We start from the raw sequence: 57,671 nt of genomic DNA on the forward strand, positions 1-57,671 counted from the left end.
CCTACAACATCCAGTACGGCATCGGTCTCGATGGACGCTACGATCTCGGGCGCATCGCCGACGCGGTGCGCGGCGCCGACGTAATCGCGCTGCAGGAGGTCACCCGCAACAATCCCCGGAACGGCAGCCGCGACATGGTGGCCGAGATCGGCGAGGCGCTGCCCGATTATTTCGCCGTCTATGGCAGCAATTTCGAGGCCAATATCGGCTCGCGCATCGAGGACGGCCGCGCCATCACCACGACCTTCCAGCTCGGCAACATGGTCTTGTCGAAAACGCCCATTCATCTGTCGCGCAACCTGTTGTTGCCGCGCAGCCGCAGCTTCGAGATGATGAACTTCCAGCGCGGCGCGCTGGAAGCCCTGATCGAGACGCCGCTTGGTTTCATCCGCTTCTATTCCATCCATCTCGATCACCGCAGCCCGGTCGAACGCGCCAGCCAGATCCAGTTCCTGCGCCAGCGCCTGTTGAACTATGCGCTCGAAGGCGGCGCGCTGTCCGGCGTCGCCGAGATCGGCCTGCCGGAACTGCCGCATCCGGAAGCCTTTGTCGGCATGGGCGATTTCAACATGCTGGCCGGCTCGCCCGAATATGTCGAACTGGCCGGCCGGCCGGACCATGAATTCGGCATGCCGCTGACCGCCGACTTCGCCGTCGATGCCGCCCTGCGCCTCGATGTCGCCGGCGACGATCTCGTCTCCTGGGTCGACCCCAAGGACCCCACCAACGCCAGCCGCCACAAGCGCATCGACTACGTCTTCACCAGCGCGTCGCTTGCCCGGACGCTGAAGCGCCTGTGGGCCGACAGACAGTCAGTCGGTTCCGACCACCGGCCGGTTTGGGTCGAACTGGGCTAAGCCCAAGTCCGGTCCCCAGCTGATTTGTCCTGTTCCGCCCGCGCGCCAAGGTTTGCCGATATTCAGGTCAGGCCGGCCTCACCTGAATATCGACGCACCTAGAAGTGGATCCAATTGCGCAGGCTCGTCCAGGTTTTCCTGTCGAGCCGATAACGTTCGACCGGCACCTGGCCGGCGACGATCGAATTCAGCATGCCCTGGCCGGCATATTGGAAGCCGCATTTGTGGATGACGCGGCGTGAAGCCGGATTGATGACCCTGGTCGAGGCCTGCAGCACCTGGATCGACGTCTTCTGGAAGGCGAGGTCGACCAGCGCGTGCGCTGCTTCCGTGGCGTAGCCCTTCTTCCAGTGGGGCTCGCCGATCCAGTAGCCGAGCTCAAGGCCGCGATCGGTGGTGTTCAGCCCGGCGCAGCCGACGAAAGTGTCGGTGCCTGCCAGCGTCAGCGCATAGGCGATGCCGGCGCGCCGCGCCTTGGTCATGGCGAGGAAAGCACGTCCCTCGGCCTCGCCATAGGGGTGCGGCATGCGCGCCAGCATCTCGGCAACGTGACGGTTGTCGGCAAGTTCGACCAGTTGCGCGATATCCCGCTCATCGGGAGCGCGCATCACCAGCCGCTCGGTGACCAGCACCGGGCAATCTATCGCGTAACTTTCGTCTTCTGAATCTTCCGCTTCGGCAACCATTTGAAGTCCTCCAGGCACAAGAAAAAGGGGAGATGGAAACCCATCTCCCCTGATCCTTTTCCTGGTTTTGCCAGACACCGGTCCCGAGATGGGCGCCGGTGTTCTAGTGCGGAACCGGCTACTCCGCGGCTTTGGTAATCGGGTTGACCGATACGTAGGTTCGGCCGTTGGCTTTTTTGTTGAACGTCACGGCGCCGGTTTCGAGCGCGAAAAGGGTGTGGTCCGTGCCCATGCCGACATTGACGCCGGGATGCCAGGTGGTGCCGCGTTGACGAATGATGATGTTGCCCGGGATGACGGCTTCGCCGCCGAACTTCTTCACGCCCAGACGCTTGGAATGCGAGTCGCGACCGTTGCGCGACGAGCCGCCAGCTTTCTTGTGTGCCATCTAACTAACTCCGATGCGCCCATGGGCGCTTGAATGGTCTTATGAACGCGTTCGCGTTCCGTTTCAAGTCCGATCCGGCGACGTTTCGCGCCGGTTCGCCTTACTTCTTAGCCAGTTCCTTGGCCTGCTCGCGCCAGTCCTTGATCTGGTCGGCGCTGAACGGCATGTTCTCGTCGATCTTGGCAACGTCCTTCTCGGTCAGCTTGGCGAGCTGCGCGAAGGTGATGATGCCCTGCTCGGCGAGATCCTTGGCGGCGACCGGGCCGATGCCCTTGATCACGGTCAGGTCGTCCGGCTCGCCCTTCGGCGCCTTGAACAGCGGCGCGGCGACGGCCTCGGCCTTCGCGTCTTCCTTGGGGGCGGTGTCCTTCTTGGCCTTGGCTTCCTTCGGCGCCGCCTCGGGAGCGACCTCAGCCTTGGCTTCCGCCTTGACGGCCGCCTTCTTGGCGGGCTTGGCGCCACCCAGCAGGATCTCGGAGATCCGCACGGTGGTCAAAAGCTGGCGATGTCCGATCTTGCGGCGCGAATTCTGGCGGCGACGCTTCTTGAAAGCGATGACCGTGCGGTTCTTGCCCTGCTCGACGACTTCGGCGGTCACCAGGGCGCCATCGACGAACGGCGCGCCGAACGTGACATTCTCGCCCTCGCCATGAGCGAGCACGTGGCCGATCTCGACGATGTCGCCGACATTGGCTTCGACTTTTTCGATCTTCAGGAGATCGTTGGCGGCAACGCGATACTGCTTACCGCCCGTTTTAATGACTGCGAACATTTTTTGCCTTTCGCTGTTCGGTCGGCCTTGATGAACCGCCTCTGGCGGTTCGGCCGTCTTTTTGTCAGTCTGCGGGTTCAAAAAACAAGCGGCGTGGAAGAACCCTCCACGCCGATTGCGCGCTGTCCCTAACCGAAGGTTGCGTGGGAGTCAAGGCAAACGGGCGGGGTTCCCTGCCATGCGGGCCAGACTCCTGCCGAGGACGGAGCGTGGCACTCCGAACGAGGCCCGGACAGGAAGCTGAATTTCCGGTAGATTTGGCCTTGTAACCTGCCCGTTCAGCCGTTATCTAGTGCGCCGCGCCGGCAACGGCCGACCATGACCCGGAGAGGTGGCAGAGTGGTCGAATGCACCGCACTCGAAATGCGGCATGGGTGCAAGCCCATCGGGGGTTCGAATCCCTCCCTCTCCGCCACTGATTTCCCATAAGATCTTGTTTCTATTGCACTAACAGGATCATTGCGGAATTTACTTGCACCCATCCTTGCACCTTTATTGCGCAGTTAAGCGTGCTCAAGCCATTCCTAACACCCTGCCGCTGGCATCCTCTATCAAGAGGCTGCCTTTGGGAGGCGGCATACAAACGCATCTCATGCGCAGCGCTCTCATGGCACAACAAAGTGCTTGCCGAGTGACGTAACTAAACTGCTAAACCACCCGGCAGTGATTTGTACGTGGGGGCATCGTGGCGGTCAAGAAGTCGGAAATTTACAGTCGCATTTGGCAGGGATGCGACGTGCTGCGTGGCGGCATGGATGCCTCAGCCTACAAGGATTATGTGCTGTCTCTGCTTTTCATCCGATACGTCTCGGACAAGTACGCCGGAAAACCGTTCGGTGGCATCACGGTTCCGCCGGGCTCCAGCTTCGCTGATATGGTTGCGCTTAAAGGCAAGCCGGACATTGGCGACCAGATCAACAAGAATATCATTGGCCCGCTTGCAAGGGCCAACAAGTTGGGCGGCTTCCCTGACTTCAATGAAGACAGCAAGCTAGGCAAAGGCAAGGAGAAGACCGAGCGGCTGAGCGATTTGATCGCGGTCTTTGAAGACCCGGCGCTAAATTTCTCGCGGAACAGGGCTGATGGCGACGACATCTTGGGCGACGCCTATGAGTACCTGATGCGCCACTTCGCGACCGAGAGTGGCAAGTCGAAGGGCCAGTTCTACACACCAGCGGAGGTGAGCCGCGTCATAGCCCAGATCATCGGCGTACGAAATCCGAAGACAACAGCTGAAACGACGATCTACGACCCCACTTGCGGCTCGGGCTCACTGCTCATCAGGGTAGCAGATGAGGCTGGGGCGAAGGTTTCGCTCTATGGGCAGGAAAAAGGACGGTAGCACCGCCGGCCTCGCCCAGATGAACCTGATCCTGCACGACTATGCAGGTGCAGTGATCCACCCCGGCCAAAGCACGCTCGCTGCCCCATTCTTCACGGAGGGGGAAGCGCTCAAGACCTTTGACTACGTCGTCGCCAACCCGCCGTTCAGTGATAAGCGCTGGAGCACGGGCATGGACCCGAACGAGCTGCGGCCGGCAGCGGTCATTGGCACCGAAAGCTCAGACACGGTGAACTTTCACCGCTTCGACGGCTTCGGAGTGCCACCACCGAAACAGGGTGACTACGGCTATCTTCTCCACATCATCAAGTCGCTGAAGTCGACAGGCAAAGCTGCGTGCATCTTGCCGCATGGCGTACTCTTCCGAGGCAATGCGGAAGGCGAGATCAGAAAGAACCTAATCCAACGCGGGCTAATCAAGGCGATCATCGGCCTGCCGGCGAACCTGTTCTACGGCACTGGTATCCCGGCCTGCATCATCCTCATCGACAAGGAGAACGCTGCCGCACGCAACGGCATCTTCATGATCGACGCAAGCCGGGGCTTCATGAAGGACGGGCCGAAGAACCGACTACGCGAGATGGACATCCATCGCATCGTCGATGTTTTTCGACGCTCGCGGGACGTCGCGAAGTACGCTCGCATGGTCTCGCGCAATGAGATCGAGAAGAATGAGTTCAACCTTAATCTGCCGCGCTATATCGACAGCCAGCCGCCAGAGGATCTGCAAGACATTGCTGCGCATCTGAAGGGGGGCATCCCGGAGCGTGATGTGACGGCGCTGAAGGCATACTGGTCGGTCTGCCCGCAACTGAAGGCGGTTCTGTTCAAACCCAATCGGGCCGGATACGTTGATCTGGCCGTGCGGCCGCAGTCTATCCGAGCGGCAATTCATGACCACCCGGAGTTCTCCGCCTTCACAGAGGGCCTGAGCGCGCATTTTGAGGCGTGGCGCGCGCAACAGACAGACAGATTGAACGCTCTTGATGCCGGCTTCCACCCGAAGGCGTTGATCGCAGAACTCGCTGAGGGACTGCTCAAGCACTATGAGGGCCGCCCACTCCTCGACGCCTACGACATCTATCAGCACCTCATGAACTATTGGGACGATGTGATGCAGGACGACGCCTATCTCATCGCTGCTGATGGCTGGAAGGCCGAGACGACGCGCGTAATCGACCCGAAGACCAACAAGGACAGGGGTTGGACCTGCGATCTGGTGCCCAAAGGACTGATCGTGGCGCGATATTTTGCCGAGGAGCAGGCTGAGATCGAGGCGCTGCACGCCAAGGTCGAGGCGCTGGGGGCGGAACTAGCGGCGCTGGAGGAGGAACACGGGAGCGAGGATGGTCTCTTCTCCGAATTGCTGGGTGAGGATGGTGCCATCTCTCCCACAATCGCAAACGTCAAGGCGCGGCTAAAGGAGATAAAGGGGGACCAGACTGCCGCAGAAGAGATCAAGGCGCTCAATACATGGCTCGCGCTGTCAGATACAGAGAAGGAAGCCAAGCGTAAAGCAAAGTCGCTGAACGAGGTGCTGGATGAAAAGTCCTATGCCATGTACCCGACGCTTTCTAAGGCCGAAGTGAAGACGCTCGTGATCGATGACAAATGGATGGCAAACCTTGAAGCGCGCATCGGCGGGGAGATCGCCCGCGTCGAGCAGGCGCTGGCACGCCGGATCACAGTACTGTCGGATCGCTATGGGGCGACGCTAATGGTTCTGACAGATCGCGCGGCGTCGCTGGAAAAGACCGTTGCCGAACACCTTAAAAAGATGGGGCACGGATGACCACGCCGCCGGCCGGCTATAAGCAGACAGATGTGGGAGTGATCCCTGAGGACTGGGAGATTTCTTCTGTCGCATCGATAGCGTCCCATGCCCCAAATTCCATTGTCGGAGGTCCGTTTGGATCGGACTTGGTTTCAGCTGACTACACGCGTTCTGGCGTCCCGGTAATTCGTGGCCAGAATATGGGCGACAAGTTTGTCAGTGGCGAGTTTGTCTATGTCAGTAACACGAAAGCAAAAGATCTATCTGCGAACTGCGCTGTCCCGTCCGATATCATTTTCACTCAGCGAGGAACGTTGGGCCAAATAGCGCTCATACCTGAGGGGCAGTACGAGAAGTATCTCGTCTCGCAAAGTCAGATGAAGCTTTCCGTAGATACAGGGAGATACGATCCAACCTATCTCTACTACTATTTCTCAAGCCCGACAGGGCAACGCCAGATCATTGACAGCGCAATTCAGACTGGCGTGCCTCATACGAACCTCGGCATCCTGAAAGCCTATAAGGTACCAGTCCCAAAAGATAAGAAGCAGCAAAAGGCAATAGCGGCAGCGCTGGGGGATGTCGATGAAATGATCGCCGCGCTGGAGGCGCTCATCACGAAGAAGCGCGGTATTAAGCAGGGTGTAATGCAAGAGTTGCTGGCCGCCTCCCCCCGTACAGAAAAGAAACGTTTGGGGCTGGTGCTTCGCGTTGGTCACGGGCGCAGCCAAAACGGCATCGAAGCATCCGATGGCGCGTATCCGATCCTTGCCAGTGGCGGTCAAATTGGCTTGGCGGATGCGTATCTTTACGATAGGCCGTCAGTACTGATCGGCAGAAAGGGTACGATAGACCGTCCGCAGTATGTTGACACGCCATTCTGGACAATTGATACCCTGTTCTACACGGTGATCAACGAACCAAACGTCCCAAAATACTTATTTTATCGATTTTGATGATAGATTGGAGGCAATACAACGAGGCTTCGGGCGTTCCGAGCCTAAATGCCGCAACAATCGAGAGTATCGAAGTCGACCTTCACGGGCCTAACGAACAACACACCATCGCTACCATGCTATCCGACGTGGATGCTGAAATCGCTGCTCTAGAGGGAAAGCTCGTCAAGACGCGCGATGTGAAGCAGGGGATGATGCAATCACTGCTAACCGGAGAGATCAGGCTCGTATGAAAAGCTATTATCGCATCATGCTGGGCAGGAAGAGCGCCTTCGCCACCGAGTGCTTCGCGGGCGGCTTCATAGGTGCGGATTTCGGGATCAATGAAGACCTTGCTAACAAGCTCACCGACGAGTGGCGTGCATTCAACAAGAAATTTATTCCCGTCTATCTTGCAGGCCATCCGGGCAAATCCAAGGTGACTGCGGGTTTAGCCTGCGGGGCGCTCTGGACCATTGGCAAGGGTATCAACTCTGGCGATATCGTTCTCTGCCCAGATGGCGCAGGTTCCTACCGCGTCGGCGAGGTGACGGGCGGCTATTACTACGCGCCCGGCAACAATCTGCCCCACCGCCGCAAGGTGAAGTGGCTCGACATTGCCATCGAGCGCGCGGCGATGAGTGAAGCGTTGCAGAGCTCCACCGGCTCCATCGGCACCATCTCCAATGTCTCTGTCTACGGCCCGGAGATCGAGACTTTTCTCAAAATCGCCCCTCCACCCCTCGCGATCATCTCAGCTGACCCGACCATCGAGGACCCCGTCGCGTTTGCGATGGAGAAGCATCTTGAGGCATTCCTCGTCGCTAACTGGGACCAGACCGAACTCGCCAAGACCTTCGAGATCTTCGAGGAGGATGGTGAGAAGGTTGGGCAGCAATATGAAACCGACGCCGGGCCAATCGATATCCTCGCAATCAGCAAGGACAGGAAGTGCCTGCTCGTCGTGGAATTGAAGCGTGGGCGCGCGAGTGACGTCGTAGTCGGCCAAGTGCTGCGCTACATGGGCTACGTGAAGGAACAGATCGCAGAGCCCAACCAGACCGTCGAAGGCGCGATCATCGCCCTTGAAGACGACAAGAAACTGCGCTGGGCGCTCGCAGTTGTGCCAAACGTCTCGTTCTACCGCTACGAGATACGTTTCAAGCTGGTGAAAGCGTGATCGGCGAGCCGGAACGGACCACGCAAGACCGCGTGATTGCGCTATTTCGAGAGCGCCTCGGCTGGCGTTATCTCGGCGACTGGTCGGAGCGCGCCAACTCTAACATTGAGGAGGAGTTGCTTGGCCGCAACCTAAAGGCGCGAGGCTATTCCGACGCGCAGGTTTCCGCTGCAAGCGAGCGGCTTCGCCGGGAGGCCGGGAACCCGACGCGGAGCCTCTACCAAAACAACAAGGAGGTTCACGGACTGCTGCGCTACGGTGTTTCAGCCAAAACCGAGGCGGGCAAATTCTCCGAGACCATCCACCTCATCGACTGGGAGATGCCGGAACGCAATGACTTCGCCATCGCGGAAGAGGTAACGCTTCTAGGCGGATATACGCGCCGTCCGGATATCGTGATGTACATCAATGGCATCGCCATCGGCATGCTTGAGCTGAAGAACAGCCGCACTGATATCGCCAAGGGCATCCGCCAAAGCATCTCAAACCAATCGCCTGAGTTCAACGCGTGGTTCTTTGCGACAATTCAATTCGTCTTCGCCGGAAATGACAGCCAAGGCCTTCGATATGGCACCATCGGTACGCCCGAAAAGCTGTTCCTGACGTGGAAAGAAGATGAGGCGGACGACACCGACCTGAAGCTCGACAAGTACCTGCTTAAGATATGCGAAAAGCGCCGCTGCCTAGAGCTGATCCGCGACTTCGTGCTGTTCGACGGGGGTATCAAGAAGTTGCCCCGAGTCCACCAGTACTTTGGGATCAAGGCAGCTCAGGAACGCGTCGCGCACCGCGAGGGCGGGATCATCTGGCACACGCAAGGCTCGGGCAAAAGCATCGTCATGGTGTTGCTCGCCCGCTGGGTGTTGCAGACCAACCCCAATGCCCGCGTGATCATCGTTACCGACCGCGACGAACTGGACGGCCAAATAGAGACAGGATTTGCTGCGACCGGCGAGAACATCCGGCGTACAAAGAGCGGGGCCGATCTGATGGCACTTTTGAGCGGCGCGCCAACGCCCCGGCTCATATGTTCGCTCGTGCAGAAATTCGGCCAGCGCGACGTCGGCAACTTCGACCGCTTTGTCCGCGAACTGGAAGCCAAGCCCGCCCAGACCGTCGGCGAGCTTTTCGTCTTTGTAGACGAAGCGCATCGGACGCAGAGTGGCAGGCTCAACCGCATCATGAAAGCCATGATGCCGGGCGCGGTCTTCATTGGTTTCACAGGCACGCCGCTACTAAAGGAGGACAAAGCAACCAGTCTTGAGGTCTTCGGCAGCTACATCCATACGTACAAGTATAGTGAGGCGGTGGAGGACGGCGTTGTCCTTGACCTCGTTTATGAGGCCCGAGACGTCGATCAACTGCTTGGCAGCCAGGACAAGATCGACGCATGGTTCGATGCGAAAACGAAGGGCTTGAACGACTGGCAGAAAGACGAGTTGCGCAAGCAATGGGGCACAATGCAGCGCGTTCTCAGCTCGCGCTCGCGCATGGAGCGCATCGTCAGCGACATTGTTTTTGATTTTGGGGTGAAGCCCCGGCTCAGCAATGATCGTGGCACCGCCATGCTGGTCGCCCGAAGCATCTTCGAAGCGTGCAAGTTCTACGCGCTCTTCAGCAAGACCCAGTTCAGGGGACACTGCGCCGTCATTACTTCATACAACCCTCAAGCTGCCGATATCACTCTTGAAGACACCGGCGCGGCCAGCGAGACCGACAAGCAATTCATTTACAACCTCTATCAGGACGTTCTGAAAAAAGTTCCCGTTCAGCCCGGGATGACCAGGACCGAAGTTTACGAGGAACAGGCTAAGCAGCTCTTCAAGAAAGAGCCGGCGACGATGAAACTCGTAATTGTTGTCGACAAGCTGCTCACCGGGTTCGATGCGCCAAGCTGCACCTACCTCTATATCGACAAGTCAATGCAGGATCATGGTCTGTTTCAGGCGATCTGCCGCACCAACCGGCTCGACGGCGACGACAAGCAATTCGGCTACATCGTCGACTACATGGACTTGTTCAAGAAGGTGGAGGGCGCGATCAAGGTTTATTCTTCCGAGCTCGATCACGCCACAGGAAGTGTAGATCCAGAGGTCATACTTCAGGATCGCCTCAAAAAGGGCCGCCAGCGATTGGACGAAGCACTAGAGGCCATCTACCTTATCTGTGAGCCGGTTCCTCCGCCACGTCATGACGACGCCTTTCGCCGCTATTTCTGCGGCAATACCGAGATTGCCACCGACCTGCAGGAGCGTGAGGCCCTGCGGGCGACTTTCTACAAAGCCTGCGCCGGACTGGTGCGCGCCTTTGCCAACATCGCCGATAATCTCGATATGGCGGGTTACTCGGCAACCGAAGTCGATGCAATCAAACGTCAGATAGCCGACTATCTGAAGCTGCGCGACATGATCCGAAATGCCAGTGGCGAGACATTGGACTTGAGGGCCTACGAAGCCGACATGCGGCATCTGATCGACACCTACATCGAGGCGAAGGAGCCAAGGAAAATCTCGCCCTTCGACGATATGCCGCTGCTTGAGATCATCGCCACGCTTGGGATCGAAGGGACAATCGACACGCTTCCGGGCAGCCTCAAGGGCAACAAGGACGCCGTCGCAGAAACCATCGAGAACAACGTGCGAGCAAAGATCATCAAGGAGCGGCTAACCGACCCGGCGTTCTACGACAAGATGTCGACGCTGCTCGACGAGATCATTGCGGCGCGTAAGGCGCATGCGCTCTCCTATGAGGAGTACTTGAAACAGATCGCCCGGTTGGTGGGCACCCTCAACGCTGGTCAGGAAGGCGGCCGTCCCGCAGCAATCCAGACCGAGGGACAGAGAGCCCTTTACAACAACCTTGCCAAAGATGCTGGGCTGGCTGTGAGGATCGACGCTAAAATCAAGCAGGTCCGTCAGGCAGACTGGAGGGGCATACGTGCCCGTGAGCAAGAGATCAAGGCCGCGATATATGAGATCGTGCAGGATGAGACCGAAACCGAGCGCCTGTTCGCCATCATTTATCATCAAAGGGAATACTGATGGAGACGGTCCTCGACCTTGGCGAGTTAAGCGTGGATGTTGTCCGCAAAGACATCAAGAATATGCATTTGAGCGTACATCCACCGACAGGCCGGGTGCGGATCGCCGCGCCGGAGCGCGCCAGCCTTGACACCATCCGCGCCTTCGCAGTCGCGCATCTCGTCTGGATCAGGCGCAACCAGCGCAAAATCAACATGCAGGAGCGAGAGCCACCGCGCGAATATGTTGACCGTGAAAGTCATTTTGTGTGGGGGGAACGTTTTCTGCTGAACGTGATCGAGCGCGAAGGGGCGGCGGCTGTCTTGGCACGACATCGCACGCTGGTTCTGCAAGTACGCGCGGGCGCAACTGTCGCCGAAAGGCAGCGCGTCGTGGATGGTTGGTATAGAGATGAGCTACGTCGTGCGGCCGGGCCTCTCATTGCCAAGTGGGAAAAACACCTCAAAGTCACAGCTCGACAATTGTTTGTACAACGTATGAAAACCAGATGGGGGAGTTGCAACCCTCTCACCGGCAATATCCGCCTGAATACCGAATTGGCGAAAAAGCCTCCTGAATGCCTCGAATATATTATCCTTCATGAGCTGACCCATCTTCTTCAGTCGACCCATACGCCGGCATTTTACGGCATCTTGGACGAGGCGATGCCTCATTGGCGGGAAGTACGTCGGCGCTTGAACATGCTGCCGCTGGCCAATATCTAAGCCTCTCGAAGGTAAGGCACGCCATAGTATGACCAACGTCACGACCCCTATTGACCCTTCGGCCGAACCCTTCGATCCGTTCTTCTCGCAGATCTACGGCAGCGAGTGGAACGCCTGCGTCGGTAGCCAGGGAAGCGCCGAGAACTACGTTGATGGTTACATGGAGGCCGCGCTTGAACTGGCCAGCGCGGTGATAGATCAGCGCCAATACGGGAAGCGTGATACGCTGGCGATGCCGATCCTTTACAACGCGCGGCACGCCGTCGAGCTTTCCCTGAAGTTCGTAATCGACCGATTGGTCGCGGCCGGCGTTGTTTCCCACCCCCATCCGAAAAACCACGATATCAAGTCCCATTGGACGATGATCACCAATGCCCCCCTCGGCGATATGGAATTGCGGAAGCACGTTGCGGATCTCAGTCCTTTCGTAGACAGCCTCCATGACATCGACGAGGATGGTCAGCAGCTTCGGTACGCAGAAACGCAGGACGGCGATAAAAGCCTCGGCGGCAAATCGATCTGCAATCTGGAACTCGTTCGCGCGAGCCTCCTGTCCCTGAACAAGACACTACTGGCCATGAAATATCGCGCTATCGATCTTGTTTACGAACGGGCGACCGGGTCCTTTACTGCCAGCTGCTCTAGGCGCGACCTCCTTCGAATGGCCGGGATGCTGCCGCCCCCACATGAATGGTCGGAGGCTGCGTTTACGACCGCCAAAACCCAAGTCATGGAACAGTTTGGCATCGGTAGCAGAAAATTTTCCGACGCCGTCAGCATTATCAAGGGCCATCGCGAAGCAGGAAGCCTCGTCGGCTTCGAATTTAAGCTGGCACACCTCACAGACGAGCATGCCAAGTTCGTGATCGAAGAATGGATCAAGGCTCACCCAGCGACCGACCGGGGCGAGTTCGACTATTTCAATCGCGACTGGGACAGGTTCCGCAAGTCCATGGGAGACATGGCAGCTGCGGTCAAGAGCGTGACCGACACGTTGTCGCCTGAAGAGATAGCCGACTTAGAGACGATCTTTTATATTGGCCGCGAACGCATGTACTGCGAGGGATATGATGAACAGGTCAAGGCGACCCTGAGCGAGCATCGTGTTGCGGGAAATTTGATGGAGGAGGTCCGTCACCTGCTTACCAAGACGAACCTCCTCGACGCCCTAGTGCGCGGAACCGAAATTCTTGGCCGGCGTCGCCTTGCATCGGAACTCCGTGCCCTTCGTCCGGCCGTGACGGCGGATTAATAAATGGGGGCCGCCTTGCATCGAGCCGCCCGACCGCAACGATCTCACACGTTTCTAGGGTCGAAACTCAATCACCTAGCTCCGATTTGCCTTTAAGTGGACCTTGGACCATTTTGCTCGGCATCGTTGCCGCCCTTCGGAGGGCTGGCCTATTTCCACATGCTTTCCTGCATGTTCTTGACGACTTTGAAATCGTCAAAGTCGGCCCGCGCTCGGAAGGTTTCAACCGAACCGGCCATGCCTCCCAGCGCCTCGGCCACCTGAGCGCGCGTTACCGCACTTCGCGGGCCTACGATCACCGACTTCAACTGAACGTGTGGAGAGAACGGTAGGAAGTAATGTACTTTGCGCTTTATCTCCTCGCCATTCTCCAGCGGAAGGAAGAACCGATATTCCTCCTCATACTGCCAAGCGTCGAACTTCAACCTAAACAGCCGGTTTAGATGCAACTCACTGACGTCTTCCAAGCTCTTGCACCCAAAGGTCTGCAGCGTTGGGCGCTTCGTAACGTACTCAACCTCACGGACCCGGGTGGGAAACGTAAAGAACTCAAGGGCGATCCCTGTGTAGCTCGCCCCGTAATGGCTCCACATGAGGGGGTGTGACCACTGTTTGCTCATGCAGATGATCCCAGTGTGGCCGTTCACATGTTCACGCACTCTGCGGAGTTCGATCCGGTCGGCCTTCCGCTTTAGAGCCAGCCCGATAAATTCGAACTCGTCGTTCAGCTCATTAATGCGGGAAATTCGGAGACGACGTTCCCTGATGGCAAGGAGGCCGTATTCTGCGTTGAGGAAGCGATAGAGAAGCATCCGCCTTTCTAATCTTTTTTTTGACGACAAAGCCATCCAGAGAGGTTGGAGATTACCGACTTAATGGGTATCGAAGTCGTTGTAGGGTGTTTCGAGGACGATACAAACATACGCTTCCAGCAACGCTTGGCGTGTGGGGTTTGGCTCCGATATGTACCGAAAACTCATGCTGCGAATGCGTGCCTTAGCCGCCTTGAAAGCCGCTACAAAGTCAGGATTGAGCATTAGCCCGGCGCGGCTCTTATCGCCCTTCTGATAGCTGGGCTTAGGGTTGCCGGTTGCCTCACGCGCCAGCTTGAATGCGAAGCTTGCCCGGTTGTGGTCGGACGCTGGAACGCAGTGCCAGTCGTAGCGGTTAGTGATGTTCTTGGCCCGCCCGACGTAAAGGTGCTTGTTGCCTTCTGAGAATAGGTAAATGCCGTTAACTCTATCTTTCGGGGCCGCCCCTGAAATTGGCTCCATCGCCATCAGCCGTTCATATGACGGGTGAAGGCTTTCGATGATTTGCTGAAACCTCAAATCCACCAGTGACCTCCCTAAAATAGTACCTAGTGCCGCCATTCGGGCACTAGTCAACAACAAAACGTAGGACAAGGGTGCCAGTCGCGAGTGTCGCCTAGGGGCCCCGTAAAGCCACCCCGCCCCCCGTCCGCCGACGAACCCCGGCGGGGTTCAACATCCGATCTCACGGCTGCCGGCAACGCCGCCCTCAGCCACTGTCTTTTCCACGCTTACCCGACGGAGGCCCAAAGACGTTCTTCGTTAAGTAGTCGATCACTTCGGCGGCCTGTGTTCCTTGCCGGAAGCGACGTTGCTCTTCGAAGTCGATTGACGGCAGCAGATGTATGAACTGGTCATAGCGATAGAGCGAGGCCAGGGCTTCTGGGTCGATCCCGCCTGTTCGGAAGCCCGCGAGGTTGTTGGCGGCGTCAATTGCCGCCCCGATCATTATGTCGGCGACTTGCACTGCCGGGCTCGACTGGGAATTGACTTGTGTTACCTCCCTCAGTTGCAGAGGAAACTTTAGGCTGGCGATTGCAGTCTGCCGGAACTCGATTACCTCATCGTGGTCGATCAAGCTCTGGAGTAGCTGATGATAAGAGAGCAGATTTTTCGACTGGTCATGCTCGACGCGGTAAGGGCCTCCGGCCATAACTTCCATGCGGGTTATCAGCGATTGCAACACTACGATTGCCGCATCGGTATTCACACCCGGCATCGCAATGGCATCGAGGCATTCAGGGGCTGCGTTTTGGGCCAATGGCCCTAGAACCTCGGGCAACTCGCGCCACCTTGTCTCGCGCGCTGCAGAAACCAGATCCCTTAACGATCCCGGCGTTTTCTGTTTAGCGGCTCGCTGGAAAGCTGCAAGCAGCGCGTCGAAAGCCTCCTTGCCGAGGAGCGTCGGGCCTGCGTAGGACAGCATCGACGCCATGGCGTAGTTCTGCCCGTTCTCGTAAAAATCAAAGCCTCGCTCGTAGTAGTAGGGCTCGACGGCGTAGTCGAGGAACATCAGCACCAGCAGGAAACGCTTGTCGCAGACGTAGGTCACGCATTTGTATTCGCTCAGCAGGTCACGTTGCAGCGCGAGAAGCTGTGGACGGTTGACCGGACGCCGTGACAGAGTTCGATACTTGAGTTCCGTGGCCTGAAGCTTGGGGAAATGCTCCTTGATCAGCCGTGCAGCATCTTCATCGCTTATCGCGATTGCAGTTGCGCCTTGAAAGCGCTGATCCGGGTTAAGCAGGTCGTAACCTGTGTACCCGCTCTCGTCGATCCGGAAGCACTCCATGCTAGTTCTATCCAATCGCTGCAGTTCCCTAAATTGCCTTTTATTCTGCGAACGATAACGGGTCACAACAATCGCCCATCTTCCTTAATGTAGGCGCGTCTGATAGGGGCCCCACAAGAGCATCCTACCCCTACCACCGGCAAACCCGGCTGGGGGGCGGGGCTACCAGCGTGAGCCGAGCGGGGTCCGAGATCCAGACATAGCACCTTCTGGGACTTCGTCTCGTATCCCAGAACAAGCTGGCGCTGGTGGGCTGAGCTTCTCACGAGCATCGCGATTGATGATGTCTGTTACCTGAACAGCCGTCCACGTTCCGCCGCGCGCCGAAGCGACGCCGCGCGCATTGAGCGCCACCGCAATCTGCCTCAGGGATTTGACCCCGCTCGCTTGAATGTCGCGGATGATCGGCAGGATATTTGCTGCAAAGGCGTCGGCCTGTGCCGTGCGAACTTCCCTCGATCTCTGCTGCGCTTCGGCAAGCTTTGGGCCTCCAAGTTGGACGCCGCGCGCCTTTGCCGCCGTTAGGGCCTCCTTGGTGCGCTGGGAGATCATCGTTCGTTCCCTCTCGGCAAAAGCCGCGTAGATGTGCAGCATGAACGGATCGACGCCCGCGCCCAATTCGGCGACGACGAAAGGTATCTGCCGGGACATGAGGTTGGAGATGAAGCTGACGTCTCTCGCCAACCTGTCGAGCTTGGCAACGACCACCGGGCAGCCGCCGTTTCGCTTGGCCGCCGCCAGCGCTGCGGCAAGTTGTGGGCGCTTGGCGAGAGCATCAGAGCCCTTGCCGGTTTCGGCTTCGAGAAACTCGGCGGTGATGTCAAACCCTTCGGCCTCGGCAAAACGGGCGATGGCCTGACGCTGTGCTTCAAGGCCAAGGCCACTTTTGCCCTGACGGTCGGTTGAGACGCGAAGGTAGGAAATAACGGTTTTCATTGAGCGATCCAGCATTGCGTAAGGATTGTATACGCTCGTTTGTAAACCTTACAGCGGGTCAGGGCAACGGGGAATTTCAAAGTCACCCTCCGCGACGCGGCCTATCGGACATCGACCAAGCCGAATGGTTGCGTGTTTGTTGTCCTTACGCGATTAGCTCATTGCGCAGGAAATTCGCCACTCCCTGCTCAATCTCTTCCGTCGGAACTACTTGCCGGTTGTGCAAAGCTTGATCGACGAAGTCTGATCGCGAATGCGCGAAAACCATGGCATAGCCCCGTACCCTGCCGGGCAGCATACACCACAGTGGATGGCGACGAGCATCGGGCAGTTGCGCGATGGGCATTGTACCCGCAAAGTCAAAAAAAACGGGAACACGGCAATTCGCCCAAGCCTCACCAAAACAAAGTGCTGGGAAGGGTGTGATGAAGAAGCTCGGTTTGATGATTTGGCGTCGCGCGGTGTAGCCCTTCTCGAACCTCGACCAATCGCCCAATAGGCGCGTCCCATCCACGACCCAAACCATGTTTCGGTAGAAGACCTCGCGCGAGATGCGCTCGTCGGGCGTGATGTGAGAGCGCTGAAATTCTAGAACCAATCCATGATCTGTCTTGACATCGGCGACATGACATTCGCCGTTTGGGGCGAGGTCCCTGACTTCCCGCCAATCAGCCGGAAAGAGGCCCTTCCACTGGCGATGCCAAAGCGTCTCAGTCTCTCGCCAAGGATCACAGTCTGGACGACCTTGATGTGCCCAATGCTAGATGCGACGTGTCCCGCACTTAGCAATCACCGTAGCTTTGCATGTTTCGCATTCACCCACTCGCTTTGGCGCAGCTTCCTGTCGAACACTATCGATCAACGCGTACTGCAAGACACCCCTCCGAGACACAAACTGCCAGCTTACTGCCGTCAGTGACGCTGCGGCACGAAACGCCTCTGCCACTCTTCAAGAGACATCTGTTTAACCTCGGTCGCTTCGCGCATCGGCTTGCGCACAGTCGAAGCAACCTCGGCTCTATCGACCACCAGCCCCAAAAGCTTCGCCTTGCCCATGACGGCGGAGACGCCTGCGCTCGGGTTCTCGCATTCATGCGCCAAACGAAGCATGCCATCCAATTCGGCAACGAGGGTGTCGATAGTGACTGCCGAACGCTGGGCGGCTAGTGCCTGCAACTCGGCAACGCGCGCAATCACCTTAGGCAACCTGACCATTTTCGAGGCCTCCACCTCAGCCGCATTGCCGCGCGCAATATATCCGGCCTCGATATAGGCTCGCGATTGGGGAAGGCCCTCCGCGAGGCCAAGGCAGAAGCGGTCTTGTCTGGTGTTCAGGTTGCTTTTGCTCATGATGGTATCATCATACCGCAGTCACCGCGTTCGAGCCATGACGAAACGCTAGCCGGTCTTCTGGCTCTGTCCTCGGGAGGGCATGACGCATGACGGATGATGACACGAGTTTCGATATCTCATTTACGTGCATGCGCGCGTGCGCGGTCATTTGGAAAAATGCGTCATCATCCGTCATGCGTCATACTCGAAATTGTTTTGTGGCTTCAACCGGACGCCTTCGAAGCCGCGCGCTGTTGTCTTTCGGCGTTGCGCCATTCCGTGCCGAAGCATTGCTTGCGTAAAACCCTTCATGCTTCCCGGCGCTTCGCCAGCCGTCTTGCAATAAACGGCCCAACTCGCGAACAGCTTGGTGGTCGGCTCCCATTTGTAGGAATTGCCTTGCTCTACGTCGCAATGATCGGCCAACCATTGGGCTAGAAGGTCCTGATCAGCGAAATAACCGGCTGTGGCCTCAACGATGCTGGCGGGCCGTACAAGCCCGTTAGCTTGCCAACCAAGGTAGCCGTCGATCATCCACCGCAGGATCGCCGGCCATTCGCTTTTTAGCTTCGCTTCAAGCTCCTGGTCCGGCGCAGCGGGCTTGCGTGTGAACGGAACAATGTTGAAGCGTCGACGCGCCGCGTCGTCGACGTTCCTGAGTTGTGGCTGATGGTTGCCGACGATCATCAGCTTGAATGCCGGCCTGTACGTGAAGAAGTCGCCACGCATAAAGCGGGCGGTAATGGCATCACCGCCCGTAAGGCTCTTGATGCGGCCTTCGGCCCATGCCTTGCCATCATCCGTCTCGGAAGCCGTCACAAGGCGTGCGCCCCTGAGCATGGCGAGGTCAGTAGGGTGCCGGTCGCCTATCGAAGCGGTAAACGTGTCCATTGGCGCAGTCGTGGCGTAGTCGGCCATAATGCCGGCGATGGTGTTCATAAACACGCTTTTGCCGTTGCCGCCATCGCCATGCACGAACACAAGCGCATGTTCCCTGATGTCGCCGGTGAGGCAATAGCCGCACCACTGCTGCAGGAAACGAACCATTCCAGCATCCGCACCGGTCGCCTCGTCAAGGAAGCGCAACCACAGCGGGCAGTCAGCCGTAGACGAAGGCGCAACCGCCGTGAGCTTCGAGATGTGGTCAGGAGGACGGGCCTCGAACAGCGAGCCGTCGCGAAGGTCGACGGTGCCGCCCGGCGTTCCAAGCAGGAATGGGTCCGCATTCCAGATGTCGGATGTGACGGCGAAATGCGGATCGGCCTGCGCAAAGCGTTCCACGCCGGCCACAAAGCTGGTCTTCCGCACAACGGCCGTTTCCTTGCCAGTAGTGCTCGCGGCGAGTTCCCTCGCAAATTCACGCACCAGATGGAACGCGATTTTCGTCTTGTCCGGCTGCCAACGAGAACCTGTCCACTCGAACCACATCTTGGCGTCATGGTCGTAGCGAAGTTGTTCTGAAAAAATGGTCGCAAAGCCAAGCGCAGCACCGTCTTCCGTGACGGTCGCAGTATCGTCGGCGGGCCTGCGGCGGCGCTTGTAGGGCAATGCGTCCATCAATAGCTCCTGCCGTGCTGGCGGCGATATTCTACAGCCGCGCGGACGATGTGATCGGGAACGGATTTTGGCTTTCGGCCGGCCCAGTCGGCGACAAGGCTTGCGCAGTCGGCGTAAAGGTCGCCTAGCGCTTCGCAGACATATCCGGCTTCATCGAGCTTTAGCGTCGCCGATTGCAGAGCATTGCGCGCGAACTGCACCAGCCGGACGGATGCCATCAGGTCGAAATTACCCGGCGTGATATCCGGGCGAAGTATTATGGGTAGTTGTGCAGGCATCGGCCCTCACATGGTAGGAGCCGAGCAGTTGACCTGTGCTGCAAACGGAGGGTAGTTTGGGCCTTCTCACCAGCCCGAAAATAACCTTGACCCGCCGAGCAGGCTAGCTGCCGGCGGGTTTAGGCTGCCTCGTAGCCGCCTTGCTTCGGGATCAGTGTTCTGCCGTGGCTGCGGACCGCCGGGAGGCTGCCGTCGGCAATGCGGCGCAAAACCGTACGCTGGCTCAGGCCCGTCATGGCAGCGACCTCTTTGATTGAATAGGTAAGCCGGTTGTCGGGCACCTTCGAAAGGAGGTTCGCGATGGGATCGGTACGCTCAACCCCTGCAGTCGTGTTCATGGCTGGCAATCCTTGAGAGGGATGGTCAGCCCATGACAGCACTAATGAAAGTGCGTTGCAAAACAATGATTTGGCTGTTTCATAACGATAAAGAAGGTCGATCCGGCGCACTTTTCGTCATGACCACGTGATCACGTTGCCAAACAGGAGAAGTTCGTCGCAGTGCCCGTCGAAACAGTCTCGCGCCACCTTCTCGCTGATGCCAAAGAACTGGGCCGTGTCGGCGACAGCCTTTCCCAGCTTGCGCCGGCGCAGCGAGCGCCCGCGTTCGTCCGCGTCAAAGATTGCTGCCAGCGCGAACATGGGAGGCGTGGGGTCGGGCCCAAGCCGAAGGAACACCGAAAGTGCAATCTCGTTGCGAGGAACCTCGCACGCCTTGCGCTCACCTGTCGGGGTCCTTATGCATTTGACCGAACCAGTCGGCCTACCGATCATCGCCTTTGCTGCTTCAGAGAATTGGCCCGTCCTGCAGTACCCGAGCAAGAGCTTGGCTGCCATGCGCCGCTCAGGGTCGTCGGACCTCCAGAGCATCCGAACGATATGGGCGAAGACGCCGGTCTCGTCGGCTTCGTCTGCCATCGCCTTCAAATAAGCGGCGCGGATGGCCTTCGCGCTGTCGGGCCTTTTGTCCATTGCGACTACTCTGCAGCCACCTTGCGCCGCCCGGCAAGCGGGATCACTTTGCCTTTGCCATCGGCGCTGGCCAGAAAGTCGGCCCACGCTGTCATTAGCTTGCGACGACGCTCCAATGCCGTTCCGCGTCGATATGCCTGTTCGGCTTTGTCGCCGACGACATGCGCTAGCGCAGCCTCTGCCACCTCACGCGGAAAAGTGGTGCAATCGCCAGTCCAGTCGCGGAAACAGGACCTGAAACCATGGATTGTCGTTTGGTCCTTGAGTTCCCATCGGCGCAATAACATCTCCATCGAGGCGGCAGAGATCGATCTACCCTTGCGCAAGCCGGAGAAAACATACGGGTTATCACTCCGCCTCGGCAGTGAGCGGAGAAGCGCTATGGCGCGAGGCGACAGTGGGACTTCGTGCTTGCGCCCGGCCTTCATGCGGTTTGCCGGGACCGTCCAGACCTTCTGTTCGAAATCGACCTCGTCCCATGTCGCGTTGACGGTCTCGCCCGACCGTGCGGCGGTGAGTATCGTAAACTCAAGGACCTTCGCGTCCATGCCGCTGGCCTCGCGCAGTCGCCGTATGAATGCCGGCACGTTCTGATAGACCATCGCGCGATGATGGCCACGCCGCTTCAGCTTTTCAGGCTTTGGCAGGATGGCATCGAGATGACCACGCCACATGGCAGGGTTTTCGCCGGACCGCCAGCCACGCATCTTGGCAAAGCTGAGTACCCGTTCAATGCGACCGCGAAGTCGCGAGGCTGTCTCGGGCTTGGTTGACCAGATGGGCTTCAGAACCTTAAGGACGTCAGCGGTTTCGATTGCCGAAACCTTCATCTGGCCGAGGTATTTGCAATAGGCGTCGCCGAGCGTCATTTGCCACTGAGCCCGGTGCTTAGCATTCTTCCACGAAGCCATTCTGTCCTCGTCGAGAAAGGCCTCCGCTGCCTCGGCGAATGTCGGCTCGGCCTCCTCTCGTTCCGCCTCCTGACGAGCATGCAGCAGAGGATCGCGGCCAGCAGAGAGGTTTTTGCGAGCCGCCCCCGCCTTTTCCCGCGCATCAGCAAGGCCAACGGTAGGAAATGCTCCCAACCCCATCGCTGTGCGCTTGCCATCACGCTTCCACATGAACACCCAAGATTTCGACCCGCTCGGCTCCACCTGCAGGTAGAGGCCGCCGCCATCGCCATGGCGTCCGGGTTTCGTTTCGGACTTCACTTCCAAAGCGGAGAGTTTGTTGATAGGGCGCGCCATATCTCTTGCACCTTTCCTTGCACCTCAAGGGCGTCATCAGGTGGGAGTATATGTCAGCGCGCGGCTCGATGAAAATAGGCAAACGGCTGTAAATTATATGATTTTTCGCCAATCTGGCGTGGCATGTCACCTCCTGACATCTCGACTACGGCGGTCTCCCTCTCCGCCATTCCCCCAAATAGAAAATGCCGGCGGCATCGGCTACCGCCAATTCGCGGGTTCGTCCCCATCCTCGGCGATAATGATCGCCGACAGGCGCTGACATGCGTGCGGCGGGACGCGACCGGCTGTCGCGGGTCGGAAAATAAGAAGCGATGCCGAGGAACCAAAGCATGTCCCTCAAGTTCGATATCCGTTTCCAGGGGAGATCGAGTTCAGCATGCAAGGTCGAGGGCCAATCAAGGCAGCACTTCGAGCACAGGCCGATGAGGTACGCATCCGCATCGGCATCCTACAGCAGGAGTTGACCACCAACCGCAAAAGCATGGGAGGCACATTGCGGTTGGGGTACGAGATAAAGTCGAGGAAAGTCCTTCTGGCGCGTCTGGAAAGGGTATTGGCGCAGTACTCGCCGGGCTGCCTGCGTGAGGACGTCCCGACGCTGCGGCACTCCGAGACAGGCCCGAGATCGCAAGGCTCCCATTGCAGCCTCTGACGCTGCAGCCATTCGAGCCAACGCCCACCCCAGACGGATGGTCAGGGCCTGGCGGCGCTTTCTGCAGACAACTGTGCCGTACGGCAGCCTCGCCGACGCGCTCGCGGGAACCTGCGTTACCGTGGAAAGTTCCTGCTGATGGCAAATCACCCCATTACCGGCGCGCTCACCTCGATCGGCACGTGGACCTCTCGTCCGGCAGCATTCCTGGTCCTGCTGGCCTATGCGATCTTCTGGATCGTTTTCGACCGGCAAAGCTTGAACTGGCATGGCGCGGCTACGCTCCTCACCTGGGCCATGACGCTCTTCATTCAGCGGGCTGAACATCGCGATACCCAGGCCATTCATGCCAAGTTGGACGAAATGCTGAGATCAAACAGTTCGGCTTCGACCATCACCCGCATCGACGATGAAGAGCCCGAGGACATCGAGAAACATCGCGATCGCAAGCAGCAGGGCGACTGACATGCGCGCTGCCGGTCTCGTGGCGTTCCTGAGGGGCGCGAAGCCAACGCGGTTGGGTCGAAAATTCAGCCCGCTGCTCAAGGGATTAAGCTATGTGGCCGTTGCGGTTGTCGCCGGTCTGGCCACGTTGGCTGCCATAAACCTGACCCCTGAACCGCGGGTTTTGCGGACGATTGTCCCGCATCGCTTCGACGCATCGGATCCGCAGTTCGCGAGGTCGATGAGCAGCTACTCGCTGGGACAGATGTCCGACGCGAACGCGGTGCAGACCCTTGTGAACGGCGACGAGATTTTTCCTTCGATGCTCCGGGCAATCGGCGCGGCCCGGTCCACCATCGATTTTGAAACCTATATCTATTGGTCTGGGGCTGTTGGATATGAATTCGCACGAGCATTGGCGGCCAAGGCGCGGCAAGGTGTGGAGGTCCGCGTGCTTGTCGACTGGGTCGGCAGCCTGCCTTTCGACGAAAACCTGATCCACATCATGACAGGAGCCGGCGTGAGGTTCCAGCGCTACCGGCCGATCCATTGGTATACGTTGGACCGCGTGAACAACCGGACCCATCGCAAACTGCTCATCGTCGACGGACGGGTGGCCTTTACGGGCGGCGTCGGCATCGCCGACAAATGGCGGGGAGACGCCCGCAATCCGGATGAATGGCGCGATACGCACTATCGGATCGAAGGGACCGCCGTGCCTGCTTTCCAGGCAGCCTTTGCCGAAAATTGGTTGGAGACGACCGGTGAGACATTGCAGGGTCGGAAGTTCTACCCTCCGCCCGAACCGGCGGGGTCGCTCGGCGCCCAGCTGATACTTTCTTCGCAGCCAAATGGCTCGGAGAACATGGAATTGATGATGCTGGCCGCGATAGCCGCCGCGAGGGATCACCTGCGAATCGGAATGGCCTATTTCGTCCCCGACGACATCGCCCTCCAGCAGATCCTGGACGCCAGGAAGCGAGGCGTGTCTGTCGATGTGATCGTTCCGAACGCGCTCACCGACGTGCCTTTGGTTCGGAAGGGCTCGCGCTATTTCTGGGGCGACTTGCTTAGGGCTGGAGTGCGTATCTACGAGTTTCAACCCACCATGTATCATCCCAAGCTGCTGATCGTTGACGACATCTGGACGAGCTTTGGTTCCACCAATCTGGACGAACGCTCCTTGCGGCTGAACGATGAAGCCAGTCTGAACGTCTACGGCAGGGATTTCGCGAACACGCAGATCGACCTGTTCAACCAGGACCTTGGGAGGTCCCGGCAAGTTACCCTGGCCGAATGGGAAGCGCGTCCCCTGCGGGAAAAAATTTCGGACTGGCTGGCCAGCAGGCTGCGCTCCCAACTTTGATGACCTGGCTTTTACTGCTCATTCGACCAGCCTGATCAGCCCTACCGCTCGCCATCAGGCTTTCAGCCAGCCTGATGCGCCGCGATCGCGGCCAGAAAAACCGCGCCAAACTCCTTGAGCTTCGCCGCTCCCACGCCATTCACTTCGGCAAACGCGTCGAGGTCGCGCGGGCGGCGGTCGGCCATGTCGATGAGCGTGCGGTCGGAAAACACCACATAGGCCGGCACCTGGCGCTCCTTGGCGAGCCGTAGCCGCAGCGACTTGAGCGCCGCCAGCAGCGAAGCATCGACGCCCTCGGCTCCGGCGCCGGCGCCTTCCCCGGAACGCTTCCTGCCGCGCGCCAGAGGGTCCCGCGTCTCGACGCGATACTGGAATGCAATCTCGCCACGGCCGAGCACGCGGCCGCTTTCGGAGATGGCGAGGCCGCCATGGCCCTCGGGATCCGGCATCAGGAACCCGCCGGCCACCAGTTGCCGGATCAGCGACAGCCACACTGTCTTCCTGTGCGCGGCGCCGGTGCCGAAACTGCTGAGTGTTTGATGACCTCTCGCCAGCACCTTCTCGGTCTCGTGGCCAAGCAGGATATCGATGATATGGGCCGCGCCGAAGCGCTCGCCGCTCTCTGCAACCGCCGCCAGGATCTTCCGCGCTTCGGCACTGCCATCGGCGCGCGGCGCCTGGTCGAGGCAGTTGTCGCAATTGCCGCAGGCCTGGGCCTCTTCGCCGAAATAACCGAGCAGCACCTGGCGGCGGCATTGCGCCGTCTCGCAATAGCCGATCAGCGTGTCGAGCCGGCGGTGCGACCGCCTCTTGTGCTCTGACGAGGCATCCTCGTCGTCGATGAACAGCCGGCGCATGCGGATGTCGCCAAGGCCGTAAAGCATATGCGCCTCGGCCTCGCGTCCGTCGCGGCCGGCACGGCCGATTTCCTGATAATAGGCTTCCAGGCTGCCCGGCATATCGGTGTGGAAGACAAAGGCGACATCAGGCTTGTCGATGCCCATGCCGAACGCGATGGTTGCCACCATGACGACGCCGGACAAGGTCATGAAGGCGTTTTGATTGGCTTCACGCGCCTCCTTGCTCATGCCGGCGTGGTAGGCGAGCGCGGTGACACCGTTGCGCTTCAGAAAGGCCGCCATCTCTTCCGTTTTCTTGCGCGACAAGCAATAGATGATGCCGCTCTTGCCCGCATGGCGCTCGATGAAGCCGAGCAGCTGGCGCTTGCTGTCCTGCTTGGGCGCGATGGCCAGCTTGATGTTGGGCCGGTCGAAACCGAGCACCAGCGTTTCGACCTGCTCGGCGAACAGGCGGGCGGCGATGTCGGTACGCGTGCTCTCATCGGCCGTCGCCGTCACCGCGATGATCGGCACATTGGCAAAGATACCGCGCAACCGGGACAGATCCTCATATTCGGGCCGGAACGCCGGACCCCATTGCGAGATGCAATGCGCCTCGTCGATGGCGATCAGGCTGACGTGGAGCCTGGAAAGAGCGTCCAGCATGCGCTCGGTCATCAGCCGCTCCGGCGCCAGATAGAGCAGCCGCGTCTGGCCAGATGCCACACGGCGCCAGGCCGCGACATTGGCCTCGCGGTCGAGCGAGGAATTGATCGTATCGGCCGCCACGCCGGCAAGCCGCAGCGCCGCGACCTGGTCCTGCATCAGAGCCACCAGCGGCGAGACGACGAGGGTGAGCCCGCCCAGAACCAGCGCCGGAACCTGGTAGCAGAGCGATTTGCCCGCGCCCGTCGGCATGACGGCCAGCACATGGCGCCCGCCAAGCAGTGTATCCATCACGTCGGCCTGGCCGGGGCGAAAATCGTCGAAGCCGAACACCTCCTTCAGGACGCGCCGCTTGGGATCCCCGGCCCTGATACCCGCCGCCTGCGCCGGCATCAGACAGCCGCCTGGCGGCAAGTGATGTTTCGCGTACGGGAGAGATCGGGCAAGATGGTCAAGGGCGACTCCTTGTGAGGCCTTGGAGTAGCCCACCGCTCATCCCATCACAACCGCCCTGTCAATGCCCTCGGCAACACCGCCGGCGACGCCTTCCCCAGCGGCACACGCACCCCTGATGGATTCCGCCGCGTTGCGATGTAAGCTTGCCCTCGCCGATACGCCACGGAGGGCGCGATGCTGCAGGTGAGACAGGATTTGCTGGGCGAGCGGTTCCGGCTGCAGCGCGCCGCCTTCAAGGCACAACCCTTTCCCGACCTTGGCGTCCGCAAGGACCGGCTGAGGCGCCTGCTGGCGCTGACCGAGCGGCACGAGACTGAAATCTGCGCTGCGATCGACGCCGACTTCGGCGGCCGCTCGGCACATGAAACCCGCCTGGCCGAACTGTTCGTCGTGCGCGCCGGCATTCGCCATGCGCTCGCCCATGTCGGCGCCTGGATGCGGGAGCGCCGCGTTGCCACCACCTTGCCGTTTCTGCCGGGCCGGAATCGCCTCGTGCCGCAGCCGCTCGGCGTCGTCGGCATCGTATCGCCCTGGAATTATCCTTTTCAGCTCGCCGTCGCGCCGGTTACGGCCGCGCTTGCCGCCGGCAACCGCGTGCTGGTCAAGCCTTCCGAACTGACGCCGGCTTTTTCCGGGCTGCTGACCAGGCTGGCCGGCGAACATTTCGCCCCGGACGAACTCAGCGTCATCCCCGGCGATGCCGATACGGGAAAGGCTTTCGTCTCGATGCCGTTCGATCATCTGCTGTTCACCGGCTCGACCGCGGTCGGACGCCAGGTAGCGATCGCCGCCGCCGCCAACCTGACCCCGGTCACGCTCGAACTCGGCGGGAAGTCGCCGGCGATCCTCGACCCCTCCTGCGATCTCGGCACTGCGGTTGCCAGCGTCGCCTATGGCAAGCTGTTGAATGCCGGGCAGACCTGCATCGCGCCGGACTATTTGCTGGTGCCGAAGGGACAAGCAGGTACGGTCGCCGCGAAGCTCGCAATCGCCATGGCGCGGCTCTACCCCTCGCTGCGCGACAACCCCGACTATACCGCCATCATCAGCGATCGGCATTACCAGCGTCTGCGCGCCATGATCGCGGAAGCGCGCGACACGGGTGCCGATGTCACCGAGATCAACCCGGCCGGCGAAGACCTCGGCAATGCGGGCCGGAAGCTTCCGCCGACCCTGGTCAGCAACGCAGGCCCGGACCTGAAGCTGATGCGCGAGGAGATTTTCGGCCCGGTGCTGCCGATCGTCGAATACGCCACGCTCGACGACGCGATCGCTTATGTGAACCAGGCCGACCGGCCGCTGGCGCTCTACTGGTTCGGCAACGACGGCGGCAACCGCCAGCGCATCCTGCGCGAGACGGTCGCCGGCGGCGTCACCATCAACGACTGCATGCTGCATCTGGTGCAGGAGAACCAGCCCTTCGGCGGCGTCGGCGCCAGCGGCATGGGCGCTTATCATGGCGAATGGGGTTTCCGCACCTTCAGCAAGGAGAAACCGGTCTTCCTGCAGTCGCGCTTGAGCGCGGGGAGCCTTCTGCGGCCACCCTATGGCAAGACGTTCGAACGGCTTTTCGGCCTGCTCAGGCGCATCACCTGACGCGCATTAAGTCTATCTTCACCATGATGCGGCAGCTTTCGCACCCTGCGGTGATGTTTTGAGTACCGCGGCGCCATTGGCGCCCAGGCAACAACCCGCGCTTCCCTGGAGGCGCGGGTTTTTCGTTGGCCGAGCAATCGTCGGTCAGGCGAGGAAATCGGCGCGGTGCGGCGTAAAACTGTCGACCAGCCGCCCCGCCTCGAGCGCCTTGACGCCGTGCACCAGGCCGGACGGCACGATGAAGCTGCCGCCGGTCTCGACGATTTCGGTCCGGCCGTCGATGGTCACCTCAAAACGGCCTTCGGCGACATAGCTCGCCTGCACATGCGGGTGCGAGTGCAAGGCGCCGACACCACCCTTGTCGAAACCGAATTCGACCATCATCAGTTCGTCGGTGGAGAGGAGAACCCGCCGGCGATTGCCATCCGGGGTCAGCGTCCAGGCACCCTGGCCGGCATGCGCGAAAATCTTCGGCTCGGTCATCGTCTTCTCCTCATCGCGCCAGCCATCCCCCATCCACCGGCACCACCGCGCCATGCATGTAGTTCGAGGCCGGCGCCAGCAGGAAGACGGCGGCATCGCCAATGTCTCCGGGCTCGCCCCAGCGGCCGGCGGGAATGCGCCCGAGGATGGCCGCGCTGCGGTCGGGATCGGCGCGCAGCGCCTGCGTGTTGTTGGTGTCGATATAGCCCGGCGCTATGCCATTGACGTTGATGCCCTTCGCCCCCCACTCGCAGGCGAGCAGCCTGGTGATGCCGAGCACGCCATGCTTGGACGCCGTGTAGGACGCGACGCGGATGCCGCCCTGGAAACTCAGCACCGAGGCGATGTTGACGATCTTGCCCTGGCGTCCACCGGCAAGGAGGCGCCGCGCAAAGGACTGACACAGCAGGAAGACGGACTTCAAATTGACGTCGATCACGTCGTCCCAGTCGGCTTCGCCGAGATCGATGGCATCCGCGCGCCGGATGATGCCGGCATTGTTGACCAGCCCGTCGATCGGACCGTTTTGATCCCAGACGCGGTCCAGCATCGGTCCGACTGCTGCCGTGTCGGCAAGATCGATGCTCACCGCCTCGAATTGGCCGCCCACAGCGCCTACCTTGCTCGCGGTATCGTCCATCGATGAGCGGCCGACGCCGATCACGGCGCCACCGGCGCGCGCGATCGAGATGGCAATGCCTTGGCCGATGCCGGTGTTGGCGCCGGTCACCAGGATGCGCTTGCCGGCCAGGCTGAAGGCGGAGAGGTCGCTCACCGCAGCATGTCCATCGCCACCGGATCGACATCGGTGTAGTCGACATTGTCGCCGGCCATCGCCCAGATGAAGGCATAGTTGGACGTGCCGGCGCCAGAGTGGATCGACCAGCCCGGCGACAGCACCGCCTCCTCGTTGCGCATGACGATGTGGCGTGTCTCGTCCGGCTCGCCCATGAAGTGGAAGACGCGGGCCGCCTCGGGCAGGTCGAAATAGAGATAGGCCTCCATGCGCCGGTCATGCACATGGCACGGCATGGTGTTCCAGATCGAGCCCGGCGCCAGCTGGGTCATGCCGACGACGAGCTGGCAGGTTTTTGTTCCCCCGGCATGGATGAACTGGAAGATCGAGCGCTCGTTGCAGGCCTCCTTGCTGCCGAGATCGAGGCGCTTGGCGTCATCGAGGCGGATCAGCCGGCTGGGATGAGCCTGATGCGCCGGGGCGCTGAGCAGATAGAACTTGGCGGGGTCGTTCCTATCAGCAGAAGCGAAGGAAACCGTGTCGGTGCCCATGCCGAGATAGAGCATGTCGCGCGCCCGCAGGTCGAAGGACTGGCCGCCGGCTTCGATCGTGCCGGCACCGCCGATGTTGACGGCGATCAATTCGCGCCGGTCGAGAAACCCCTTGGTGCCGGTCGGCTTGATCGCTTCCAGTGGCAATGCCGTTGCCGCAGGCACGGCGCCGCCGACGATCATGCGGTCGTAGTGCGTGTAGGTCAGGCTGATGCGCCCGGGCTGGAAGAGATCCTCGATATGGAAATTATGGCGCAGCTCATCCGTTCCCATGGCGGCCGCCGCCGCCGGGTCGATGGCGAAGCGCGATGTGTAGTCGGTGTGGTTCTGGCTCATTTCTGTCCTGGCTTTCGGTGGATCATTCGCCCGCGGCCGCCTTGACCGAGCTGGCGTAGTAGGCCTGCCGCGCCTGCAGCCGCTCGCGGTAACGCTGCTGGCTGGCGCCGAGATGGGTGCGCATCGCCTCGCGCGCGGCTTCGGCATCGCCCGCCGTGATCGCGTTCAGGATCACCAGATGCTCGCGCTGCAGCCCGCGCTGGTAGCTGTCGGACTGCGCCAGTTCGGTCGACCAGGGCGAGGTCACGTCGCACGGAATGGCGCGCCGGCCGAGCACGTCGAGCATCTCGACATAGAAGGGGTTGTTGGTGGCGCTGGCGATGGCGCGATGAAAGGCGAGGTCGGCCGGACCGGTCGGCTGGCTGCCGAGCAGCAGCCGCTCGAACTCGAAGAAGGCTTCCTGGATCGCCGCCTCCTGCGCGGCGTTGCGACGGATGGCAGCGAGCCCAGCCGATTCGATCTCGATCGCCAGCCGCACCTCGAGCACGTTGAGCGCGACCGAATCCTTGGCTCCCATGTCGGCGGCGAGCGCCCCGAACATGGTCGAAATATGCTCTGTTACGAACACCCCGGCGCCCTGCCGCGGCTCGACCAGACCGTCGGCGGCAAGCTTGGCCAGCGCCTCGCGGATGACGGTTCGGCTGACGCCGAAGGTTTCGGTCAGCTGGCCCTCGGTCGGCAGCTTGTGGCCGGGCGGGATCTCGCCCGCCTGCAACTGCTTGCGGATCGCCCCCACGACGGTTTCCGACAGCTTGGGTTTTCTCTCGACCCTGAGGTCGTTTGCGGTATCGGACACCTCGGTGACCTCCTAGTGCAATTCCACGAAAAGTGCGTAGCGGCTTTCCGCCTGGAATTGCGTAAACACAAAGAGTTAGAGCGGTTCAACGATTCTAACGATCGCCGAACCGCTCTAGTGAAACAGTCCCGGTAGCCACAATGAGATTTCCGGCACGTAGGTGACAAGCATCAGCACGGCGAAGGCGGCGCCGTAGAATGGCCAGATCGAGCGCATCGCGGTCCAGATCGGAATTCGCCCGATGGCGCAGCTGACGAACAGAACAGCGCCGACCGGTGGCGTGCAAAGCCCGATGCCGAGATTGAGGATGAGGATCACGCCGAAATGCACGGGATCGACCCCATAGGCCATGACGACAGGCAGGAAGATCGGCGTCGTGATGATGATCAGCGGCGACATGTCCATGAAGGTGCCGAGAATGAGCAGGACGACGTTGATCAGCAGCAGGATCACCAGCTTGTTGTCGGACACCGACTGCAGAAAGGCGACCAGTGCCGCCGGCACCCTGAGATAGGCGAGCAACCAGCCGAAGGCCGCCGCGCAGCCGATGATCATCAGCACCATGGCCGTGGTGCGCACCGACGCCGTCGTCGCCGCGACGAAGTCGCCCCAGCTCATCGAGCGGTAGATGATCAGCGTCACCAGGAAGGCGTAGACGATGGCGATGCAGGAGCTCTCGGTCGCGGTGAAGACACCGGACCTGACGCCGCCGAAGATGATGGCGATCAGGATGAGCCCGGGAATGGCGGCGACAAGCAGCTGCAAGGCCCGGCCGAAGCCGGCGAAGGGCTCCGTCGGATATCCCCGGCGGCTGGCGACCCAATAGGCCGTTATCATCAGCGAAAGCGCCAGCAGCAGACCCGGCAGCACGCCAGCCGTGAACAGGTCGGCGATCGAGATACGGCCGCCGGCGGAGATCGAATAGATGATCATGTTGTGGGACGGTGGAATGAGAAGCGCGATGATGGCCCCGACCGAGGTGATGTTGACGGCATAGTCGACGCCGTAGCCGCGCGCCTTCATCTGCGGAATCATCAGCCCGCCGACCGCCGACGCATCCGCCACCGCCGAGCCGGAGATGCCACCGAACATGGTCGACGCCGCGATGTTGACCTGCCCCAGGCCGCCGCGCAAATGACCGACCAGGGAGCCTGCCAGCGCGACGAGCCGCGCGGCGATGCCGCCGCGCACCATCAGGTCGCCGGCGAAGATGAAGAACGGGATGGCCATCAGCGAAAACACGGCGACGCCGGAATTCAGCCGCTGGAACACGACGACCGGCGGCAAGCCAAGCGTGAGGATCGTGGCAAAGCTGGCGACGCCGAGACAGAAGGCGATCGGCGTGCCGATGACCAGCAGGAACACGAAGGTGCCGAAGAGGACGATCAGGGCCATGGTTCAGGGCTCCTCGCCGGTTGCATGGATGTCGGCGTCGACGGGCAGGCCGGCAAAGCGCCCGGCCAGCCGTTCCAGCGAAAACAGACAGACCAGCGCCCCACCCAGGATGACCGGCAGGAAGCTGACGCCGCCCGGCAGGGCAAGTGACGGCATGACCGTGTTCCAGGTCAGCCTGGCCAATTGCACGCCATAGACGATCATGCCGGCGCCGAAGGCCAGCACGACAAGGTCGGAAATGCTGCGCAGTACCGCCTTGGCCGAAACAGGCAGGACATAGAGCAGCACGTCGAAGCCAAGATGGGTGCGTTCGCGCACGCCGACGGCGGCGCCGAGAAAAATGAACCAGCCCATCAGCAGAACCGAGAAGGATTCCGTCCAGCTCGGCGAACGGTTCAACACATAGCGCGAGAAGACCTGCCAGAAGATGATGATCGTCATCAGTGTCAGGCCGGCGCCGCTGATCCAAAGCGCCAGCCTGGCAAGCCCTGACAGGACCCGCTCCGCACCCAGCCAGAATCCTCGCATGGCGGACGCGTCCGAAGGCAGCGCGGGGGCCTCCGCGCTGCTCGATCCATTGCCCCTGCCGTTCATTTCTCGGCCTGTATGCGGGCGGCCAGGTCCTTCAGTTCGGGCGTCGACAAGTACTTGTCGTAAACAGGCTTCATCGCCTCGATTAGCGGCTGCTTGTCGATCTCGCTGACCTTAACGCCGGCGGCCTCGACGAGGCCGCGCGACTTCTTCTCCTGCGCGTCCCACAGTTCGCGCATCTTGACGACGCTGTCCTTGGCTGCCTGGCGCACGATCGCCTGGTCTTCCGGCGAGAGCTTGTCCCAGCTTGCCTTCGACATGACCAGCACTTCCGGCACGATCTGGTGTTCGTCCATCGTGTAATGCTTGGCCACTTCGTAGTGCTTGGCGGATTCGAAGCTCGGCCAGTTGTTTTCGGCGCCGTCGATGACGCCGGTCTGCAGCGCCGAATAGACTTCGCCATAGGCCATCGGCGTGGCGTTGGCGCCAAGCGCGTTGACCATGTCGACGAACACATCGGACTGGATGACGCGGAACTTCATGCCTTTCATGTCCGCCATCGAGGTAATGTCCTTCTTGGTGTTGTAGAAGGACCGAGCACCGGAATCGTAGAAGGCGAGGCCGACGAGATCATGCGCCTCGAACGCCTTCAGGATCTGGTCGCCGACAGCGCCGTCCATGACGTGGCGCATGTGCTCGACGGAGCGGAACATGTAGGGCAGCGACGGCACGGCGGTCTCCGGCACGATGCCGTTGAACGGTCCCATCGAGACACGGTCGAGGTCGATGACGCCGGCCTGGGTCTGCTCGATCGTGTCCTTCTCCTCGCCGAGCTGCGCCGAGTGATAGACCTCGATCGAATAGCGGCCGGCGGTGCGCTGCTTGATCAGGTCGCCCATGTACTTGACCGCCTCGACGGTCGGGTAGCCGTCCGGATGGGTATCCGAGGATCGCAGCACGGTTTCGGCGTTGGCAGCGCCGATCAGCAGCGAACCGATGGCGAATGTCGCCGCCGCCGTCAATTTCGAAAAATGCAACATGACTTCCTCCCTTTGAAAATCGAAACGCCCGGCTCAGAGCCGGTACGCATTCTTGGCAAGCGTGTAGGCAAGCTCCTTCGCGAGTTCATGCGCCTCGTCCTCACGCAGCCTGTGCTCGGCGACGAGACGCGCCAGGAACGCACAGTCGACCCGCCGCGCCACGTCGTGGCGGGCCGGTATCGACGGAAAGGCGCGCGTGTCGTCGTTGAAGCCGACCGTGTTGTAGAAGCCGGCGGTCTCGGTGGTCATCTCGCGGAACCGGCGCATGCCTTCCGGGCTGTCGTGGAACCACCAGGCCGGCCCGAGCTTCAGCGCCGGATAGACGCCGGCCAACGGCGCCAGTTCGCGCGCGTAGCTGGTTTCATCCAGCGTGAACAGGATGACGGTCAGGTCGCGCTCCAGCCCGACGCAGTCCAGTAATGGCTTCAATGCCGTGACATAGTCGGTCCGGGTCGGGATATCGAAACCCTTGTCCCTGCCGAATTTCTGGAAAGCGGAAGCCGAATGATTGCGCATGGAGCCGGGATGGATCTGCATGACCAGCCCGTCGTCCCGGCTCATCTTGGCCATCTCGGTCAGCATCTGCGCGCGAAACAATTTTCGCTCGCGCTCATCCTGCGAGCCGGCGCGGACCCGGTTGAACAGCTCCTGCGCCGCCGCGTTGGAAAGATTGGCGGTCTCCGCCGTCGGATGCCCGTGATCCGACGAAGTCGCGCCGAAGCTCTTGAAGAAGGCGCGCCGCTGGCGATGTGCGTCGAGATAACCGGCCCAGGTCCCGGTGTTGCAGCCGGTGATCTCGCCGAGCCGATCGAGATTGGCCGAAAAGCCTTCAAAATCGGGATCGACGACGGCGTCCGGCCGATAGGCGGTGACGACACGGCCCTCCCAGCCGCTGTCGCGGATCATCTGGTGCCATTTGAGATCGTCGAGCGCGCCTTCGGTCGTCGCGATGACCTCGATGTTGAAGCGCTCGAACAGCGCGCGAGGGCGGAAGTTCTCCCACTGCAGCAGCGTTGCGATCGTATCGTAATGGCGGTCGGCGGTCGCGGCGCTCAACGGCTCTTCGATGCCGAACAGATGCGCAAGGACATGGTCGAACCACAATCGGGTCGGCGTGCCACGAAAGAGGTAATAGTGTTCGGCGAACAACCGCCAGATCGCCCTGCCGTCGGTCTCGACGGGCTCACCATCGAGGGTCGGCACGCCGAGAGCCTCCAGCCGCACGCCCTGGCTGAACAGCATGCGAAAAATATAGTGGTCCGGCACGATGAGCAGTTGCGCGGGATCGGGGAACGGCTCGTTCAGCGCATACCAGCGCGGGTCGGTATGGCCGTGCGGGCTGATGATGGGCAGGTCCTTGATGCCGGCGTAGAGGGCGCGGGCAATCGACAGCTGACGCGCCTCGGCTGAAAACAGCAAATCCGCATTGGTCAGTGCCACGGCCATCCTCCGGCTCCATGGGTAGGATCGGTCAGAAATAATGTCAACATACAAAAATCGGATTGTTGTATGATGACTCCTAGGCAAAGCTGAGCATTGTCGGCGGACGCCGTCAGTGTTACCCCGCAAATCGTTCCACGAGATGAGTGCCGAACCGATGACAGACCGCCGCCTTTCCAACCGCATGGCGCAGGCATTGCCGGCCGAGGTCGCCGCGCCTCGATATGATCGTGGCGCAATCACGCCGGGCATCGTGCATCTGGGCGTCGGCGCCTTTCACCGCGCCCACCAGGCCGCTTATATCGATGAATGCCTGGCGGCCGGAGAAACGGACTGGGGCATATCAGGCGTGTCGCTGCGCAGCGCGGAAACGCGCGACGCGCTGGCGCCGCAGGACGGGCTCTACACCTTGGCTGTGCGCGGCAGCGGCGGCGAGAAGCTGCATGTCATCGGCTCGATCGGCTCGCTGCTGGTGGCGCCGGAAGACCCGGAAGCGGTGCTGGCGGTGCTGGCCGATCCGCGTACCCGCATCGTGACGCTGACGATCACCGAGAAAGCCTATTTGCGGGCGGCCGGCGGCGGATTGGACGCAGCGCATGCCGACATCGTCCACGACCTGGCCAATCCGCGAACACCGAAGACGGCGCATGGTTTTCTGACCGAAGCGCTCGCCCGGAGGCGGGGCGCTGGCACCCCGCCCTTTACCGTGCTTTGTTGCGATAACCTGCCGGCCAACGGCGCCACCTTGCACCGGCTGCTGATCGAATTCGCCACGCTGCGCGATGCAAGTGCCAGTTCGGCGGGCAATGCCGGAATGGCCGACCACATCGCCAGTCACGTCGCATTTCCCTCAAGCATGGTCGACCGCATTGTGCCAGCCACGACCGACGCCGACAGGGCGCGGATAGCGGGCGAACTTGGTATTGAGGACGCCTGGCCCGTGATGACGGAACCCTTCCGCCAGTGGGTGATCGAGGACGATTTCCCCATGGGCCGTCCCACCTGGGAAAAATTCGGCGTCACCATGGTTGGGGATGTCGCTCCCTTCGAGGACATGAAGCTGAGGCTGCTCAACGGCGCGCATTCGGGCATCGCCTATCTCGGCCTGCTCTGCGGCCACGCGACGGTCGACAGTGCCTTCGCCGATCCGGCGATCCGGCGGTTCGTCGACGCGCTATGGCAAGAGGCCATAACAACATTGCCGGACGACGCCGGCCTCGACCCATCAGCCTATACGGCCGAGCTTGCCGAGCGTTTTTCGAACACGGCACTTGCCCACCGTACGGCGCAGATCGCCAATGACGGCAGCCAGAAACTGCCGCAGCGCATTATCGCCTCGGCTGTCGAGTGCCTCGAAGCCGGCACCGAGCTGGTCCATCTCACGCTGGTGGTGGCTGCCTGGATCGCCGCCTGCGCGGCGCGCGGAAAGACGTTGCCGGAAGGCCATTTCACCGATCCGCTCGATGCGCCGATGACCGCGCTTTTGGACCAGCAGCTGCCGGCGAACGAAACCGTGACGGCGGTGTTTGACATGGCCGGCTTCGCCCGGGATCACGCCGAGCGCCAGACGCTGATCGAACTCGTGGCCGTCCATCTCGTCCACCTGCGACGAGACGGCCCGACGCTGGCCTTCGCCGCGCTCGGCATAGAAGCCGAAGGACAGTAAGGCGCGAGCGGTACGGAACTTGATGTCGCCGGGGCAGCGCCCCCTCTGTCCTGCCGATGTCGCGCAACTCCGGCACCGCCGCCACATCAACTCTCACGCCATAATGTCCCGACAAATAAAAAAGCGGGGCAATGCCCCGCTTTCAATCCGTTGTCCCGCGACGCGTTTCAGGCCGGCAGGATCGCGCCTTCCAGCGTGGTGAGCTGGCTAAGGAATTGTTCGGCCTTGCTGCGCGCCTGGTCGTCCTTGGCGTCGGCAGCATCTTCCCTGGCTTCCTGGATGCGGCGGGCGAGATCGGCGCGGTCGACGTCCTTCACCGCGACAGCGGATTCCGCCAGCAGCGTGCAGCCGGCCGGGACGATGTCGGCGAAGCCACCGAACACGACATAGCGTTCCTCGCTGCCCGAGGCGCTCTTCACCGTGACGACACCCGGCTTGATCGTGGTCATGACCGGCGCGTGATGAGCCATGACGGTCATCTCGCCTTCGGCGCCCGGGATGACGACCGACTCGACCTCGGCGGAAACCAGCAGGCGTTCCGGGGAAACCAGTTCGAACTTGAAAGCTTCAGCCATGTCAATTTAGTGAGTAGGGAATAGTGAGTAGGAAGTAGGGCAAGAGAACAACTATCCGACTCGCCCAGCTGCTATTCACTACTGACTACTGACTACTCCCTATTCGCTTGATTTACGCCGCTTCTGCCGCGAGGCGCTGTGCCTTCTCGACCGCTTCCTCGATGCCGCCGACCATGTAGAAGGCGGCTTCCGGCAGGTGGTCGTAATCGCCGTTGCAAAGGCCCTTGAAGCCCTTGATGGTGTCGGCGAGGTCGACCAGCTTGCCCGGCGCGCCGGTGAACACTTCGGCGACGAAGAACGGCTGCGACAGGAAGCGCTCGATCTTGCGGGCGCGGGCCACGGTCTGCTTGTCCTCTTCCGAGAGCTCGTCCATGCCCAGGATGGCGATGATGTCCTGCAGCGACTTGTAGCGCTGGAGGATCGACTGCACCTGGCGGGCGACGCCATAATGCTCGTCGCCGACGACCAGCGGGTCGAGCATGCGCGAGGTCGAGTCCAGCGGATCGACGGCCGGATAGATGCCCTTCTCTGCGATCGAACGGTTGAGCGTCGTCGTCGCGTCAAGGTGAGCGAACGAGGTCGCCGGCGCCGGATCGGTCAAGTCGTCGGCCGGCACGTAGATCGCCTGCACCGAGGTGATCGAGCCCTTGGTGGTGGTGGTGATGCGTTCCTGCAGCGCGCCCATGTCGGTGGCGAGCGTCGGCTGGTAGCCCACGGCCGACGGGATGCGGCCGAGCAGAGCCGACACTTCGGAACCCGCCTGCGTGAAGCGGAAGATGTTGTCGACGAAGAACAGCACGTCCTGGCCCTGGTCGCGGAAATATTCGGCGACCGTCAGGCCGGTCAGGCCGACACGGGCGCGCGCGCCCGGCGGCTCGTTCATCTGGCCGTACACCAGCGCTGCCTTGGAGCCTTCACCGCCGCCCTTCTTGTTGACGCCGGATTCGATGAACTCGTGATAGAGATCGTTGCCTTCGCGGGTGCGCTCGCCGACGCCGGCGAACACCGAATAGCCGCCATGTGCCTTGGCGATGTTGTTGATCAGTTCCTGGATCAGCACGGTCTTGCCGACGCCGGCGCCGCCGAACAGGCCGATCTTGCCGCCCTTGGCGTAAGGCGCCAAGAGGTCGAGCACCTTGATGCCGGTGATCAGGATCTGGGCTTCCGTCGACTGCTCGACATAGGTCGGAGCCGGCTGATGGATCGAGCGCATTTCGATTGCGTCGACCGGGCCTTCTTCGTCGACCGGCTCGCCGATGACGTTGATGATGCGGCCGAGCATGCCTGGGCCGACCGGCACGGTGATCGGAGCGCCGGTGTCGCGCACTTCCTGGCCGCGCACCAGGCCTTCGGTGGAGTCCATGGCAATGCAGCGCACGGTGTTTTCACCCAGATGCTGGGCAACTTCGAGCACCAGGCGGTTGCCGACATTGGTCGTCTCGAGCGCGTTCAGGATCGCCGGCAGGTGATCGCCGAACTGCACGTCGACAACGGCGCCGATGACCTGGCGAACCTTGCCGACAACGCCGGTGGCTTTCGTGGCCATGGCCTGCGTCTTGGCGGCCACGGCCTTGGCCGGCGCCGCTGCTGCCTTGGCCGGAGCAGCCTTTGCCGCCGCTGCCGGAGCCCTGGCCGCTTTCACTGGGGCTGCTGCCTTGGGGGCTGCCGCCTTCGGAGTTGCCTTCTGGGGGGTCGCTGCTTTCGCCATCGTCTTTACCCTTTTCGTCCTTTGTTTCTCACGCGGTCCGGTTCGCGGGACAGTCACCCGCGGACCGCGCCTAGAGCGCCTCGGCGCCCGAAATGATTTCGATCAGTTCCTTGGTGATCTGCGCCTGCCGCTGGCGGTTGTAGGTGATCGATAGCTTGTTGATCATCTCGCCGGCGTTGCGCGTCGCATTGTCCATGGCGCTCATCTTGGCGCCCATTTCGCCGGCGGCGTTTTCGAGCAGCGCCCGGAAAACCTGCACGGAGATGTTGCGCGGGATGAGGTCGGAGAGGATTTCGCCCGGCTCCGGCTCATATTCATAGACGGCGCTGCCGCCATCCACCGCCGCGGCCGGAGCCGAAGCGGTGCTGGCCGGGATGATCTGCTGCGCGGTCGGGATCTGGCTGATCACCGACCTGAACTGCGAGTAGAACAGCGTGCAGATGTCGAAGGCGCCCTCGTTGAAGAGATGGATGACCTTCTTGGCGATCGCATCGGCATTGACGAAGCCGAGCGTCTTGACCTCGCGCAGATCGACACGGTCGATGATCATCGATGCATAGTCGCGGCGCAGGATGTCGAAGCCCTTCTTGCCGACGCAGATGATCTTGACCTGCTTGCCGTCGGTCAGAAGCCGGCGGATGTGATCGCGGGCAAGACGGGCGATCTGCGAATTGAAGCCGCCGCACAGGCCGCGCTCGGCGGTGCAGACCACGAGCAGATGCACGGCGTCCTTGCCGGTGCCCGTCATCAGCGCCGGGGCATCGCCGCCACCGCCGATCGCCTGGGTGATGTTGGCCAGCACGGAACCCATGCGCTCCGAATAGGGGCGCGCCGCTTCCGCCGCCTCTTGCGCACGGCGCAGCTTCGCCGCGGCGACCATCTGCATCGCCTTGGTGATCTTCTGCGTCGCCTTGACCGAGGCGATACGGTTACGAAGGTCTTTTAATGAAGGCATGCTTCAAACCTGATCCCGTCTTGTCTCATCCGGACTGGCGCTTCGCTCAGGCGAAGGTCTTGGCGAAGGCGTCGATCTCGGCCTTGAGCTTGGCGCGCAGATCGTCCGAAAGCGCCTTTTCCTTGCGGATGGCGTCGAGAACGTCCTTGCCCGCCGCACGCATGTGGCTGAGCAGGCCGTGCTCGAACTTGCCGACCTGGTTGACCGGCAGCTTGTCGAGATAGCCGTTGACGCCGGCGAAAATCACCGCGACCTGCTCTTCCGTCTTCAGCGGCGAGAACTGCGGCTGCTTCAGGAGTTCGGTCAGGCGCGATCCGCGGTTGAGCAGGCGCTGCGTGGCGGCGTCGAGATCCGAGCCGAACTGCGCGAAGGCAGCCATTTCGCGGTACTGCGCGAGCTCGCCCTTGATCGAGCCGGCGACCTGCTTCATCGCCTTGATCTGCGCGGCCGAGCCGACGCGGCTGACCGACAGGCCGACGTTGACGGCCGGACGGATGCCCTGGAAGAACAGGTTGGTTTCGAGGAATATCTGGCCGTCGGTGATCGAGATCACGTTGGTCGGGATATAGGCCGACACGTCGTTGGCCTGCGTCTCGATGATCGGCAGGGCGGTCAGCGATCCGCCACCCAGATCGTCGTTGAGCTTGGCGGCGCGCTCGAGCAGGCGCGAGTGCAGGTAGAAGACGTCGCCGGGATAGGCTTCGCGGCCCGGCGGGCGGCGCAGCAACAGCGACATCTGGCGATAGGCGACAGCCTGCTTCGACAGATCGTCATAGCTGATCAGCGCATGCATGCCGTTGTCGCGGAAATATTCGCCCATGGTGCAGCCGGCGAACGGCGCCAGGAACTGCATCGGCGCCGGGTCGGAAGCGGTGGCGGCGATGATGATCGAGTATTCGAGCGCGCCGCGCTCTTCCAGAACCTTGACGAACTGCGCGACGGTCGAACGCTTCTGGCCGACGGCGACGTAGACGCAGTAGAGCTTTTCCTTTTCCGGGCCGTTGTCGTGCACCGACTTCTGGTTGAGCATCGTATCGAGGATGATGGCGGTCTTGCCGGTCTGGCGGTCACCGATGACCAGCTCGCGCTGGCCGCGGCCGACCGGGATCAGCGCGTCGATGGCCTTGAGACCGGTCGACATCGGCTCGTTGACCGATTTGCGCGGAATGATGCCCGGCGCCTTCACGTCGACACGCTTGCGTTCGGTCGCCTTGATCGGCCCCTTGCCGTCGATCGGGTTGCCGAGCGCGTCGACGACGCGGCCGAGCAGGCCGGGGCCGACGGGAACGTCGACGATGGCGCCGGTGCGCTTGACGATGTCGCCTTCCTTGATGTCGCGGTCGGCGCCGAAGATGACGACGCCGACATTGTCGGCTTCGAGGTTGAGCGCCATGCCGCGGATGCCGCCGGGGAACTCGACCATTTCGCCGGCCTGGACATTGTCGAGGCCATAGACGCGGGCGATACCGTCACCGACGGACAGCACCTGTCCGACTTCGGAGACCTCGGCCTCCTTGCCGAAATTCTTGATCTGGTCTTTCAGAATTGCGGAAATTTCCGCGGCGCGGATGTCCATCAGCCGACCTCTTTCAGTGCAAGCTTGAGCGAATTGAGTTTGGTTTTGAGCGACGTATCGATCTGGCGCGAGCCCATCTTGACCACCAGCCCGCCGAGCAGCGACGGATCGACGGTGACGGAAATGGTCACGTCCTTGCCGGCAACGCCCTTCAGCGCCGCCTTAAGTTCGGTCTGCTGGGCCGCAGTCAGCTCATGAGCCGACGTCACCTCGGCGGCAGCCTCGCCACGGTGTTCAGCGGCGATCTGGCGGAATGCCTTGATCATGCCGGGCACCGCGAACAGGCGGCGGTTCTTGGCGACGACGCGCAGGAAATTGCCGGTCAGGCCGGTGATGCCGGCCTTGTCGGCGATCGCCCCGATGGCCTTGGCCTGGTCCTCGCTGGAGAATACCGGGCTGTTGATCAGCCGGGTCAGGTCGGCACTGCCCGCGAGCATGGCCTCGAAACTGGTGAGGTCGGCCTCGACCTTGGCCACGGAATTTGCCTGCGATGCCAGTTCGAACAGCGAACCGGCATAGCGTTCTGCGACACCTGAGATTGGCGATGACGATTGAGCCACGGACCGTCTTTTCTCTTGTCTGACAGGCCGCAGATTGTTGGCGCGAGCAAAAACTCTGGCTAAATCTTTGACCTTACTGCATTTTTCCAAGCACGGAGGCGCGGCTTCCGCTATCCCCGGCCGAAAGTCGATTGCCGTCTAGCACAGGCATTTTAAGACCGCAATGCGTCGTTCCGCATGGTTTTCAGGCACTATTGTCGCATCCGGCGAAAGATCAGCGTCCTGCGCACCTGAATACCCCAGGATTCAGGGCACAAAGCCGAAGGCAAAGGCGAGCGGCAAGGCCGCGAGCGCCAATTCCACCACAATGGAAACCCAATTGAAAGGTGTACTGGCGCCATCCGACATCATCGACAGCAGCCGGCCGAATGCGGTGAACAGCCAGGAAAACCCGAGCGCCATGTAGACCAGGGGCTGCGCGAGCAGGATGCAGCACAGGCCGACTCCGAGATAGAAGCCCGACATGCGGCCGCGCCCCTCGGCGATCGCCGCCGCCTTCTCGGGTTTCGCCTGCAGGCGCAGGATACGGAACGCCAGCCCCGGCGCCAGGAAAAACAGAAGGCCGAGCAGCACGGTGAAGGCCGCGCTCGACCAGGCCAGCCATTCGCCCTGGCTCGTCGGCCATGGAAGCGCAAAATCCATCGTGTCCCCTCGAAATGCCTGTTTTGAAAGTCGCTGACATTCTAGCGAAGGAAAGAGCCGGCGCCAGATGGCTTCAGCCACTTTAGGAGACGCGCATCAACCGAGTGCGAATTCCACCGCCGCCCCGGCATGGATGCGCGTCGTGTCGAAAACCGGGATGTCGAAATCATCCTGGCCGATGAGCATGGTGATCTCGGTGCAGCCCATGATCAGGCTGTCGGCGGCTTCGTCGCGGCGCAAGCGGTTTGCCTCGGCGACATAGGCCGCCTTCGAGGCTTCGGTGACGATGCCCTGACAGAGTTCCTCGTAGATGACACGATGCACCATGTCGCGCCCGGCCGAATCCGGCACCACTGGCGACAGGCCATATTTGTCGGCGAGCCGGCCCTTGTAGAAGTCCTGCTCCATGGTGAACCGCGTTGCCAGCAGCGCCGGCCGCCGCAGGCCGGCCTGCCTGACCGTGGCCGCAGTGGCGTCGGCGATATGGATCAGCGGGATCGACACAGCCGCCTGCACTTGGTCGGCCAGTCTGTGCATGGTGTTGGTGCACAGAAGCAGGCCCTCCGCGCCGCCGGCCTCAAGTTTGTGTGCGGCATCGATCAGCAGCGCACCGGCACCGTCCCAGTCGCCATCATGCTGCCGTTCGGCGATCTCGGCGAAATCGAACGACCAGAGCAGCAGCTTCGCCGAATGCAGACCGCCCAGCCGCTCGCGCACGATCTCGTTGAGCAGGCGGTAGTAGATGGCGGTCGATTCCCAGCTCATACCGCCGAGCAAGCCTAAGGTTTTCATGAGATCTTCCGTTTCTCTCGTCGAGGCAGCTGTAGCTGAATTTGTGTTCCTACAAAAAGCTCTGCGGGTCGATGTCCACCTGCACCCGAACCGAGCCGCGCTGTTTCGGCCCGTTGGCCAGCATGGTGCGGATGAAGCCCTGCATGTCGGCGCGCCGTTCGCCCTGGATCAGCAGGCGGAAGCGATGGCGACCGCCGAGCAACGATAATGGCGCTTCCGCCGGCCCGAGCACGACCAGATCCGGCGCCTCCGGTGCGGAGCGGCGCAGGCCGCGTGCATGGCCTTCCGCTTCCGCCCGCGTCACCGCGCTGACGATGACGCCTGCCAGCCGGCCGAAGGGCGGCAAGGCAGCGCGTTCGCGCTCTGAAATCTCGCGCTGGTAGAAAGACTCGGCATCGCCGGAGACGATCGCCCGCATCACCGGATGGTCGGGCTGGAAGGTCTGCAGCAGGCCAAGGCTCTTCTTGCCGGTGCGGCCGGCACGGCCGGTCACCTGGCTGAGCAGCTGGAAGGTGCGCTCGGCGGCGCGCGGATCGCCATTGGCAAGGCCCAGATCGGCATCGACGACGCCGACCAGCGTCATGTTCGGGAAATTGTGACCCTTGGCGACCAGTTGCGTGCCGATGACGATATCGGCCTCGCCGTTGGCGATAGCCTCCAGTTCCAGCCGCAACCGTCGTACACCCCCCATTATATCCGACGACAGCACGATGGTACGCGCGTCCGGGAAATGCGTGACGACCTCTTCGGCGATGCGCTCGACTCCCGGCCCGCAAGCGACCAGGTGGTCGAGCGTGCCGCATTCGGGGCAGGCTTCCGGACGGCGCTCATTGTGACCGCAGTGATGACACACCAACTGGCCGCGAAAGCGGTGTTCGACCAGCCAGGCCGAGCACACCGGGCAACCGAAGCGATGGCCGCAGACCCGGCACAGCGTCAGCGGCGCATAGCCGCGCCGGTTGAGGAACAGCAGCGACTGTTCCTGCTTCTCCAGCGTCTTGCGCATATGGTCGATCAGCACCGGCGACAGGAAGCCGCCACGGGCCGGCGACGCGCGGCGCATGTCGATCGACTTGAGATCGGGAAGTGCCGCCTCGGCGAAGCGGGCGGAAAGAACAGCCCTGGCGTAGCGGCCCTGGCTTGCGTTGACCCGGCTTTCGACCGACGGCGTCGCCGACGCCAGCACCACCGGAAAGCTGCCAATATGCCCGCGCACGACAGCCATGTCGCGCGCATTGTAGAAGACACGGTCTTCCTGCTTGTAGGCCGGGTCGTGCTCCTCGTCGACCACGATCAGGCCAAGTTCCTTGAACGGCAGGAACAGCGCCGAGCGTGCGCCGGCGACGACACGCACGCCCCCTTCCGCCACTTGCCGCCAGACTTTTTCGCGCATCCTGGGCGGCAGATCGGAATGCCATTCCCCCGGCTTGGCACCGAAGCGCTGCTGGAAGCGTTCGAGGAAAGCATGGGTCAGCGCGATTTCGGGCAGCAGGATCAGCACCTGTTTTCCCTGATCGAGCGCGGCCGCCACCGCCTCGAAATAGACCTCCGTCTTGCCGGACCCGGTGACGCCGTCGAGCAGCGCGACATTGAACGCACCGGCCGCGACATTGGCGCGCAGCATCGACGCGGCGTCGTTCTGGTCCGGCATCAGGTCCGGCACGGCATAGCTTGGGTCGGGTGCGGCCACCACCGGGCGCGGCGGGATCATCACCGTTTCGAACACGCCTTGCGCTTTCAGCCCCTCGATCACCGTCGACGACACGCCGGCGGCATGCGCCAGCCCCGAGCGCGTCCAGGCCAGCCCTCCTTCGGCCGTCTCCAGCACCCGCGTCCTCGCATCCGTCATCCGATCGGGCATGACGAGCGTCCGCTGCAGTCCTTCGATCCAGGGTTCGGGATCGAAAGCTTCCGGCGCACGCAGCAGCATGCGCGCCACCATGCCCGGAGCCGACAGCGTGTATTGCGCCACCCAGTCGACGAAGCGGCGCATGGCGCGATCGATCGGCGGACAGTCGAAAACCTGTTCGATCGGGCGCAATTTCCTGGCATCGACCTGCTCGACCACGCCGTCCCAGACGATGCCCGCGACCTGACGCGGCCCGAGCGGCACGCGCACGATCGAACCCGGCACCACCCGCATGCCGGCCGGCACGGCATAGGTGTAGGGGCGTTCGGCCGGCATCGGCACCAGCACCGGTGCGGCTGCGACAAAGGGCGAATCTTCGATCATGAGGCGTGACCTTGCCCCGACTTTGCTCTAGATCAAAGGGCAACGCTGAACGTGCCTTCGCAGGCGCCACGAAATCGTCAGGAGACCGCCATGAAATTTTTTGCCGACACAGCCGATATCAAGGAAATCCGTGAACTGATCGATCTGGGGTTGCTCGACGGCGTCACCACCAACCCGTCGCTGATCCTGAAATCGGGCGGCAAAATCGCCGAGGTCACCAAGCAGATCTGCGACATCGTCGAAGGCCCGGTTTCCGCGGAAGTCGTGGCGACCGAATACAAGCAGATGATGGCCGAGGCCGAGGTGCTGGCCAAGATCGCACCGAATGTCGCCATCAAGGTGCCGTTGACGCTGGACGGATTGAAGGCCTGCAAGACGATCCGCACCGAGATGAACCGCATGGTCAACGTCACGCTGTGCTTCTCGGCCAACCAGGCGCTGCTCGCCGCCAAGGCAGGCGCCTCCTTCATCTCGCCCTTCGTCGGCCGCATCGACGATACCGGCTCTGACGGCATGGAAGTGATCCAGGAGATCCGTCAGATCTACGACAATTACGATTTCCAGACCGAGATCCTGACCGCTTCCGTGCGCACAGTGAACCACGTGAAGCAGGCGGCGCTCATCGGCGCCGATATCGTCACCGCGCCACCCGCGACCCTGAAGGCGCTGGTCAATCACCCGCTGACCGACAAGGGCCTTGCCGCCTTCCTAGCCGACTGGGCAAAGACCGGCCAGAAAATCGGCTGAGCGAGCTTATGCCCGATACGAAAAAGGCCGGGCAACCGGCCTTTTTATGCGTTGCGGATCAAGGGGCCGATCGATCCGTGCCGTCATCCCCAGGTATGGTTGCCGGCGGGCGCTTGCCCGCCATGATCTCGCGCTTGCCGACATGGTTCGGTGCGCCGACCAGACCCTCCTTCTCCATCCGCTCGACCAGTGAAGCGGCGCGGTTGTAGCCGATGCCAAGGCGGCGCTGGATGTAGGACGTCGAACATTTCTTGTCGCGCAACACCACCTTGACCGCCTCGTCATAGCTGGAATCGCCGTCCTCGGCGGCAACGGCTCCCTTGTCGAAGACCGCTCCCTGGTCATCTTCCTCTTCCTCTTCATCCTCGTCGGCCGTTACGGTCTCCAGATATTCGGGGCGGCCCTGCGCCTTCAAATGCGCCACGACATGCTCGACCTCGGCGTCGGACACAAAGGGGCCGTGCACGCGGGCGATGCGCCCGCCGCCCATCATGTGCAGCATGTCGCCCTGGCCGAGCAGCTGCTCGGCACCCTGCTCGCCCAAAATGGTGCGGCTGTCGATCTTGGAGGTGACCTGGAAGGAGATGCGGGTCGGGAAGTTGGCCTTGATCGTGCCTGTGATGACGTCGACGGAAGGCCGCTGCGTTGCCATGATCAGGTGGATCCCGGCGGCGCGCGCCATCTGCGCCAGGCGCTGGATGGCGCCTTCGATCTCCTTGCCGGCGACCATCATCAGGTCGGCCATCTCGTCGACGATGACGACGATGTAGGGCATCGGCGCGAGGTCGATCTCCTGCTGTTCGAACAGCGGCTCGCCGGTGCCCTTCTCGAAGCCGGCCTGCACGGTCATGACGACCGTCTCGCCCTTGTCGCGGGCAGTGGCGGCACGCTCATTGTAGCCGTCGATGTTGCGCACGCCGAGCCGCGCCATCTTGCGATAGCGGTCTTCCATCTCGCGCACTGCCCATTTGAGCGCGGTAACCGCCTTCTTGGGATCGGTGACGACGGGCGTCAGAAGGTGCGGGATACCGTCGTAAACTGACAGCTCAAGCATCTTCGGGTCGACCATGATCAGCCGGCATTCTTCCGGCTTCAACCGGTAGAGCAGCGACAGGATCATGGTGTTGATGGCGACCGACTTGCCGGACCCGGTGGTGCCGGCGACGAGCAGATGCGGCATTTTCGCCAGCTCGGCGATGACAGGTTCGCCGCCGATCGTCTTGCCAAGGCAAAGCGCCAGCTTGCAGCTGGTCTTGCGGAAGCCCTGCGATTCGATCAGTTCACGGAAATAGACGGTCTCGCGTGTCTCGTTCGGCAGCTCGATGCCGATGACGTTGCGGCCGGGCACCACGGCGACGCGCGCCGAGACCGCCGACATGGAGCGAGCGATATCGTCGGCGAGACCAATCACGCGGGAGGATTTGACGCCGGGCGCCGGTTCGAACTCGTAAAGTGTAACGACCGGGCCGGGGCGAACATGGATGATCTCGCCGCGCACGCCGAAATCCTCCAGCACGCTTTCCAGGAGATCGGCATTCTGCTCGAGCCGCTCCTGCGACATGTAGAAGCCCTGCCCTTCCGGCGGCTGCTGCAGCAGCTCCTCCGAGGGAAGCGCGTAGCCTTCGCCCGTCACCGGCTGCACAACCTTTCCGGCCATGGGCAGCGACGGCGAACGCACGGCGGGAACGGTTTCCTCCACGCGTTGCAAAAGTGGCGCCGGGGCGGCGCTGGCTGCGGCAGGCGCCGTCGCGGCCGTTGTCCGACCCAGCCGGGCGGCTCTGCCCGCCGGGACGGCCGGCTCGACCACCACCTTGTTGGAGTTGGCCGGAAAGACGTCCGGCAGGGCAGGTGGAACCTGGCCAGGAAGGCATTCGATGACACGGAACAAGGCGGTGACATCGGCCACCGCCGGTCCGGAGACATCGGCCCGCGCGGTGGCAACCGGCGGAGCCGGGACCGGTGCACGCGGGACCGGGCTGACTTGGCGGGCCGGCGTCACGTCGACCAGAAGCGGCGCCAGGCCCTCGAAGAAAGCATGATCCGAAAGATAGGGCCGCCGGGCTTTTTCAGCGGGGGCTGCTTTGACCGGCGCGCCATTCCCGACAACGGGCGCCGGGCGCGTGGCCGCCCGTGCCGTTGCTGGCACCTTTAGAGCCGCCGGCGCAACGCCTTGCGCCGTCTCCCCGCTACGCGCCGGCTGAGCGGGCCCGGCCGGTGCCGGTCCGCGATGCATGACGGCCCCAGGACCGACCTCCTGCGTCGGGAGCGCCTGCCGTGCGTCCTGCTCGGCAACGTCGTCCTGCGGTTGGCGGTGCTTTGGCTCATAGTCCGGCGTGCGTGTAAAACGCACATTGGGTGCAAGGAAAAAATACTCTTGCCAGGCCGGGCTTGCGGTGTCGCCACCCTGCGGGAAAGAAGCGCCGGACTGGCGGACATCGACCTTGCCGCGCGGGCCGCCGGAACGCTCTCCTTGGGGGTCATCGGGCGCAGCTGTGTGCAACGAATTGATCCGAGAAAAACGCCTGGCTTCCATGCTCAAGACTCACTGTGAAACGACTGCCGAGCAATAGGGAGCGAGTGGTTAACAGTTGCTTCCCGTCAGCGTCGCTGGAGCGATCGAGACGCATCTTTCGCGGCGAAGCGCTGGGCTGGAAAGCGGGGCGAACCTTGGTCACGGGAAAAACCCGCGGACAGCATTCACATGGCGCCAAAAGCCCAGCTGCCGGCGCGTTTCCGTCGCCCGGACACAGGATCGGGACATCGAGAATGAAAGAGGGCGTTCGGCCCTCTTTGAGACGGCGAACGCGCTAGCTGGCCGCCTTGCCGTGCCGGGCCAGATCCTGGGCGATCGACAGCTGCAGGGCTTCAGCCAGTTCGCGCGCGGCGCGGTTCTCGGCGTCGATCTGCGCCCGGTAGGAGGCAAACTCCTGACGCGGCCTGTCGAAGGACGAGGTGATCGCCCGCTTGCCGACGGCGATCACCGCGCCGGTTTTCACATCGGTCAGCGTGTAGCCCGCGGTCAACGTCACCGAACCGGCGGTCGGCTCGTCCTGATCGGTTCCATTCTGTACCAGCGCCGAGGATTCAACGCCTTCGCTCACGCCGAGGTCGAGGGAATAAAGCGGCGACGCGGGCTCGCCGGCGCCGCGCCCGAACCCGAAGATCAGATTGTTACGCACCTGCTGGGCATAGCGCGTCCGGACCGGCTTGACGGCGATCGATGCCATCTCGGCATTGGCGGTCGAGCCCGTCGACAACGGCGCGCTCGAATAGAGCGGCCGCACCTGACAGGCCGAAATGAGCGCCAGCGAACCGACGAGGCCGGCAAGCGCGATGCGGCGCAGCAGACGGCCCAGCTCTGTCTTTTCCCGATCAGGCAACGACATTGACGATCCTCTGCGGCACGATGATCACCTTGCGCGGAGCCTTACCTTCAAGTGCTTTCTGCACGAAGTCGAGAGCCAAGACCGCTTTTTCGACCGCACCTTGGTCCGCGTCGCGGGCAATTGTCAAATCCCCCCGCTTCTTGCCGTTGACCTGCACCGGATAGGTGACTTCGTTGTCGACGACCAGTGCCGGATCGAAGACCGGCCACGGCCGTTCGGCCACCAGATCGACGCCGCCCAGCGTCTCCCAGCACTCTTCGGCCAGGTGCGGCATCACGGGCGCGATCAGATGCACCATGATCTCGACCGCCTCGCGGCAGGCGCTTTTCAGCGCCGGAACGGCCTTGCCTTCCGCCACTTCGTTGAGCGGGGCTGTCAACGCGTTGGCAAGTTCATAGATGCGAGCAATGGCGCGGTTGAAGGCGAGCTTCTCGATGTCTTCGCCGACCGCCTTCAGGATCTTGTGCGCGGCCTTGGAAACCGCCCCGGCCTCGCCGTCATCGGCCGCCTTGGGCGTGACCCCTGCCAACGTCTCAGCCGCCGTCGACACCAGCCGCCAGATGCGCTGCATGAAGCGATGCGCGCCGGCGGCACCGTCGTCGGTCCACTCGACATCGCGCTCGGGCGGCGAATCCGACAGCATGAACCAGCGCGCCGTGTCGGCGCCGTAGCCATCGGTGATGTCTTCCGGGCTCACCGTGTTCTTCTTCGACTTCGACATCTTCTCGAGCGGGCCGATGGTGACCGCCTCGCCGGTGGCGACCTCGATGGCGCGGCGCTTGCCGTCGACGTCATCCAGACGAACCTCGGTCGGCGCCAGCCAGCGCCCATTCGACGCCGAGCCGACACGGTAGGTTTCGTGAACCACCATGCCTTGCGTGAACAGGCCTTTGAACGGCTCGGCCAGGGCAACATGGCCGGTCTCGCGCATGGCGCGGGTGAAGAAGCGCGAATAGAGCAGATGCAGGATCGCATGCTCGATGCCGCCGATATATTGGTCGACCGCCAGCCACTCGTTCGCTGCCTTGGGATCGGTCGGCTCATGTGCCCAGGGCGCGGTGAAGCGGGCGAAATACCAGGACGAATCGACGAACGTGTCCATCGTGTCGGTTTCGCGCCGCGCGTCCTTGCCGCATTGCGGGCACTTCACATGCCGCCAGGTCGGGTGACGGTCGAGCGGATTGCCTGGCCGGTCGAAATCGACATCGTCGGGCAGCTTGACCGGCAGATCGGCCTTCGGCACCGGCACCACACCGCAATCCTCGCAATGGATCATCGGGATCGGGCAGCCCCAGTAGCGCTGGCGCGAAATGCCCCAGTCGCGCAGGCGGAAATTCACCTTGCGCTCGGCCATTGGCCGGTTGCCGATGGTCTTTTGCTCCAGCAGCCTGGCGACTTCATCGAAAGCGCTGTCCGGCGCCATGCCGTCGAGGAACCGCGAATTGATCATCGCGCCATCGTCGACATAGGCCTCGTCGACGATCTGGAACGTCTTGGGATCGGCGCCGTCAGGCATCACCACCGGCACCACCGGCAGGCCGTATTTGTTGGCGAAGTCGAGGTCGCGCTGGTCATGCGCCGGACAGCCGAAGATGGCGCCAGTGCCGTACTCCATCAGCACGAAATTGGCGACGTAGACAGGCAGCGTCCAGCTGTCGTCGAAGGGATGGACGACGCGGATGCCGGTGTCGAAGCCCTTCTTCTCGGCCGTCTCGAGCGCCGCCACCGAAGTGCCCATATGGCGCACTTCGTCGATGAACTTCGCCAGGGCCGGATTGGTCGCCGCGGCCTTCTTGGCCAGCGGATGATCGGCGGCGATTGCCATGAACGAGGCGCCGAAAATGGTGTCCGGCCTTGTCGTGTAGACTTCCAGCTCATGCTCGCCGGCGATTTCCGAGGCCAGCGGCCAGCGGATCAGCAGGCCTTCCGAACGGCCGATCCAGTTCTGCTGCATCAGCTTCACTTTTTCGGGCCACTCGTCGAGACCGTCCAACGAATCCAGCAAATCCTGGGCAAAGTCGGTGATCTTGAAGAACCATTGCGTCAGCTCGCGCTGTTCAACCAGCGCGCCGGAGCGCCAGCCGCGCCCGTCGATGACCTGCTCGTTGGCGAGCACCGTCATGTCCTCCGGATCCCAGTTGACCTTGGAGGATTTGCGCGTCACCAGCCCCTTCTCGACGAAGTCGAGGAACAGCATCTGCTGGCGGTGGTAGTAATCGACGTCGCAGGTGGCGAATTCGCGCGCCCAGTCCAGCGACAGGCCCATTACCTTGAGCTGCTCGCGCATGGCGGCGATGTTCTGGTAGGTCCATTCCTTGGGATGCACCTTGTTCTGCATCGCGGCGTTCTCAGCCGGCATGCCGAAGGCATCCCAGCCCATCGGATGCAGCACGTTGAAACCCTTGGCGCGCTTGTAGCGGGCCACCACGTCGCCCATCGTGTAATTGCGGGTATGGCCGATATGGATGCGCCCCGACGGATAGGGGAACATTTCCAGCACGTAGTATTTCGGACGCGGATCGTCATTATGCGCTTCGAAAAGCTTCTTCTCGGCCCAGGCCTTCTGCCATTTGGGTTCTGACGCGCGCGGGTTGTATCGTTCGGTTGCCATGGGAGGTTTTTCACTTAAAAGCATACGGACTGCGGGCAAGAGCCCGGCAGTTCATGAAATGTGGTCCGGGTGTTCACCATGGTTTGGCAAACCCGTCAACCATATGGGCATCGCGGCTGACAAAAACGCGGGTCAAAACAGCAGGATTTGCATATGGGCGACACCGTTCAGCAGTTTTTCGCGGTCAAGGCGAAGATCGCCGCCGCCGAGCGGGAGGCCGGCCGTAAAGCCGGCGCGGTGACGCTGGTGGCAGTCTCCAAGACCTTCGACGCCGCCGACATAGGCCCGGTCATCGAGGCCGGCCAGCGCGTCTTCGGCGAAAACCGCGTGCAGGAAGCGCAAGGCAAATGGCCTGACCTGAAGGAAGCTTTCCCCGACATCGAACTGCACCTGATCGGTCCGCTGCAGTCGAACAAGGCGAGGGAAGCGGTGGCTCTGTTCGAGGTCATCGAGACGGTCGACCGCGACAAGATCGCCGCGGAGCTCGCCAAGGAAATTGTCCGGCAAGGCCGTGCGCCAAAACTCTATGTCCAGGTGAACACCGGTTCCGAACCGCAGAAAGCCGGGATCGAACCGAGCGAGGCGGTCGCCTTCGTCAGACGCTGCCGGGAAGTGCACGGCCTCGGCATCGAAGGCCTGATGTGCATCCCGCCGGCGGACGAGAACCCCGGCCCCCACTTCGCCTTGTTGGAGAAACTCGGCAAGGAAGCCGGGGTCGCCAAACTGTCGATGGGCATGTCCGGCGACTTCGAGACCGCGATCGCCTTTGGCGCCACCAGCGTCAGGGTCGGTTCGGCGATTTTTGGAAGCCGGTAGTCCGAATTTCCAGCTTGCCGTGCATATCGCTGGGCCTGATCCAGAAGCACCATTATGCCAGTGCTTGAAACGAAACGTGCCGTTCCTATTTGCCTTGATGTCACCGCACATCCTCCTGGAGTCTCACGATGCGTTACAATCAGCTTGGAAACACGGGGCTATTCGTCTCCGAACTTTGCCTCGGCACCATGACCTTCGGCGCCGCCGGCCAGAACGCCCAATGGGGCCTGATCGCCAGCCTCGACCAGAAGGGCGTCAACGAGATCGTCGGCCGCTCGATCGCCGCCGGCGTCAACTTCTTCGACACGGCCGACGTCTATTCCGTCGGCGAGTCCGAACGCCTGCTTGGTCAGTCGCTTAGGGATCTCGGTGTTGCCCGGTCAAACGTGGTCATCGCCACCAAGGTCCACGGCGCCATGGGTGAGGGACCAAACCAGCGCGGCTCCTCGCGCGGCCATATCATGGATTCGGTCGACGCCAGCTTGGAGCGGCTGCAGCTCGACCATATCGATCTCTATCAGTTGCACGGCACCGATGCGGTGACGCCGATCGACGAGACGCTGCGGGCACTTGATGATCTCGTCTCCAGCGGCAAGGTCCGCTATGTCGGTGTCTCCAACTGGCAGGCTTGGCGCATCGCCAAGGCGCTCGGCATCGCCGACCGCAAGGGCTTTGCCCGCTTCGAGACCGTCCAGTCCTATTATTCGATCGCCGGCCGCGACCTCGAACGCGAGATCGTGCCGCTGATCAACGAGGAGAAGCTCGGCCTGATGGTGTGGTCGCCGATGGCTGGCGGGCTGCTGTCCGGCAAATACGGGCCCGGCGCGCCGGGCAATGGCGAGGGCCGCCGCGCGTCCTTCAACTTCCCGCCGGTCAACGAGGACCGTGCCTGGGCGGCGGTCGCCGTCATGCGCGAGGTCGCCGAGAAGCATGATGTCGGCGTCGCGACCGTGGCGCTCGGCTATGTCCTGGCAAAGCCTTTCGTGATGAGCGTAATTATCGGCGCCAGCCGCATGGACCAGCTCGAGCAGAACCTTGCCGCCACCAGCCTCAAGCTCGATGCCGACGATCTCGCCAGACTTGACGAAGTGAGCGCACTACCCGCCGAATATCCCGGCTGGATGGTCGAACGCCAGGGCGCCGGCCGTCGTCCGGGGCCTTTCGTGCCGAAGGCATAGCGCGTACCGCTGGCAAGTCGGTCCTTCAACGCCGCGCGTCTCATCGACGCGCGGCGTTGATTACAGCCGAACGGTCTCGGCAAGAAAGTCGAGAAAGGCCCGCACACGTGCCGGCAGGTGTTTGCCCTGGCCGACATAGACGGCATGCGTCGGCTCTTCGTCGCCGGGGTTGAAATCTTCCAGCAGCGGCACCAGCCGGCCGGCGGCGATGTCGGGCTCGACATGCCAGCGCGCCAGTCGGGCAATGCCGGCCCCGGCGACGGTCGTTTGGCGCATCGCCTCGCCATCGGTCAATGCCAGGTTTCCGACAACCGGGGTGATCACCGGCGCGCCTGCCGTATCGATAAAAGGCCAGCCGTCGACATGCCGCGCGAAACTGAAGGCGAGCATGTTGTGACGCCCGAGATCGGACAGCGTGCGCGGCGTGCCATGTGCTTCGAGATAGGAAGGTGCCGCGACCACCACCATTCGGCTTTGACCGAGCTTGCGCGCCACCAGCCTCGATTCGCGCAGCGGCCCGGCGCGGATCGCGACATCGGCCCGCTCTTCCAGCAGGTCGATCACGCTGTCGGTCAGCACAGCCTCGACGAAAATTTCGGGATAGCGCTCCAGAAAGCGCGGCAGCAGTTCCATCAGCCGGTGTTGGCCGAACGGCACGTAGCTGTTAACTCTCAGCCTGCCGCGCGGCGCGGCTCCTGCCGCCGCTTCACGCTCGGCCTTATCCATGTCGGCGAGCACGCGCACGCCGCTGTCGTAGAACGCCGTCCCTTCCGGCGTGAGCTGGAGCTTGCGCGTCGAGCGGCTGACAAGCCGCGCCCCAAGCCGGGTTTCGAGCCGTGCTATCAGCTTGCTCACCGCCGATGGCGTCATCCGCAGCCGCCGCGCCGCGGCCGAAAAACTGCCCGCCTCGACGACGCGCACGAAGACTTCGATCTCGCCGGAACGGTTGACGTCGGGCCTGGCCATCTGTGAATCTATTTCACAAGAAGTATGCCTTGGGCAAGTCTGGTTCACAGCATCGCGGATCACGATCTTCCGGGCCGGGGCGCGGACTGAGCGTCCTTCGCCGACAGATGGGACCAATCGCCATGCCTCTTGCTCTTTATGCCCTCGCCGCCGGTGCTTTTGGCATCGGTGTTACCGAATTCGTCATCATGGGCCTGCTCATCGATGTCAGCAAAGACCTCGGCGTGTCGATCTCCGCCGCCGGCCAATTGATCTCTGCCTATGCGCTCGGTGTGGTCATCGGTGCACCCTTGTTGACCATCGCCACGGGCAACTGGCCGCGCAAAACCGTGTTGCTGGCGCTGATGGCGATCTTCACGATTGGCAACCTCGCTTGTGCGCTGGCGCCCGATTACTGGACACTGATGGGTGCCCGCATCATCACCGCCTTCGCCCATGGCACGTTCTTTGGCGTCGGCTCGATCGTCGCCACTGGTCTGGTCGCGCCCAACAGGAAGGCTTCGGCGATCGCGCTGATGTTCACCGGCCTGACCATCGCCAACATCCTAGGCGTGCCCTTTGGCACCTGGCTCGGCCAGGCCTTTGGCTGGCGTGCGACCTTCTGGGCGGTGACCGCCGTCGGCCTCGCGGCCTTCGCCGTCATCCTGGCCCTGGTGCCGCGCGGCCAGGCAGCGCCAGAGAAGAGCGATCTGCGCGCCGATCTCGCCGTGCTGCGCCGCACGCCCGTCCTGCTCGGCCTCGCCACCACGGTGCTCGGCTATGCCGGCGTCTTCGCCGTCTTCACCTACATCGCCCCGTTGCTCACCGAGATCAGTGGCTTCAGCGAAGCCGCCGTATCGCCGATCCTGCTCGTCTTTGGCGGCGGTCTCATCGCCGGCAATCTCGCCGGCGGCAAGGTCGCCGACCGCTGGCTGGTGCCGGCGGTGCTCGGCAGCCTCGTGGTGCTGGCGCTGGTGCTTGCCACGATGAGCTTCGCCATCCACAGCCAGGTCATGGCCGTGATCTATGTCGGCCTGCTCGGTGCCGCCGCCTTCGCCACAGTGGCGCCGCTGCAGATGTGGGTGCTGGAAAAGGCGCAAGGCGCCGGCCAGAGCCTGGCCTCATCGTTCAACATCGCCGCCTTCAATCTCGGCAATGCGGCCGGCGCCTGGCTTGGCGGCGCGGTCATCGCCCATGGCCTTGGACTGGGTTCGCTTACCTGGGTTGCCGCCCTGCTGCCGCTCGCGGCGCTCGCCGTGGCCGGACTGGCGCTGCGCCTTGACGGTGGCACCACATCAGGTGCGCCTGTCTCCGTCCGGTCGTGACGCCAGCCGACACCCGAATCCTCTCGACCTCTTCACAAACCACCAGGAGCAAGAAAATGGACTATCGACGTCTCGGCGCATCGGGCCTGAAAGTCCCGGTGCTTTCATTCGGCGCGGGCACCTTCGGCGGCTCCGGCCCGCTGTTCGGCGCCTGGGGCAACAGCGACGCGCAGGAAGCGCGGCGGCTGATCGACATCTGTCTCGAGGCCGGCGTCAACCTGTTCGACACGGCGGACGTCTATTCGAACGGCGCCTCGGAGGAGGTGCTCGGCGAAGCGATCAAGGGCCGTCGCGATGCGGTGCTGATCTCGACCAAGACAGCGCTGCCGATGGGCGACGGGCCGGGCGACTACGGCTCCTCGCGCTCGCGGCTGATCAAGTCGGTCGACGCCGCGCTGAAGCGCCTCGGCACCGACTATATCGACCTGCTGCAACTGCACGCCTTCGATGCCGGCACGCCGATCGAGGAAGTGCTGTCGACGCTGGATGACCTCGTTGGCTCCGGCAAGCTGCGCTATGTCGGCGCCTCCAACTTCTCCGGCTGGCAGGTGATGAAGTCGCTCGGCTTGGCGGAGAAGCACGGCTATCCCCGCTATGCCGCGCATCAGGTCTACTATTCGCTGCTCGGCCGCGACTACGAATGGGAGCTGATGCCGCTCGGCCTCGACCAGGGCGTCGGCGCGCTGGTGTGGAGCCCGCTCGGCTGGGGCCGCCTGACCGGCAAGATCCGCCGTGGCCAGCCTCTGCCGGAAAAGAGCAGGCTGCACGAG

52 protein-coding genes and 1 tRNA gene (2 of these 53 cut by a window edge) are annotated in these 57,671 nt (G+C 62.1%); 18 read left to right on the forward strand and 35 right to left on the reverse strand.

Features of this window, described 5'->3' with window-relative positions; genetic code table 11:
* On the forward strand, nt 1–857 hold the 3' portion of the coding sequence (locus FJ936_RS15705) for an endonuclease/exonuclease/phosphatase family protein (protein WP_140790048.1). Its footprint begins 13 nt before the window's first position; 857 of the gene's 870 nt are visible here — the last part of the coding sequence; its start codon lies off the left edge, out of view; it ends in the stop codon at nt 855–857.
* A gap of 98 nt (nt 858–955) precedes the next feature.
* Here the strand turns inward: FJ936_RS15705 and FJ936_RS15710 are convergent, their stop codons facing one another.
* The 3 genes from FJ936_RS15710 to FJ936_RS15720 form a co-directional block, all read right to left on the reverse strand.
* Nucleotides 956–1,543: a GNAT family protein gene (locus FJ936_RS15710; RefSeq protein WP_023771744.1), complete on the reverse strand. Its 588-nt coding sequence runs from the start codon at nt 1,541–1,543 to the stop codon at nt 956–958.
* A gap of 118 nt (nt 1,544–1,661) precedes the next feature.
* Nucleotides 1,662–1,931, reverse strand: a complete 270-nt coding sequence (gene rpmA / locus FJ936_RS15715; RefSeq protein ID WP_015315190.1) for a 50S ribosomal protein L27 — start codon at nt 1,929–1,931, stop codon at nt 1,662–1,664.
* 100 nt (nt 1,932–2,031) lie between these two features.
* A complete protein-coding gene (locus tag FJ936_RS15720) occupies nt 2,032–2,703 on the reverse strand; it encodes a 50S ribosomal protein L21 (protein WP_140790051.1) in 672 nt (223 codons plus the stop codon).
* Nucleotides 2,704–3,028: 325 nt separating this feature from the next.
* Between FJ936_RS15720 and FJ936_RS15725 the strand changes: the two genes are divergently transcribed.
* From FJ936_RS15725 to FJ936_RS15755, 8 genes are all read left to right on the forward strand, one after another.
* Nucleotides 3,029–3,118: transfer RNA gene (locus tag FJ936_RS15725), tRNA-Ser, on the forward strand.
* A gap of 270 nt (nt 3,119–3,388) precedes the next feature.
* Nucleotides 3,389–4,045: a class I SAM-dependent DNA methyltransferase gene (locus tag FJ936_RS31160; RefSeq protein WP_281405755.1), complete on the forward strand. Its 657-nt coding sequence runs from the start codon at nt 3,389–3,391 to the stop codon at nt 4,043–4,045.
* Entirely contained in the window at nt 4,023–5,837 is a 1,815-nt protein-coding gene (locus tag FJ936_RS15730) for an N-6 DNA methylase (protein ID WP_281405756.1), read from the forward strand. Before FJ936_RS31160 ends, FJ936_RS15730 begins: the two co-directional genes overlap by 23 nt.
* On the forward strand, nt 5,834–6,775 hold the full coding sequence (locus FJ936_RS15735) for a restriction endonuclease subunit S (RefSeq protein ID WP_210245822.1): 942 nt from the start codon (nt 5,834–5,836) through the stop codon (nt 6,773–6,775). The genes FJ936_RS15730 and FJ936_RS15735 overlap by 4 nt, the downstream gene beginning before the upstream one ends.
* A gap of 229 nt (nt 6,776–7,004) precedes the next feature.
* On the forward strand, nt 7,005–7,934 hold the full coding sequence (locus tag FJ936_RS15740; RefSeq protein WP_141906748.1) for an endonuclease NucS domain-containing protein: 930 nt from the start codon (nt 7,005–7,007) through the stop codon (nt 7,932–7,934).
* On the forward strand, nt 7,931–10,975 hold the full coding sequence (locus FJ936_RS15745; RefSeq protein ID WP_210245824.1) for a type I restriction endonuclease subunit R: 3,045 nt from the start codon (nt 7,931–7,933) through the stop codon (nt 10,973–10,975). The genes FJ936_RS15740 and FJ936_RS15745 overlap by 4 nt, the downstream gene beginning before the upstream one ends.
* A complete protein-coding gene (locus tag FJ936_RS15750) occupies nt 10,975–11,679 on the forward strand; it encodes a SprT family zinc-dependent metalloprotease (RefSeq protein ID WP_141906750.1) in 705 nt (234 codons plus the stop codon). The genes FJ936_RS15745 and FJ936_RS15750 overlap by 1 nt, the downstream gene beginning before the upstream one ends.
* 28 nt (nt 11,680–11,707) lie before the next feature.
* Nucleotides 11,708–12,931, forward strand: coding sequence for a DUF3775 domain-containing protein (locus FJ936_RS15755; protein ID WP_141906751.1), 1,224 nt, complete (start codon nt 11,708–11,710; stop codon nt 12,929–12,931).
* Between the two features lie 149 nt (nt 12,932–13,080).
* On the opposite strand, the gene FJ936_RS15760 is transcribed toward FJ936_RS15755, so the two are convergent.
* The 11 genes from FJ936_RS15760 to FJ936_RS15810 all read right to left on the reverse strand — a co-directional run bounded on the left by FJ936_RS15760 (nt 13,081) and on the right by FJ936_RS15810 (nt 21,856).
* Nucleotides 13,081–13,743 carry a DUF2971 domain-containing protein gene (locus FJ936_RS15760; protein WP_181763142.1) on the reverse strand — a complete coding sequence of 221 codons (663 nt, stop codon included), beginning with the start codon at nt 13,741–13,743 and terminating at the stop codon, nt 13,081–13,083.
* 60 nt (nt 13,744–13,803) lie between these two features.
* The gene (locus FJ936_RS15765; RefSeq protein ID WP_141906753.1) at nt 13,804–14,268 is read right to left on the reverse strand and encodes a hypothetical protein; all 465 of its coding nucleotides are present in this window, start codon (nt 14,266–14,268) and stop codon (nt 13,804–13,806) included.
* Nucleotides 14,269–14,452: 184 nt separating this feature from the next.
* A complete protein-coding gene (locus FJ936_RS15770) occupies nt 14,453–15,535 on the reverse strand; it encodes a DUF3800 domain-containing protein (protein WP_141906754.1) in 1,083 nt (360 codons plus the stop codon).
* 162 nt (nt 15,536–15,697) lie between these two features.
* Nucleotides 15,698–16,486, reverse strand: coding sequence for a recombinase family protein (locus tag FJ936_RS15775; protein WP_246680480.1), 789 nt, complete (start codon nt 16,484–16,486; stop codon nt 15,698–15,700).
* Between the two features lie 130 nt (nt 16,487–16,616).
* Nucleotides 16,617–17,069 (reverse strand): hypothetical protein, encoded by a 453-nt coding sequence (locus FJ936_RS15780; protein WP_141906755.1) that lies wholly within the window; start codon nt 17,067–17,069, stop codon nt 16,617–16,619.
* A 314-nt stretch (nt 17,070–17,383) separates the two neighbouring features.
* Entirely contained in the window at nt 17,384–17,821 is a 438-nt protein-coding gene (locus FJ936_RS15785; RefSeq protein WP_141906756.1) for a terminase small subunit, read from the reverse strand.
* Between the two features lie 174 nt (nt 17,822–17,995).
* On the reverse strand, nt 17,996–19,360 hold the full coding sequence (locus FJ936_RS15790) for a phage/plasmid primase, P4 family (protein WP_141906757.1): 1,365 nt from the start codon (nt 19,358–19,360) through the stop codon (nt 17,996–17,998).
* Nucleotides 19,360–19,578 (reverse strand): hypothetical protein, encoded by a 219-nt coding sequence (locus tag FJ936_RS15795; protein ID WP_141906758.1) that lies wholly within the window; start codon nt 19,576–19,578, stop codon nt 19,360–19,362. The genes FJ936_RS15790 and FJ936_RS15795 overlap by 1 nt, the downstream gene beginning before the upstream one ends.
* Before the next feature lie 179 nt (nt 19,579–19,757).
* Complete coding sequence (locus tag FJ936_RS15800) at nt 19,758–19,976, reverse strand: helix-turn-helix domain-containing protein (protein ID WP_027053057.1); 219 nt, start codon at nt 19,974–19,976, stop codon at nt 19,758–19,760.
* 117 nt (nt 19,977–20,093) lie between these two features.
* Nucleotides 20,094–20,609 (reverse strand): hypothetical protein, encoded by a 516-nt coding sequence (locus FJ936_RS15805; RefSeq protein WP_141906759.1) that lies wholly within the window; start codon nt 20,607–20,609, stop codon nt 20,094–20,096.
* Between the two features lie 5 nt (nt 20,610–20,614).
* Entirely contained in the window at nt 20,615–21,856 is a 1,242-nt protein-coding gene (locus FJ936_RS15810; protein ID WP_141906760.1) for an integrase arm-type DNA-binding domain-containing protein, read from the reverse strand.
* Nucleotides 21,857–22,649: 793 nt separating this feature from the next.
* Between FJ936_RS15810 and FJ936_RS15815 the strand changes: the two genes are divergently transcribed.
* A complete protein-coding gene (locus FJ936_RS15815; protein WP_015315187.1) occupies nt 22,650–22,976 on the forward strand; it encodes a low affinity iron permease family protein in 327 nt (108 codons plus the stop codon).
* 1 nt (nt 22,977) lies between these two features.
* Nucleotides 22,978–24,321: a phospholipase D-like domain-containing protein gene (locus tag FJ936_RS15820; RefSeq protein WP_210241776.1), complete on the forward strand. Its 1,344-nt coding sequence runs from the start codon at nt 22,978–22,980 to the stop codon at nt 24,319–24,321.
* 62 nt (nt 24,322–24,383) lie between these two features.
* On the opposite strand, the gene recQ is transcribed toward FJ936_RS15820, so the two are convergent.
* The gene (gene recQ, locus FJ936_RS15825; protein ID WP_140790055.1) at nt 24,384–26,219 is read right to left on the reverse strand and encodes a DNA helicase RecQ; all 1,836 of its coding nucleotides are present in this window, start codon (nt 26,217–26,219) and stop codon (nt 24,384–24,386) included.
* Between the two features lie 237 nt (nt 26,220–26,456).
* On the opposite strand from recQ, the gene FJ936_RS15830 reads away from it, so the two are divergent.
* Nucleotides 26,457–27,878 carry a coniferyl aldehyde dehydrogenase gene (locus FJ936_RS15830; protein ID WP_140790057.1) on the forward strand — a complete coding sequence of 474 codons (1,422 nt, stop codon included), beginning with the start codon at nt 26,457–26,459 and terminating at the stop codon, nt 27,876–27,878.
* A 144-nt stretch (nt 27,879–28,022) separates the two neighbouring features.
* Here FJ936_RS15830 and FJ936_RS15835 read toward each other — a convergent pair whose 3' ends face one another.
* The 8 genes from FJ936_RS15835 to uxaC form a co-directional block, all read right to left on the reverse strand.
* Nucleotides 28,023–28,361: a cupin domain-containing protein gene (locus tag FJ936_RS15835; RefSeq protein ID WP_015315183.1), complete on the reverse strand. Its 339-nt coding sequence runs from the start codon at nt 28,359–28,361 to the stop codon at nt 28,023–28,025.
* 10 nt (nt 28,362–28,371) lie between these two features.
* Nucleotides 28,372–29,136, reverse strand: a complete 765-nt coding sequence (gene kduD, locus FJ936_RS15840; protein ID WP_140616586.1) for a 2-dehydro-3-deoxy-D-gluconate 5-dehydrogenase KduD — start codon at nt 29,134–29,136, stop codon at nt 28,372–28,374.
* Nucleotides 29,133–29,984, reverse strand: coding sequence for a 5-dehydro-4-deoxy-D-glucuronate isomerase (gene kduI / locus FJ936_RS15845; protein WP_140662554.1), 852 nt, complete (start codon nt 29,982–29,984; stop codon nt 29,133–29,135). Before kduI ends, kduD begins: the two co-directional genes overlap by 4 nt.
* Before the next feature lie 22 nt (nt 29,985–30,006).
* Nucleotides 30,007–30,780: a FadR/GntR family transcriptional regulator gene (locus FJ936_RS15850; protein WP_140616584.1), complete on the reverse strand. Its 774-nt coding sequence runs from the start codon at nt 30,778–30,780 to the stop codon at nt 30,007–30,009.
* Nucleotides 30,781–30,894: 114 nt separating this feature from the next.
* A complete protein-coding gene (locus tag FJ936_RS15855; RefSeq protein WP_015315179.1) occupies nt 30,895–32,175 on the reverse strand; it encodes a TRAP transporter large permease in 1,281 nt (426 codons plus the stop codon).
* Between the two features lie 3 nt (nt 32,176–32,178).
* The gene (locus FJ936_RS15860; RefSeq protein WP_041163297.1) at nt 32,179–32,703 is read right to left on the reverse strand and encodes a TRAP transporter small permease; all 525 of its coding nucleotides are present in this window, start codon (nt 32,701–32,703) and stop codon (nt 32,179–32,181) included.
* Nucleotides 32,704–32,765: 62 nt separating this feature from the next.
* Nucleotides 32,766–33,746 carry a TRAP transporter substrate-binding protein gene (locus FJ936_RS15865; protein WP_015315177.1) on the reverse strand — a complete coding sequence of 327 codons (981 nt, stop codon included), beginning with the start codon at nt 33,744–33,746 and terminating at the stop codon, nt 32,766–32,768.
* A 33-nt stretch (nt 33,747–33,779) separates the two neighbouring features.
* Nucleotides 33,780–35,192 carry a glucuronate isomerase gene (gene uxaC, locus FJ936_RS15870; protein WP_015315176.1) on the reverse strand — a complete coding sequence of 471 codons (1,413 nt, stop codon included), beginning with the start codon at nt 35,190–35,192 and terminating at the stop codon, nt 33,780–33,782.
* Between the two features lie 151 nt (nt 35,193–35,343).
* Between uxaC and FJ936_RS15875 the strand changes: the two genes are divergently transcribed.
* Nucleotides 35,344–36,852 carry a mannitol dehydrogenase family protein gene (locus FJ936_RS15875; RefSeq protein WP_015315175.1) on the forward strand — a complete coding sequence of 503 codons (1,509 nt, stop codon included), beginning with the start codon at nt 35,344–35,346 and terminating at the stop codon, nt 36,850–36,852.
* A gap of 167 nt (nt 36,853–37,019) precedes the next feature.
* On the opposite strand, the gene FJ936_RS15880 is transcribed toward FJ936_RS15875, so the two are convergent.
* The 8 genes from FJ936_RS15880 to FJ936_RS15915 form a co-directional block, all read right to left on the reverse strand.
* Complete coding sequence (locus tag FJ936_RS15880; protein ID WP_015315174.1) at nt 37,020–37,427, reverse strand: F0F1 ATP synthase subunit epsilon; 408 nt, start codon at nt 37,425–37,427, stop codon at nt 37,020–37,022.
* Between the two features lie 112 nt (nt 37,428–37,539).
* A complete protein-coding gene (gene atpD, locus FJ936_RS15885) occupies nt 37,540–39,135 on the reverse strand; it encodes a F0F1 ATP synthase subunit beta (RefSeq protein WP_015315173.1) in 1,596 nt (531 codons plus the stop codon).
* Between the two features lie 70 nt (nt 39,136–39,205).
* Nucleotides 39,206–40,090 carry a F0F1 ATP synthase subunit gamma gene (locus FJ936_RS15890; RefSeq protein WP_015315172.1) on the reverse strand — a complete coding sequence of 295 codons (885 nt, stop codon included), beginning with the start codon at nt 40,088–40,090 and terminating at the stop codon, nt 39,206–39,208.
* 46 nt (nt 40,091–40,136) lie between these two features.
* The gene (atpA, locus tag FJ936_RS15895) at nt 40,137–41,666 is read right to left on the reverse strand and encodes a F0F1 ATP synthase subunit alpha (RefSeq protein ID WP_015315171.1); all 1,530 of its coding nucleotides are present in this window, start codon (nt 41,664–41,666) and stop codon (nt 40,137–40,139) included.
* The gene (locus FJ936_RS15900) at nt 41,666–42,226 is read right to left on the reverse strand and encodes a F0F1 ATP synthase subunit delta (protein WP_140712423.1); all 561 of its coding nucleotides are present in this window, start codon (nt 42,224–42,226) and stop codon (nt 41,666–41,668) included. The genes atpA and FJ936_RS15900 overlap by 1 nt, the downstream gene beginning before the upstream one ends.
* 246 nt (nt 42,227–42,472) lie before the next feature.
* A complete protein-coding gene (locus FJ936_RS15905; RefSeq protein ID WP_140662548.1) occupies nt 42,473–42,868 on the reverse strand; it encodes a DUF4345 family protein in 396 nt (131 codons plus the stop codon).
* Nucleotides 42,869–42,964: 96 nt separating this feature from the next.
* On the reverse strand, nt 42,965–43,660 hold the full coding sequence (locus tag FJ936_RS15910) for an aspartate/glutamate racemase family protein (RefSeq protein WP_015315168.1): 696 nt from the start codon (nt 43,658–43,660) through the stop codon (nt 42,965–42,967).
* 49 nt (nt 43,661–43,709) lie between these two features.
* On the reverse strand, nt 43,710–45,893 hold the full coding sequence (locus FJ936_RS15915; RefSeq protein ID WP_140662546.1) for a primosomal protein N': 2,184 nt from the start codon (nt 45,891–45,893) through the stop codon (nt 43,710–43,712).
* A gap of 90 nt (nt 45,894–45,983) precedes the next feature.
* Here FJ936_RS15915 and fsa point away from each other — a divergent pair, with 90 nt between their 5' ends.
* Entirely contained in the window at nt 45,984–46,640 is a 657-nt protein-coding gene (gene fsa / locus FJ936_RS15920) for a fructose-6-phosphate aldolase (RefSeq protein WP_015315164.1), read from the forward strand.
* 58 nt (nt 46,641–46,698) lie between these two features.
* Here fsa and FJ936_RS15925 read toward each other — a convergent pair whose 3' ends face one another.
* From FJ936_RS15925 to leuS, 3 genes are all read right to left on the reverse strand, one after another.
* Nucleotides 46,699–49,173, reverse strand: a complete 2,475-nt coding sequence (locus FJ936_RS15925) for a DNA translocase FtsK (RefSeq protein ID WP_140790061.1) — start codon at nt 49,171–49,173, stop codon at nt 46,699–46,701.
* Nucleotides 49,174–49,447: 274 nt separating this feature from the next.
* Entirely contained in the window at nt 49,448–50,026 is a 579-nt protein-coding gene (locus FJ936_RS15930; protein ID WP_015315162.1) for an LPS assembly lipoprotein LptE, read from the reverse strand.
* Nucleotides 50,013–52,637, reverse strand: a complete 2,625-nt coding sequence (gene leuS / locus FJ936_RS15935; protein WP_141906761.1) for a leucine--tRNA ligase — start codon at nt 52,635–52,637, stop codon at nt 50,013–50,015. Before leuS ends, FJ936_RS15930 begins: the two co-directional genes overlap by 14 nt.
* A 153-nt stretch (nt 52,638–52,790) precedes the next feature.
* Between leuS and FJ936_RS15940 the strand changes: the two genes are divergently transcribed.
* Nucleotides 52,791–53,453 (forward strand): YggS family pyridoxal phosphate-dependent enzyme, encoded by a 663-nt coding sequence (locus FJ936_RS15940; RefSeq protein ID WP_140790065.1) that lies wholly within the window; start codon nt 52,791–52,793, stop codon nt 53,451–53,453.
* Nucleotides 53,454–53,581: 128 nt separating this feature from the next.
* On the forward strand, nt 53,582–54,631 hold the full coding sequence (locus FJ936_RS15945) for an aldo/keto reductase (RefSeq protein WP_015315159.1): 1,050 nt from the start codon (nt 53,582–53,584) through the stop codon (nt 54,629–54,631).
* A gap of 60 nt (nt 54,632–54,691) precedes the next feature.
* Here FJ936_RS15945 and FJ936_RS15950 read toward each other — a convergent pair whose 3' ends face one another.
* The gene (locus FJ936_RS15950; protein WP_140790067.1) at nt 54,692–55,597 is read right to left on the reverse strand and encodes a LysR family transcriptional regulator; all 906 of its coding nucleotides are present in this window, start codon (nt 55,595–55,597) and stop codon (nt 54,692–54,694) included.
* 122 nt (nt 55,598–55,719) lie between these two features.
* Here FJ936_RS15950 and FJ936_RS15955 point away from each other — a divergent pair, with 122 nt between their 5' ends.
* A complete protein-coding gene (locus FJ936_RS15955; RefSeq protein WP_140790069.1) occupies nt 55,720–56,901 on the forward strand; it encodes an MFS transporter in 1,182 nt (393 codons plus the stop codon).
* 56 nt (nt 56,902–56,957) lie between these two features.
* Nucleotides 56,958–57,671: the 5' portion of an aldo/keto reductase gene (locus FJ936_RS15960; RefSeq protein ID WP_140790071.1), read on the forward strand. It continues 321 nt past the right edge of the window; the window shows 714 of its 1,035 coding nt (coding positions 1–714); the start codon lies at nt 56,958–56,960; its stop codon lies beyond the right edge, outside the window.

Source organism: Mesorhizobium sp. B2-4-13 (assembly GCF_006658535.1).
In the GTDB taxonomy this organism is placed as follows: Bacteria; Pseudomonadota; Alphaproteobacteria; order Rhizobiales; family Rhizobiaceae; genus Mesorhizobium; species Mesorhizobium australicum.

Coding starts and splice junctions, on each gene's coding strand:
- FJ936_RS15710 (WP_023771744.1), bottom strand. CDS start 1,543: ATGGTTGCCGAAGCGGAAGATTCAGAAGACGAAAGTTACGCGATAGAT.
- rpmA (WP_015315190.1), bottom strand. CDS start 1,931: ATGGCACACAAGAAAGCTGGCGGCTCGTCGCGCAACGGTCGCGACTCG.
- FJ936_RS15720 (WP_140790051.1), bottom strand. CDS start 2,703: ATGTTCGCAGTCATTAAAACGGGCGGTAAGCAGTATCGCGTTGCCGCC.
- FJ936_RS15730 (WP_281405756.1), top strand. CDS start 4,023: ATGGGCAGGAAAAAGGACGGTAGCACCGCCGGCCTCGCCCAGATGAAC.
- FJ936_RS15735 (WP_210245822.1), top strand. CDS start 5,834: ATGACCACGCCGCCGGCCGGCTATAAGCAGACAGATGTGGGAGTGATC.
- FJ936_RS15740 (WP_141906748.1), top strand. CDS start 7,005: ATGAAAAGCTATTATCGCATCATGCTGGGCAGGAAGAGCGCCTTCGCC.
- FJ936_RS15750 (WP_141906750.1), top strand. CDS start 10,975: ATGGAGACGGTCCTCGACCTTGGCGAGTTAAGCGTGGATGTTGTCCGC.
- FJ936_RS15755 (WP_141906751.1), top strand. CDS start 11,708: ATGACCAACGTCACGACCCCTATTGACCCTTCGGCCGAACCCTTCGAT.
- FJ936_RS15760 (WP_181763142.1), bottom strand. CDS start 13,743: ATGCTTCTCTATCGCTTCCTCAACGCAGAATACGGCCTCCTTGCCATC.
- FJ936_RS15770 (WP_141906754.1), bottom strand. CDS start 15,535: ATGGAGTGCTTCCGGATCGACGAGAGCGGGTACACAGGTTACGACCTG.
- FJ936_RS15775 (WP_246680480.1), bottom strand. CDS start 16,486: ATGCTGGATCGCTCAATGAAAACCGTTATTTCCTACCTTCGCGTCTCA.
- FJ936_RS15785 (WP_141906756.1), bottom strand. CDS start 17,821: ATGAGCAAAAGCAACCTGAACACCAGACAAGACCGCTTCTGCCTTGGC.
- FJ936_RS15790 (WP_141906757.1), bottom strand. CDS start 19,360: ATGGACGCATTGCCCTACAAGCGCCGCCGCAGGCCCGCCGACGATACT.
- FJ936_RS15795 (WP_141906758.1), bottom strand. CDS start 19,578: ATGGCATCCGTCCGGCTGGTGCAGTTCGCGCGCAATGCTCTGCAATCG.
- FJ936_RS15800 (WP_027053057.1), bottom strand. CDS start 19,976: ATGAACACGACTGCAGGGGTTGAGCGTACCGATCCCATCGCGAACCTC.
- FJ936_RS15805 (WP_141906759.1), bottom strand. CDS start 20,609: ATGGACAAAAGGCCCGACAGCGCGAAGGCCATCCGCGCCGCTTATTTG.
- FJ936_RS15810 (WP_141906760.1), bottom strand. CDS start 21,856: ATGGCGCGCCCTATCAACAAACTCTCCGCTTTGGAAGTGAAGTCCGAA.
- FJ936_RS15815 (WP_015315187.1), top strand. CDS start 22,650: ATGGCAAATCACCCCATTACCGGCGCGCTCACCTCGATCGGCACGTGG.
- FJ936_RS15820 (WP_210241776.1), top strand. CDS start 22,978: ATGCGCGCTGCCGGTCTCGTGGCGTTCCTGAGGGGCGCGAAGCCAACG.
- recQ (WP_140790055.1), bottom strand. CDS start 26,219: ATGCCGGCGCAGGCGGCGGGTATCAGGGCCGGGGATCCCAAGCGGCGC.
- FJ936_RS15830 (WP_140790057.1), top strand. CDS start 26,457: ATGCTGCAGGTGAGACAGGATTTGCTGGGCGAGCGGTTCCGGCTGCAG.
- FJ936_RS15835 (WP_015315183.1), bottom strand. CDS start 28,361: ATGACCGAGCCGAAGATTTTCGCGCATGCCGGCCAGGGTGCCTGGACG.
- kduI (WP_140662554.1), bottom strand. CDS start 29,984: ATGAGCCAGAACCACACCGACTACACATCGCGCTTCGCCATCGACCCG.
- FJ936_RS15855 (WP_015315179.1), bottom strand. CDS start 32,175: ATGGCCCTGATCGTCCTCTTCGGCACCTTCGTGTTCCTGCTGGTCATC.
- FJ936_RS15860 (WP_041163297.1), bottom strand. CDS start 32,703: ATGCGAGGATTCTGGCTGGGTGCGGAGCGGGTCCTGTCAGGGCTTGCC.
- FJ936_RS15865 (WP_015315177.1), bottom strand. CDS start 33,746: ATGTTGCATTTTTCGAAATTGACGGCGGCGGCGACATTCGCCATCGGT.
- uxaC (WP_015315176.1), bottom strand. CDS start 35,192: ATGGCCGTGGCACTGACCAATGCGGATTTGCTGTTTTCAGCCGAGGCG.
- FJ936_RS15875 (WP_015315175.1), top strand. CDS start 35,344: ATGACAGACCGCCGCCTTTCCAACCGCATGGCGCAGGCATTGCCGGCC.
- FJ936_RS15880 (WP_015315174.1), bottom strand. CDS start 37,427: ATGGCTGAAGCTTTCAAGTTCGAACTGGTTTCCCCGGAACGCCTGCTG.
- atpD (WP_015315173.1), bottom strand. CDS start 39,135: ATGGCGAAAGCAGCGACCCCCCAGAAGGCAACTCCGAAGGCGGCAGCC.
- FJ936_RS15890 (WP_015315172.1), bottom strand. CDS start 40,090: ATGCCTTCATTAAAAGACCTTCGTAACCGTATCGCCTCGGTCAAGGCG.
- atpA (WP_015315171.1), bottom strand. CDS start 41,666: ATGGACATCCGCGCCGCGGAAATTTCCGCAATTCTGAAAGACCAGATC.
- FJ936_RS15905 (WP_140662548.1), bottom strand. CDS start 42,868: ATGGATTTTGCGCTTCCATGGCCGACGAGCCAGGGCGAATGGCTGGCC.
- FJ936_RS15910 (WP_015315168.1), bottom strand. CDS start 43,660: ATGAAAACCTTAGGCTTGCTCGGCGGTATGAGCTGGGAATCGACCGCC.
- FJ936_RS15915 (WP_140662546.1), bottom strand. CDS start 45,893: ATGATCGAAGATTCGCCCTTTGTCGCAGCCGCACCGGTGCTGGTGCCG.
- fsa (WP_015315164.1), top strand. CDS start 45,984: ATGAAATTTTTTGCCGACACAGCCGATATCAAGGAAATCCGTGAACTG.
- FJ936_RS15925 (WP_140790061.1), bottom strand. CDS start 49,173: ATGGAAGCCAGGCGTTTTTCTCGGATCAATTCGTTGCACACAGCTGCG.
- FJ936_RS15930 (WP_015315162.1), bottom strand. CDS start 50,026: ATGTCGTTGCCTGATCGGGAAAAGACAGAGCTGGGCCGTCTGCTGCGC.
- leuS (WP_141906761.1), bottom strand. CDS start 52,637: ATGGCAACCGAACGATACAACCCGCGCGCGTCAGAACCCAAATGGCAG.
- FJ936_RS15940 (WP_140790065.1), top strand. CDS start 52,791: ATGGGCGACACCGTTCAGCAGTTTTTCGCGGTCAAGGCGAAGATCGCC.
- FJ936_RS15945 (WP_015315159.1), top strand. CDS start 53,582: ATGCGTTACAATCAGCTTGGAAACACGGGGCTATTCGTCTCCGAACTT.
- FJ936_RS15950 (WP_140790067.1), bottom strand. CDS start 55,597: ATGGCCAGGCCCGACGTCAACCGTTCCGGCGAGATCGAAGTCTTCGTG.
- FJ936_RS15955 (WP_140790069.1), top strand. CDS start 55,720: ATGCCTCTTGCTCTTTATGCCCTCGCCGCCGGTGCTTTTGGCATCGGT.